Origin of the sequence: Streptomyces sp. CB01201 (assembly GCF_002803085.1) — a bacterium.
Lineage (GTDB): Bacteria > Actinomycetota > Actinomycetes > Streptomycetales > Streptomycetaceae > Streptomyces > Streptomyces hundungensis.
Window position 1 is genome coordinate 1 of record NZ_NNBJ01000027.1, and the last position, 56,914, is coordinate 56,914.

Sequence of the window (56,914 nt, forward strand, 5' to 3'; positions counted from 1 at the left end):
GCGCTGACCCCGTATGCCCGCGCCCTGCGGCTGCGGCTGGCGACGGTGGTGGGCGGCATGTCGATCGGGCGGCAGGCGGGTGCGCTGCGTTCGGGTGCGGAGGTCGTGGTGGCGACGCCGGGCCGGCTGAAGGATTTGATCGAGCGCCGGGACTGCCGTTTGGACCAGGTCGACATCACGGTCCTGGACGAGGCGGACCAGATGGCCGACATGGGCTTCATGCCGCAGGTCACCGAGCTGCTCGACCAGGTGCGTCCGGGCGGGCAGCGGATGCTGTTCTCGGCGACCCTGGACCGCAATGTGGACCTGCTCGTGCGCCGCTATCTGAGCGACCCGGTCGTGCACTCGGTGGACCCGTCGGCGGGCGCGGTGACCACGATGGAGCACCACGTGCTGCATGTGCAGAGCGCGGACAAGTACGCCACGACCACGGAGATCGCGGCCCGGGACGGGCGGGTGATCATGTTCCTGGACACCAAGCACGCGGTGGACCAGCTCACCAAGCACCTGCTCCAGAGCGGTGTGCGGGCGGCGGCGCTGCACGGCGGGAAGTCGCAGCCCCAGCGCACCCGTACGCTCGCGCAGTTCAAGACCGGTGACGTGTCCGTGCTGGTCGCCACCAATGTGGCGGCGCGCGGTATCCACGTCGACAACCTCGACCTGGTGGTCAACGTCGACCCGCCGACCGACCACAAGGACTATCTGCACCGGGGCGGCCGTACCGCCCGCGCGGGCGAGTCCGGCAGCGTCGTCACCCTCGTCACGCCCAACCAGCGCCGCGAGATGAGCCGCCTGATGGTCAATGCGAGCATCGTCCCGCAGACCACTCAAGTACGGTCCGGCGACGAGGAGTTGAGCCGGATCACCGGCGCCCAGGCACCCTCCGGGATCCCGGTCGTCATCAAGGCGCCGGTCGCCGAGCGCCCCCGCCGCAGCGCCTCCGCCTCCTCCTCGCGCGGCCGTCGCAGCCGCCCGGCCCAGGACCGGCGCGGCGCCCGCCCCGGCCGCGCCGCCGAACCCCGCCCGTCCGGAACGGCCGCCTGAGCCCGCACCCGGCCCTTCACCGGGGCGTGCGCGCCCCGACCGCCGACCGCACACCCGGTCGGTCCACCCCCCAAGCCTTGGAAGGCATCATGCGCTGCGTCATCGCCCGCTTCCCGTTCGATCTCTCCAAGGCCCAAGTGGTGGCCGCGATGAAGGGCATCAAGCCCGAGCCCGTCGAGGGCGACTCCGTCCTCATCGGACGCCGTCACTACCCCGTCAAGCAGGTGGGCGAGGTCATCACCCGGCAGGACCGCCGCGACTTCAGCGCCCAGGAGGTGACCCGGGCCATGACCCGCCTGGGCTTCACCTGCCAGGCCTTGCCCCAGGCCGCGCCCGCCCGCACCCTGACCCCGCTGGAAGCGGCGTCCGAGATGCTCGGCGTGAACGCGCTGGCGTAACCCGGAAGCCGGGCGCACCACCGCACCAGGATCACCACGAGGGCCCCGCCGGGACACCGGCGGGGCCCTCGCCGTGTCCCCGTGTTCGCCGCCCCCGCCGGTCGGCGCGGCACCCGGGGCGGCCCATGGTGTTGAATTTCCCCTCGGGCCCGCGAACCCCGTAGGGCACCGCGGACCCACGACGCGGTGCGAAAGAGGTGACATGACAGCGGACAGCCCGCTCAGTGGTCGACTGGACGACGACGACTACCCCGCCTACACCATGGGCCGGGCCGCCGAGATGATCGGTGCGAGCCCCGCCTTCCTGCGCGCCCTCGGCGAAGCCCGCCTGATCACCCCGTTGCGCTCCGAGGGCGGCCACCGGCGCTACTCCCGCTACCAGCTGCGCATCGCCGCCCGCGCCCGCGAACTCGTCGACCAGGGCACCCCCGTCGAAGCGGCCTGCCGGATCGTGATCCTGGAGGACCAGCTGGAGGAGGCCCAGCGGCTCAACGCGGAGTACCGCGCGGCAGCCGCCAAGGACGCCGGCACCCCCTGACCCGGCGCCCCGTTCCCCGCCCGCCCGCGCGGGCCGAGGCAGGGCGGTTCAGCGGGCCGCGCCCAGGCGGCGCTTGGGCTTGGGGTCGGCCGCCTCGCTCCGCGCCCACAGCGAGCGGACGTGACCGAGGTGGCGGGTCATGCACTTCTCGGCCGCCCTGGCGTCCCCGGCCAGCATGAGGTCGAGCAGCTCGATGTGCTCCTCGGCCGACGGGATCAGCTCGTCGCGCTGGTCCAGCGCGGTCAGACCGTACAGCCGGGACCGCTTGCGCAGATCGCCGACGGTCTCCACCAGGCGCTCGTTGCCCGACAGCGCGAGCAGCGAGAGATGGAAGCGGCGGTCGGCCTCCAGGTAGCCGATGAGGTCGTGCTCGCGGGCCGCGCGCACGATCTCCTCGGCGACCGGCCGCAGCGCCTCCAGGTCGGCGCGGTCCGCGCTGCGGGTGATCCGGCCGATCATCGGGACCTCGATCAGGGCACGGATCTCGGTGTACTGGTCGAGATCGCGCTCATTGACCTCGGTGATCCGAAAGCCCTTGTTGCGGACCGGCTCCACCAGGCCCTCCCGGGCGAGGTCGAGCATGGCCTCGCGCACGGGGGTCGCGGAGATGCCGAACTCCTCGGCGAGGCCGGGCGCCGAATAGACCTGCCCGGGCCGCAGCTCACCGGAGATCAGCGCGGCGCGCAGCGCGTGGGCGACCTGGTCGCGCAGCCGCTCGGTGGTGGTGATGACCTTGCTCTGCTTCAGGTGTCCCATGCTGCTGTTCCTCCGTACCGAGCGGAGACCCAGAGTACAATGTCACGTTACGTTTGCGACCGGCTCGGCTCCTGACCGCATCCGGGCCCCTCGGCGGCCAGCGCGCCGAGCGTGACCGGTACCGCCAACGGGCGCCGCTGCGCCGGGGGTTGACCGTCCCCGGCGAGGCAGGACACCGCCGCCCCGCACATCCGCCCCTGGCACCAGCCCATGCCGGCCCGCGTGAACAGCTTGACGGTACGGGCGTCGCGGGCACCCTCGTCGGTGACCGCCGCGCGGATCCGGCCCGCCGTGACCTCCTCGCAGCGGCACACCTCGGTGTCGTCGGAGAGCCAGTCGGTCCAGCCCGGCCCCGGAGCGTGCGCGGCGGCCATGGCTTCGGCGAAGGCACGCAGCCGGGCACGGCGGGACAGCAACTGCCCTACCCGCGCGGGGCGTCCAGGGTCCAGGCCGGAGGGCCGCCGCGGGTCCGGTCCGGCGTACGGTCCAGGCTTCGTGAGCCGCGCGGCAATGGCCAGTGCTGCCAACTCACCCTCCGCACAGGCGAGTTGTGCGCCCGCCACGCCCCCGACCTCGCCCGCGGCCCAGATCCCCCGCACCGAGGTCTCCTGTGTCGAACTCAGCCGCAGCGCCAGCGTGTTGTCGGCGGTCGAGCGGGTGGCACAGCCGAGCGTGGTGGCGAGTTCGATCCCGGGTACGAGCCCGTGGCCGACGGCGAGGGCGTCACAGGCGATCCGGCGCCCGGACCCGGGCACGGGACGCCACCGGGCGTCGAGCCGGGACACGGTGACCGCCTCGACGCGCTCGGAGCCGTACGCCTCGGTCACCGCGCTGCGGGTACGCAGCGGGATCCGGTGCCGGAGCAGGGCCGCGCCATGGGTCAGGCCCTCGGCGAGCTTGCGGGGGTTGGCGGCGAGCGCTCGGGGGTGACGGGCGTAGCCGAGATAGCCGGACGCCTCGATCACGGCCGGAACCTCGACGCCTGCCGAGGCGAGCGAGGAGGCCACGGCGAGGAGCAGCGGGCCGCTCCCGGCGACGACCACCCGCTTCCCGGGCCGCACGAGCCCGCCCTTGAGCATGGCCTGCGCGCCACCGGCCCCCACGACGCCCGGCAAAGTCCAGCCAGGAAAGGGCAGTTGCCGCTCATACGCCCCGGTGGCGAGCAACACGGCCCGCGCCCGAACCCGCACGGCCCGCCGCCCCTCACCTCCACCCTCCCCGCCCTCTCCTCCGTCCTCCCCGACGACGGCATGCACGACCCATTCGCCGTCCCCGCGCCGGCCCCCGGGCCGCTCCCCGGGCCCGCCCCTGCCCCCGTCCCCGTCCCGCTCCACGGCCCACACATGGTGCCGGCCAAGATGCTCGACCCGCCCGGCCGCGAGCCGCCCGCGCAACGCGACGAACGCGTCCCAGTCGTGATGCAGCGCCTGGGGCCGAGTGGCCCCGAGCGCGGCAGCGGGCTGCCGGTAGAACTGGCCCCCGATGCGCTCGGCCATGTCCAACAGCGCTACCCGGAGCCCGAGTTGCCCCGCGGCCCCGGCACCGGCCAGCCCGGCGGGCCCGGCCCCCACCACCACGAGGTCATACGACTCCGTCACCACGCACCCCCGACTCCACTGCAAGCACGCCCTGTTGAGGGTGCGGGTCGCCGGCATGGGCGACCCGGCCGCGCGAGCACCACGAACCACGAACGACCGCACCCGGGGACGGCGGGGCAGACCCCGCCCCCCGTACCCGCCCCCTGCTCAGACCGCGAGCTCCCCACGGCCCTCCCCCTCCTGCGTTCCGATCGCGTCCCCGGGCCGTACCCCCACGAGGCACGCCCTCCGATTGGCCACGCCGTTGACCGTGACCAGACAGTCGAAGCACTGCCCGATCCCGCAGAACACCCCCCGCGGCTTCCCGCCCGCGCGGGTCGTCCGCCAGGCCAGGATTCCCGCGGCCCACAACGCGGCCGCGACGGTCTGCCCGGGGAGCGCCGGCAGGGCACGCCCGTCCACCGTGATCTCGAACGCGGGCCCCGGCCGGGCCCCGGCCAGCTCACCGGGGGTGCGGGCCGCACCGTCCACCCGGGCCTCCCTCCCCGACCACCGCTGCCGTCGGCTCATGCCCCACCTCCCGCCTCGAACCGCGCCGGATCGAACGGGCTGATGTCCAGGGGTGGTTGGCCCCCGACCAGGCACTCCGCGATGATCCGCCCCGTCACCGGGGCGAGCCCGATCCCCGCGCCCTCGTGCCCGCAGGCGTGCAGCAGCCCCGGCACCCGCGGATCCGCCCCGATCGCCGGCAGGTGGTCCGGCAGATAGGGCCGGAACCCCGCGTACGTACGGATCACCCGCACGCCCGCGAGTACGGGGAACAGCGCGGTCGCCCCGGCCGCGAGTCGCCGAAGGGCCGGCACCGAGAGCGTGCGGTCGAACCCCACCCGCTCGCGGCTCGCGCCGATCAGGACCGGCCCCGCGGGCGTCCCCTCGACCACCGGCGAGGTCTGGAGCGCGGCGGAGTCGCTGGCCACGTCCGCGACGTAGTCCGCCGCGTACACCTTGTGCCGCACCACGCGCGGCAGCGGCTCCGTGACCAGGACGAAGCCGCGACGGGGCAGCACCGGCAGCAACACCCCCGCCAGCCGGGCCAGTTCGCCGCCCCAGGTGCCGGCGGCGTTGACGACGTACGGCGCGTGCAGCACCCCGGACGCGGTCCGCACACCGCGTACCGCGCCGCCCGGACCGGTGAGCAGCCCCGTCACCTCCTGCCCTGGCCGGAGTTCCGCACCCGACGCGCGCAGCAGCCGCGCCGCAGCGAGGGCGGGCATGACCTGGGCGTCCTGCGGATAGTGGACGCCTCCCGCGAGGCCGGGCGCCAAGTGCGGCTCCAGGTGGGGCAGCCGGTCGGCCGGCACCTCGCGGACGGTCACGCCCGCCTTCTCCTGGGCCGCGGCGAAGGTGCGCAGCGCGGTCAGGGCCGCCTCGTCGGAGGCGACGACGAGCCCGCCCTTGGGCTCGTACTCGACGCCGCGCGGGAGCTGTTCCGCGAGCTCTCGCCACAACTCGGCCGACTGGAGGGCCAGTTCGAGTTCGGGTCCGGGGGCCTTGTCCGAGACGAGGAGGTTGCCTTCGCCGGAGCCGGTGGTGCCGCCGGCGACGGGGCCGCGGTCGAGGACGGTCACCTTCAGGCCGGCGCGGGCCGCGTAGTGGGCGCAGGCGGCACCCACGATGCCGGCGCCCACGACGATGACGTCCGGGGTGCTTGTCATGACCACCCCGGTAATATTTCACATGGCACCGCACCTGCCAAGGCGCTGCCGCTCGGCGGCTCGGGGTCACAGCACCGTGCTCCCCAGAGCCCGCCCGCTGCCCCCCACCCCCGGCAGCACATAGAAGAGGGCCGAACCGTACTGCTCCGCATAGGAGTTGAGCGCATCGGACGCGGCCAGCCGGGCCCCCACCCGTACGAACAGCGAGGGATCTCGCATGTACGCGAGGAAGAGCATGCCCCGGTCCCCAGGACTGTTCTCGTAGGAGTAGCTCCGCCGGAACATCCGCGCACCCCCGTCGGGGCCTGGGCCGGCGAGCCGGACATGGGCGTCCAGAGGCAGGACGTAACTCCCCTCCGGGGTACGGGCGTTCAGGTCGGAGGACAGCACCTCCCCGCCCTTCTTGCGGCACCCGAGGATCTGCTCCTGCCGGGCGACCGGCAGGCGCCCGAACTCCTCCACCCTCAGCCGGATCCGCCGCACCACGAGGAACGTACCGTCCGCATAACGCCCCCCGGGCGGCAGCCACACCCAGCGCTCGCTCTCCGCAGCCGTGGGGTTGGCCGTGCCGTTCTTGAAGCCGAGCAGGTCACGCGGGGCCTCGCCCGCCCGCGCGGGCGCGAGGAGTTCGGAGCGCGGGCCGGAGCGCTCGGCGGGCAGGAAACCCGCCTGGCGCCAGCGCGGCCGCAGCACCCCCGCGCCCGCGCCCGCGAGCAGCCCGGCCAGACGCTCGCACCCCTGCGGATCCCGCGCGCAGATCTGCACCCCGATCTCGCCGCCCCCCGCCCCCACGTCCAGGTGCTCCCCGGCGAAGGCGGGCAGCTCCCGCAGGCCCTCGGGCCCCCCGACGCCGAGGCGTGGCGGCAGGGCGGGGCCGATGCCCACGGTCGCGGTGGGTCCGGGCGCCATCCCGGCCAACAGTTCGCTCCACCGCGCGAGCAACCGCCGGACCGCGTCGCGTCCGGGGGCGCCCCGGGTGCCGGGCGTGAGGTCGTAGGAGACGAAGAGCGTGTGCGGCTGCTGGGGCTCGATCACCCCGGCCTGCCGGACGGGCCCGGCGGGGGGCGCGTGGACGGGCCGCCGGTCCCGCTCGCGCCGGGGCGCCGCGGCCTCGCACCCGCTCAGCGCGAAGGCCGTCGGAAGCGTGGCGAGAAGCGCGCGGCGCCGGAGCCCGAGGTCACTCAAGTCATCGTACAAAACAGTACATTTCGTGAGAGAAGTGCTCGGTACGATACACCTGCGGCACCCCGGGTACGGGGACTTCCGTAAGAGGCAAGCGACCAGCGCGGGGGAAGCCATGTCCGGCTACGTGATCATTCCCGGTATCGACGGGTCCGACGAGCACCACTGGCAGAGCGAGTGGGAGCGGCAGTGGGGTCCGTCGGCGGTGCGCACGGCGCCGGACTCGTGGTCCGAGCCGGATCTGGAGGACTGGGTCGCGGCGGTCGGGACGGCCGTCGACGAGGCAGCCCGGCAGCACGACCACGTCGTCCTCGTGGCCCACAGCCTGGGCTGCTGGGCCGCGGCCACCTGGCTGGGCCGGAGCCCCTCACCCGCGGCCACGGCCGCGTTCCTGGTGGCCCCGCCCGACCCGCTGTCCCCGGCGTTCCCGAGCGGGTCCGCACCGACCTTCACCGAGCTGTCGGCGCGCCCGCTCCCCATCCCCGCCCTGGTGGTGGCCGGCACGAACGACCCCTACTGCGCCCCCGAGACCTCCGCCGCATTCGCCGCGCAGTGGGGCGCCCACCACCATCTGGCCGGCCCGGTCGGACACATCAACTCCGGCAGCCTGCTCGGCAGTTGGGAGGAGGGCCGGGACCTTCTGGACTCGCTTCTCCCCACCTCCGCCCCCGCCCCCGACCTCACGCCCACCCCGGCCCCCGCCCCCGGCACGTCCGCCTGAGCCGCGACTGCCCCCGGCCGCTCCTGCCCCGGCCTCTCCTGCTCCCAGTCGCTACTGCTCCCCCAGCGGATTGACCGGCGTCGGCGGCGCGTCCGGGTCGTCCTCGGCGCGCGGGAGCGGCCGGTGCCCCTCCGACCAGTGGTTGGACCAGCCGCACACCCCGCACGAGTACCGCCCGTCGAGCCCGGCCAGCTCCGTGCCGCACCGCTTGCACTGGGTGTACGTGATGTCCGGCGTCGGCGGCGGCATCGGCGTCGGCCTGGGCAGCACCCCCGGCACGGCCTCCGCCAACGGCCCCGGCACGGCCCCCGGCACCGGCACGGCCGCACGCGACCGCTCCGGCTCGGGCGACCGCTCCGGCTGGGAAGCCCGTTCCGGCTCGGCCGCGGGGATGTCACTCATGCGTCGGAGCGTACGCCCGCGCGGGAGTGACACGGCTCACGTACGCCTGCCGCACGCCCCGTGGGCCACCGCCGACCGGCAGGTCGCGCCCGGTATTCGGGTGGGGGCGGTCGATATCTGTCATCCGATTTCTGTTATCCGCCCACCGTCGCCCTGTTCTCCTCTCCGTCGGGTCAGTTAGGTTCGGTGCTCCGGGAGAGTGGACGAGGCGTGATCAGTGAACAGATAGCCGCGGTGGTCGTCGCGGCCCGGGACGGGGATCAGCGGGCGCGCGACGAGCTCGTCGCCGGGTATCTGCCGCTCGTGTACAACATCGTCGGGCGCGCGCTGGGCGGGCACGCCGACGTCGACGACGTCGTGCAGGAGAGCCTGCTGCGGATGCTCGACGGGCTCGGCTCGCTGCGCGAACCCGCGGCCTTCCGGTCCTGGCTGGTCGCCGTCACCATGAACGAGATCCGCCGGTACTGGCAGGGCCACCGCCGTACCCCCGTCGACGCCGGGCTCCAGGACGCCCACGACCTCGCCGACCCCGGCGCCGACTTCGTCGACCTCACCATCGTGCGGCTCGGCCTTTCCGGGCAGCGCAAGGAGGTCACCGAGGCCACCCGCTGGCTGGAGCCGGACGACCGGGCGCTGCTCTCGCTGTGGTGGCTGGAGGCGGCGGGCGTCCTCACCCGGGGCGAGGTCGCCACGGCGCTCGACCTGAGCGCCGAGCACGCCGCCGTGCGCGTCCAGCGCATGAAGGGCCAGCTGGAGACCGCCCGGGTCGTGGTGCGGGCGCTGGCCGGGATCGGGCGCTGTGGTGAGCTGTACGGGCTCGCCCTGTCCTGGGACGGCGTGCCCTCGGCGCTGTGGCGCAAGCGCATAGCCCGGCACGCCCGGACCTGCGCGGTCTGCTCCGGGCACTGGAGCGGGCTGATACCCGCCGAGGGACTGCTCGTGGGGCTCGCCCTGGTTCCGGTGGGCGCGGCCACCGCCGGTCTGCTCGCCGTCCTGGGCGGCCGGGCGCCCGCCCTGGAGACCGTCGCCCACGCGACGACCGCCGCCACCCGGGCCGCCCCGCGCGCCCCCCATGGCGCCCATGCCGCAGGGCGGCGGCGGGCCCCCACCTCCCGGCGCGACCGGCGCGATCAGCGGGCCCGCCGACGGCGCCGGGCCGCCGCCGTCATCGCGGGGCTCGCCGCCGTCGCCGCCCTGGGCGGGGCCTACCGGTTCGTCAGCACCCCGGGCCAGGACACCGCCGGTTCGGTCGCGGACGCACCCCTCACCACCACCGACGCCGCCAGCGCCGACGGGATCGGCACCGGGCCGCTGCCGCCGAGCCCTTCCGCCTCCAACTCCCCTACGAAGGCGAGCAGTTCGCCTTCGCCGAGCACCCCGGTCAAGCACTCCTCTCCCCCTGCCGCCAAGCCGTCCGCGCACCCCGTGCCGCCCAGGCCCGTGCCCAGCACGAAGCGGGCGACGGCCGACGCGGACCACGGCACCCCGGCGGCCGTGCAGCAGGTGCTCGATCTCGTCAACTCCGAGCGTGGCAAGGCGGGTTGTTCGGCGCTCACCAGTAACCCGAAGCTGTACGACGCCGCCCTCAAGCACTCCGAGAACATGGCCGCGCAGAACTTCTTCGACCACACCGACCCGAGCGGCGCGGGCCCCGGCGAGCGGATCACGGCCGCCGGGTACCAGTGGAGTGCGTACGGCGAGAACATCGCGCGGGGCCAGGCGGACGCGGCCGCCGTCATGGACTCCTGGATGAACAGTCCGGGCCATCGCGCCAACATCTTGAACTGCGGGTTCAAGGAGATCGGCATCGGTGTGCACTACGGGTCCGGCGGGCCGTGGTGGACGCAGGACTTCGGCGCCCGCGGCTGACACCGCCGGCGTACGGGGGCGGGCCCGGTCTTCACGACCGGGCCCGCCCCTCTGCGTACGTACGCCGTTCCTGCCCGCTCAGTCCTGGTCCTCCAGGTCGCCCTCGGTCTCCAGGTACACCTGCCGCAGCGCTTCGAGCACGGCCGGGTCGGGCTTGGCCCACATGCCGCGGGACTCGGCCTCCAGGAGGCGTTCGGCGATGCCGTGCAGGGCCCAGGGGTTGGCGTTCTGGAGGAACTCGCGGTTGGCCGGGTCCAGGACGTACGTCTCGGTCAACTTGTCGTACATCCAGTCGGCGACCACGCCGGTCGTGGCGTCGTAGCCGAACAAGTAGTCCACGGTGGCTGCGAGTTCGAAGGCGCCCTTGTAGCCGTGGCGGCGCATCGCCTCGATCCACTTGGGGTTGACCACGCGGGCCCGGAAGACCCGGCTGGTCTCCTCGACCAGGGTGCGGGTCTTGACCGTCTCGGGGCGCGTCGAGTCGCCGATGTAGGCCTCGGGGGCGGTGCCGCGCAGGGCGCGGACGGTGGCCACCATGCCGCCGTGGTACTGGAAGTAGTCGTCCGAGTCGGCGATGTCGTGCTCGCGGGTGTCGGTGTTCTTGGCGGCGACCGCGATCCGCTTGTACGCCGTCTCCATCTCGTCCCGGGCCGGGCGCCCGTCGAGTTCGCGGCCGTAGGCGTAGCCGCCCCAGACCGTGTAGACCTCGGCGAGGTCGGCGTCGGTGCGCCAGTCGCGGGAGTCGATGAGCTGGAGCAGGCCGGCGCCGTAGGTGCCGGGGCGGGAGCCGAAGATGCGGGTGGTGGCCCGGCGTTCGTCGCCGTGCTCGGCGAGGTCGGCCTGGGTGTGGGCGCGTACGTAGTTGTGCTCGGCGGGCTCCTCCAGGGACGCGGCGAGGCGTACGGCGTCGTCGAGCAGGCCGATGGTGTGCGGGAAGGCGTCGCGGAAGAAGCCCGAGATGCGCAGGGTGACGTCGATGCGGGGGCGGCCGAGTTCGTCGAGCGGGATGGGCTCAAGGCCGGTGACCCGGCGCGAGGCGTCGTCCCAGACGGGGCGCACGCCGAGCAGCGCCATGGCCTCGGCCACGTCGTCGCCGGCCGTGCGCATCGCGCTGGTGCCCCACAGGGAGAGCCCGACCGAGGTCGGCCAGTCGCCGTTGTCGGTGCGGTAGCGGTTGGCCAGGGATTCGGCGAGGGCCTGGCCGGTCTCCCAGGCGAGCCGGGAGGGGACGGCCTTGGGGTCGACGGAGTAGAAGTTGCGGCCGGTTGGCAGGACGTTGACCAGGCCGCGCAGGGGTGAGCCCGAGGGCCCGGCCGGGACGAAGCCGCCGCTCAACGCGTGCACGGTGTGGTCGAGTTCGGCGGTGGTCGCGGCCAGGCGCGGCACGACCTCGCGGGCGGCGAACTCCAGGATGGCGCGCACCTGTTGGGGCTGGTCGGCGGGGATCGCGGCGAGGTCCCAGTCGGCGTCGTCCATCAACTGGACGAGGGCGCGGGCCTGTTCCTCGGCCTCGTCGGCGCTGGTGCGGGTGGCGGCGGACTCGTCGAGGCCGAGGGCTTCGCGCAGGCCGGGCAGGGCGGTGGTGCCGCCCCAGATCTGGCGAGCGCGCAGGATGGCGAGGACGAGGTTGACGCGGTCGGCGCCGGCCGGGGCGTTGCCGAGGACGTGCAGTCCGTCGCGGATCTGGACGTCCTTGATCTCGCAGAGCCAGCCGTCGAGATGCATGATGAACTCGTCGAAGCCCTCGTCCTCGGGGCGGTCTTCGAGCCCGAGGTCGTGGTCGAGCTTCGCGGCCTGGATCAGCGTCCAGATCTGGGCGCGGATCGCGGGGAGTTTGGCCGGGTCCATGGACGCGATCTGGGCGTGCTCGTCGAGGAGTTGCTCCAGGCGCGCGATGTCTCCGTAGGAGTCGGCGCGGGCCATCGGCGGCACCAGGTGGTCGATGAGCGTGGCGTGCACGCGGCGCTTGGCCTGGGTGCCCTCGCCCGGGTCGTTGACCAGGAAGGGGTAGACCAGCGGCAGGTCGCCGAGGGCCGCGTCGGGGCCGCAGGCGGCGGACAGGCCGGCGTTCTTGCCGGGCAGCCACTCCAGGTTGCCGTGCTTGCCGAGGTGGATCATGGCGTCGGCGCCGAAGCCGCCGTCGGCGGCGCTCGCCGCGATCCAGCGGTAGGCGGCCAAGTAGTGGTGCGAGGGCGGCAGATCGGGGTCGTGGTAGATCGCGATCGGGTTCTCGCCGAAGCCGCGCGGCGGCTGGATGAGGATCAGCAGGTTGTCGCGGCGCAGGGCGGCGAGGACGATGTCGCCCTCGGGGTCGCCTCCGTGGCCCACGCGGCTGCGGTCCAGGAACATCTCGCCGGGCGGCGGGCCCCAGTGCTGCTCGACGCCGGTGCGCAGCTCTTCGGGGAGCGTGGCGTACCAGCGCTTGTAGTCGGCGGCGGGGATGCGGACCGGGTTGGCGGCCAGCTGTTCCTCGGTGAGCCAGTCCTGGTCGTGGCCGCCGGCGTCGATCAGGGCGCGGATGAGTTCGTCGCCGTCGCCGGAGACCAGGCCCGGGATCTCCTCCTCGGGCCCGAAGTCGTATCCCTCGGCGCGCAGTCGGCGCAGGAGTGCGACGGCGCTCGCGGGGGTGTCGAGGCCGACCGCGTTGCCGATGCGGGAGTGCTTGGTCGGGTAGGCGGACAGGACGAGCGCTATGCGCTTGTCGGCGGCCGGGATGTGCTTGAGGCGGGCGTGGCGCACCGCGATACCGGCGGCGCGGGCGGAGCGCTCGGCGTCGGCGACGTAGGCCGGGAGCCCGTCCTCGTCGATCTCCTTGAAGGAGAACGGCACGGTGATCAGGCGGCCGTCGAACTCGGGGACGGCGATCTGGCTCGCCGCGTCCAGCGGGGAGACGCCCTCGTCGTTCTCCTCCCAGGCGCTGCGCGAGCCGGTGAGGCAGAGCGCCTGGAGGATCGGTACGTCCAGGCCGCTGAGCGCGCCCGCGTCCCAGGATTCGTCGTCGCCGCCCGCGGACGCGGTGGCCGGCTTGGTGCCGCCGGCCGCGAGGACGGTGGTCACGATGGCGTCGGCGGCGCGCAGTTCGTCGATGAGCGCGGGCTCGGGGTCGCGCAGCGAGGACACGTACAGCGGGAGCGGGCGGCCCCCGGCGTCCTCGATGGCGCCGCACAGGGTGTCCACGAAGGCGGTGTTGCCGCTCATGTGGTGGGCGCGGTAGTAGAGCACCGCGACGACGGGTCCCTCGACCGGGCGGGCGGTGCGCTCCAGCGGGCCCCAGGAGGGGGCGGGCGCGGGCGGCTCGAAGCCGTGGCCGGTGAGCAGCACGGTGTCGGACAGGAACCGGGCGAGCTGGTCGAGGTTGGCGGGGCCGCCGTGCGCGAGGTAGGCGTGCGCTTCGGCGGCTATGCCGACCGGCACGGTGGAGGCGGCCATCAGCTGGGCGTCGGGGGCCTGTTCGCCGGTGAGGACGACGACGGGCAGACCGCTCGCGGTGAGCTGGTCCAGGCCGTCCTGCCAGGCGCGTACGCCGCCGAGCAGTCGTACGACGACGAGTCCGACGCCGTCGATGAGCTGGGGCAGCGTGTCGAGCGCGAGCCGGGACGGGTTGGCGAACCGGTACGGGACCGGGCCGTTCGCCGCGCGGGCGGAGAGCAGGTCGGTGTCGGACGTCGACAGGAGCAGGATGGGGCGGGGGTCCTCTGCGGGCTCCCCGGACGTGTGCAGCATGCGGCGTCAGGCCTTCCTCGGGGTGTCCGCGCCCCGGGTGGTGTCGGAATGGGTCCCCCGGGCCCGGGAGTCTTCCCCGGCCTGGGGGGGGGAGTTCCTGACTCACCCGGGCTCCGAGCTGGCCTCGGTCCGGGCTCACAGTGGCGGGACCGCGCCGGATTCCCACCGGGCTTCCTCCCCTGCCGCCGTCGCCGGCGCCGCCTGCATAGTAGCGACCCGGGTTGCCTGCGCTTTTGGGCGCGGGGTGGTTGCGGGGGTGGGTGGGCTGGGGCTTTGCCCCGGGCCCCGGGGTTTCGGCCCCTCCCCGCCCCTTGCCGCAACCCTCCGGGGGTGGAAGTGGGGGTGGGTGGGCTTCCGGGGCTTCGCCCCCGGCCCCCTGGTTCGGCTGCGGACCGTGGTCGCTTTTCGCACAGTTCCTCGCGCCCCTGACGGCTCGGTGCCGGCCGCACGGGCATCCTTCGGTCTGAGGGCGGAGCCCCCCGCAGGTGTCCGGGCAAAGCCCCCCCTCAGGGGAGCCGCACCCGAAACCTCCCCGCACGGCCACCTGGGTATGCTCGCCGCCATGCCGCCCCCCTCCACAACACCCCCCAACCAGGGCGAACCCCCCATAGGGGGCACCCCGGGCAACGTCGCGCCCAGCCCGGTCGTACGGGACCGGGGCGACGCCTGCCCCGGCGCCCTGCGGCTGCACACCGCCGACGACGGCAGGCTGGCCCGACTCCGTCTGCCCGGGGGCATCTTGACGAACCGTCAGGTCGAGGCGCTGGCCGTCGCGGCCGAGCGGTACGGGGACGGCCACCTCGGCATCACATCGCGCGGCAACGCCGAGCTCCGCGGCATCGGCGACCACTGCGGCAACGGACTCGCCGAACTCCTGCGCCACACCGCCCTGTTGCCCTCCGAGCGGCATGAGCGCATACGCAACATCGTGGCCTCCCCGCTGGCCGGCCTGGACGGCCATGGCCACGGCAGCCTGCACCCCTGGCTGCGCGAGCTGGACGCGCTGCTGTGCGCCCAGGACTGGACCACCGCCCTGTCGGGCCGCTTCCTGTTCGCCCTGGACGACGGCCGCGGCGACGTCACCGGCCTCGGCGGCGATGTGACCTTGGTCGCACAGGGGGACGGCGTGGCGCTCGTGCGGACCGGAGCGGCGGCCCCCCTGCGCGTGGCCGCCGCCGACGCCCCCCGCGCCGCCCTCGCCGCCGCCCGCGCCTTCCTCGCCGCCGCGGACGCCGCCGGCGCCGGCGCCTGGCGGGTGCGCGAGCTGCCCCCGGGCCATGAGGTGGACCTCGCCGCCGCCCTGGCCCACGCGGGCATCCCGGCCGAGCCCGCCCCCGTACGACCCGTACTGCGGACACCCCCCGCGCCCGCCCCGCGGCCCGGCATCGCGGCCGGCCCCGACGGAACGTACGCCGTACTCGCGGCCCCCGTGCTCGGCCGGGTGACCAGCACCCAGCTGCGGGCGCTCGCCGGCCCCGGCGGCGAGATCAGGATCACACCCTGGCGCGGATTCGTCGTCCCCGGCTTCGACGAGCGCGGGGCCCGGCGGCGGCTGGGGGAACTCGGTGACGCCGGGTTCATCACCGAGCCCGGCTCCCCGTGGAGCGGGGTCGGGGCGTGCACCGGGCGGCCCGGCTGCGCCAAGGCGCTGGCCGACGTCCGCCGGGACGCCCTGCCGGGCACGGGCGGGCTCCCGGCCGCGGACGCCCTGCCGGTCTACTGGTCCGGGTGCGAACGCCGCTGCGGGCATCCGCACGGCGACTGGGTGGACGTGACCGCGACCGCCGGCGGCCGCTACACGGTGACGGCACGGAGCGGCACGGAGGAGCGACAACTGCCCTATAGGGAGGGCGAGTTGGCGGACACCATCGCCCGGGCCCGAGGGGGCCGACGATGAAGGCCGCACCAGCCGGCACACATGCGGAAGCGACAACGGGCACGCCGGCGACGGGGACCACGACGAGATGAGCGAGAGCACAGTGTTCGACTACGAGAAGGACGGCGCGGAGATATACCGCCAGTCCTTTGCCACGATCCGCGCCGAGGCCGACCTCGGCGGGCTGCCCGCCGACGTCAGCCAGGTCGCGGTCCGCATGATCCACGCCTGTGGCATGACGGACCTGACGCGCGACCTCGGCTGGACGCCCGGCGTCGTGGCCCGGGCCCGCGAGGCGCTGCGCGCGGGCGCGCCGATCCTGTGCGACGCGCGGATGGTGGCCAGCGGGGTGACCCGCAAGCGGCTGCCCGCCGACAACGAGGTGCTGTGCACCCTCAACGACCCGTCGGTGCCCGACCTCGCCGCGAAGCTCGGCACCACGCGCAGCGCCGCCGCCCTGGAGCTGTGGCGCGACCGGCTCGACGGCGCGGTCGTGGCCGTAGGCAACGCGCCCACCGCCCTGTTCCGGCTGCTCGAAATGATCGAGGAGGGCGCGCCGCGTCCGGCGGCCGTCATCGGCGTGCCGGTCGGCTTCATCGGCGCGGCCGAGTCCAAGGACGCGCTCGCCGCGCACCCCTCGGGCCTGGAACACCTGGTGGTACGGGGCCGGCGCGGCGGCAGCGCGATCGCCGCGGCCGCCCTCAACGCGATCGCGAGCGAGGCGGAATGAGCGAGAACAGCAGCACGGCAGGCCGTCTCTACGGGGTCGGCCTCGGGCCCGGCGACCCGTCCCTGATGACGGTGCGCGCGGTGGAGGCCATCGCCGGGGCGGACGTGGTGGCGTACCACTCGGCTCGGCACGGCCGGTCCATAGCGCGCTCGATCGCGGCGAAGCACATCCGTGCCGACCACATCGAGGAGAAGCTGGTCTATCCGCTCACCGTGGAGACCACCGACCATCCCGGCGGCTACCGGGGCGCCCTGAACGACTTCTACGAGGAGGCCTCGGCGCGCCTGGCCGAGCACCTCGACGCGGGCCGCACGGTCGCCGTGCTCGCCGAGGGCGACCCGCTGTTCTACGGCTCGTACCAGCACATGCACAAGCGGCTCGCACACCGCTACCCGACCGAGGTGATCCCCGGTGTGACCTCGGTCAGCGCCGCCGCCGCCCGGCTCGGGGAGCCGCTGGTGGAGGCCGAGGAGGTGCTCACGATCCTGCCCGGCACCCTGCCGGAGGAGGAGCTCACCGCCCGCCTGGCCGCCACCGACTCGGCGGTGGTGATGAAGCTGGGCCGCACCTTCACCAAGGTCCGCCGGGCACTGGAGCGTTCGGGGCGCCTGGACGAGGCGCGGTACGTGGAGCGCGCCACCATGGCGGGCGAGCGCACCGGCCGACTGGCCGACATCGAGGCCGAGTCGGTGCCGTACTTCTCCGTCGCGGTGCTGCCGAGCCGTATCGACGCCACGCCCCCCGCGCGCGAGCGCGGCGAGGTCACGGTCGTCGGCACCGGTCCGGCCGGCCCGCTGTGGCTGACCCCCGAGTCGCGCGGCGCGCTCGCCGCCGCCGACGACATCGTCGGCTACACCACCTACGTGGACCGGGTGCCGGAGCGCCCCGGACAGCTGCGGCACGGCTCGGACAACAAGGTGGAGTCCGAGCGCGCCGAGTTCGCCCTCCAACTGGCCATGCGCGGCAGGCGGGTTGCCGTGGTGTCGGGCGGCGACCCGGGCATCTTCGCGATGGCCACCGCCGTGCTCGAAGTCGCCTCGCAGCCCGAGTACGCGGAGGTGCCCGTGCGGGTCCTGCCGGGGGTGACCGCGGCGAACGCGGCCGCCGCCCGCGCGGGTGCCCCGCTCGGCCACGACTACGCGACGATCTCGCTCTCCGACCGGCTCAAGCCGTGGGACGTCATCGCGGAGCGCCTGGACGCGGCGGCCTCCGCCGATCTGGTGCTCGCCCTCTACAACCCCGGTTCCGCGAGTCGCACTTGGCAGGTCGCCAAGGCCCGCGAGCTGCTCCTGGAGCACCGCTCGCCGGGCACCCCGGTCGTGGTCGCCCGGGACGTGGGCGGCCCCACCGAGCGGGTCCGCATCGTGCGCCTGGCCGATCTGGATCCGGCCGAGGTCGACATGCGCACGATCCTGCTGGTCGGCTCGTCGCAGACCCGTACGGTCCGGCGCGGCGACGGCGAGGAGATCGTCTGGACCCCGCGCCGCTACCCGGAGGGCTGAGCCCGCCGCCCGGCGGGCCGCGCCAGCCGCCCGGAGGGCCGAGCCGGCCGGGACGGTCCGGACGAGGTCAGCCGGTGAACCGGCGCACCCAGGTGGCCGCCTCCTCGGGGGTGGCCGCCCGCTCGACCCCGTCCGGCACGGGCGGCCGCCGCACCACGACCACGGGGATCCCCGCCTCGCGGGCGGCGGCGAGCTTGGGCGCGGTGGCCGCGCCCCCGCTGTCCTTGGTGACGAGGACGTCGATCCGGTGCGTCCGCAGCACCTCCCGCTCCCCTTCGAGGGTGAAGGGGCCGCGGTCGAGCAGCACCTCCGTCGCGGCGGGGAACGGCGGCTCGGGCGCGTCCACGGACCGCATGAGGAACCACAGCGCGTCGAGGTGGGCGAAGGCCGCCAGGCCCATGCGCCCGGTGGTGAGGAAGACGCGGCGGCCGAGCGCGGGCAGCAGCCCGGCGGCCTCCTCCAGGGAGCCCGCCGGATGCCAGCGGTCGCCGGCGCCGGGGACCCAGCCCGGCCGGCGCAGCGCGAGCAGGGGAACATGGGCCTCGGCGGCGGCCCGCGCCGCGTTGAAACTGATCGTCCGGGCGAAAGGGTGGGTGGCGTCGATGAGTACGTCCACCGCGTGCGTACGCAGCCACGCGGCCAGCCCCTCGGCCCCGCCGAAGCCGCCGACGCGGACCTCGCCGGGCGGCAGCCGGGGCTCCGCGACGCGTCCGGCGAGCGAACTCGTCACGCGCGGTGAGGTGCCCCCGGCCTCGCACAGCAGCCCCGCCAGCCGACGGGCCTCGCCCGTACCCCCCAGAATCAAGACGTGCACAGGATCCGGTTCCGTTCGTGAGTGAGGCCGAAGGCCATGAGTTCCGTGAGTGAGGCCAAGGACATGGGCGGGGGCCGTGGGTGGTGAGTGAGGCGAAGGGCGGCCGCGGCGCCCAACTCAAGCACACCGGTCTGCGCCCCGGCTGGACGACCGGTGCCTGCGCGACGGCGGCCACCACGGCCGCGTACACCGCGCTCCTGACCGGCGAATTCCCCGACCCGGTGACGATCACGCTGCCGCGCGGCCAGACACCCGCGTTCGCGCTGGCCGCCGAGGACCTGGCCGCTGCGGAGCCGGCCGCCGGGGAAGAGGCGGCCGGGCGGACGGCGGCCGCCGGGCACGGGATGACGGCCGGACACGCGGTGGCGGCCGCCGGGCACGCGATGGCCGCCGTGGTGAAGGACGCGGGCGACGACCCGGACGTCACCCACGGCGCGCTGATCCGCTCGACCGTACGGCTGCTTCCGCCCGGCTCCGGCGTGGTGTTCCGGGCGGGCGAGGGCGTGGGCACGATCACCCGGCCCGGCCTTCCGCTGCCGGTGGGCGAACCCGCGATCAACCCCGTGCCGCGCCGCATGATGCGCGACCATGTGGCGCTGGTGGCGGAGCGGCACGGCGCCCCGGGGGACGTCGAGATCACCATCTCGGTGGACCACGGCGCGGAACTCGCGCGCTCGACCTGGAACCCGCGCCTGGGCATCCTGGGCGGTCTGTCGGTCCTGGGCACGACCGGCATCGTGGTGCCGTACTCGTGCTCGGCGTGGATCGACTCGATCCGGCGCGGGGTGGACGTGGCACGGGCGGCCGGCCGCACCCATGTGGCGGGCTGCACGGGCTCGACGTCGGAGAAGACGGTGGTCGCCGAACACGGCCTGCCGGAGGACGCCCTGCTCGACATGGGCGACTTCGCGGGCGCGGTCCTCAAGTACGTACGCCGTCATCCGGTGGACCGCCTCACGATCTGCGGCGGCTTCGCCAAGCTGTCCAAACTGGCCGCGGGCCATCTCGACCTGCATTCGGCCCGCTCCCAGGTGGACAAGCCCTTCCTCGCGGAGCTGGCCCGCAGCGGTGGCGCGGGCGAGGCGCTCGCGACCGAGGTGGCGCAGGCCCACACGGGCCTGGCGGCCCTGGAGTTGTGCACCGCGGCCGGCGTTCGGCTGGGTGACCTGGTGGCCGCGCGGGCCCGCGACGAGGCCCTGTCCGTGCTGCGCGGGGCGCCGGTCGCGGTCGACGTGATCTGCATCGACCGGGCCGGCAACGTGGTGGGCCGCAGCGAACCGGCGGGCCCGTGACGGGACGTGGTCAGCAGCGGTGCCGGTCGGCCGAGTACAGGTGGCTGTCGCGGAACTCGGCCGCGCCCAGCGTCCGTCCGACCAGGATGACGGCGGTCCGCACGATCCCGGCCGCCTTCACCTGCGCCGCGATGTCGGACAGGGTGCCGCGCAGCACGACCTCCTCGGGCCGTGAGGCGAACGCGACGACGGCGGTGGGGCAGTCGGCCCCGTAGTGCGGCAGCAACTCCTCGACCACACGGTCGACATGGCCCGTCGCCAGGTGCAGCACGAGCAGCGCGCCGCTGCGTCCAAGGGTGGCGAGGTCCTCGCCCTCGGGCATGGCGGTGGCGCGCTGCGCGACGCGGGTGAGGATGACGGTCTGGCCCACGGTCGGCACGGTGAGCTCCCGCTTGAGGGCGGCCGCCGCCGCGGCGAACGCGGGCACGCCCGGCACGACCTCGTAGGGCACCCCGGCCGCGTCCAGGCGCCGCATCTGCTCGGCGACCGCGCTGAACACCGACGGGTCGCCCGAGTGGAGCCGCGCCACGTCCTGGCCGGCCTCGTGGGCGCGCACCAACTCCCCGGTGATCTCCTCCAGGTTGAGCTGAGCGGTGTCCACGAGGCGGGCGCCCTCGGGGCACTCCGCGAGCAGTTCGCGCGGCACCAGACTGCCGGCGTACAGACAGACCCGGCAGGAGGCGAGCGTACGGGCGCCGCGCACCGTGATCAGGTCGGCGGCACCGGGCCCCGCGCCGATGAAGTACACGGTCATCTGTCGTCTCCTGAAAGGGCGTTGGGGGTACCGGTCCCGAATCCGGGCTCGGGCACGGATACGGATTCCGGTACGGGCAAGGGTCCGGCCTTCACCACCGCCCACTGGGTGACCGGCATGGCCTGGCGCCAGCCCGTGAAGGCACCGACCGGCACGGCGTGCGCGACGGCGAGCCGGACGAGGTCGCCGCCGTGGCGCCGGTACCACTCGGCGAGCAGCGCCTCCGACTCCAGCGTGACGGTGTTGGCGACGAGCCGGCCGCCGGCCGGCAGCGCGGCCCAGCAGGCGTCGAGCAGCCCGGGCGCGGTGAGCCCGCCGCCGATGAACACGGCGTCGGGCGAGGGGAGTTGAGCGAGCGCGCCGGGCGCACGGCCGGGGACCACATCAAGTCCCGGCACGCCGAGCCGCTCGGCGTTGCGGCGCATGCGCTCGGCCCGCACCGGGTCCCGCTCGACGCTGAAGGCCCGGCAGGACGGGTGGGTACGCATCCACTCCACGGCGATCGAGCCGGAGCCCCCGCCGATGTCCCAGAGCAGTTCGCCGGGTGCGGGCGCCAGCGCGCCGAGGGTGGCGGCGCGGATGTGCCGCTTGGTGAGCTGCCCGTCGTGCTCGTACGCGTCGTCGGGCAGCCCCGGCACGGCGCCGAGCCGCAGGGCGCCGGGGGCGCGGCAGCAGTCGACGGCGACGACGTTGAGCGCGTCGCAGTCACCGTCGCCCCAGGTGTCCGCGACGCCCTCGCGCTGGTGCTCCTCCTCGGACCCGAGCTGTTCGAGCACCCGCATCCGGCTGGGCCCGAACCCGCGGTCGCGCAGCAGCGCGGCGACCTCGGCGGGGGTGCCGGACCCGGCGCTGAGCACGAGGAGGCGCCGGCCGTGGTGCAGGGCGGCGGCGACCCGGGCCACGGGCCGCCCGACGGCCGTCACGACCTCGGTCTCCTCCACGGCCCACCCGAGCCGGGCGCAGGCGTAGGCGACGGAGGAGGGGTGCGGGACGATCCGGGGCGGGGCGCCGAGGACTTCGTTGAGGGTGCGGCCGATCCCGTAGAACATGGGGTCACCGCTGGCCAGGACGGCGATGCGGCGCCCGGCGTGGGCCTCCATGAGGCCCGGCACTGCGGCCCGCAACGGCGAGGGCCAGGCGACGCGCTCGCCGCGGCAGGCGTCCTCGGGCAGCAGCGCGAGCTGCCGCGCCCCGCCGACGACCACCTCGGCGGCGCCGAGCACCCCGCGGGCGGCATCCCCGAGCCCGCCCCATCCATCGGCCCCGATGCCGACGACGGTGACGTCGGGGTGGGGGGTGCGGGGGTGGTTCACGGATACCTCGGAAGTGCGTTCGGCGTCTGGCCCCGCACTCTACTGTCCGGCCCCCGGCCCCGACCTCCTGGGTCCGGCCCCCTCACCCCCGCTCCCCGCGCGGTGGCTGACGCCCCTGCCCCCGATACCGTCCGCGGACCACGGGGGCCGTTCGCGCAGTTCCCCGCGCCCCCAAAACCCCCTTTTCATCCGCGGACCGCTGGGGCCGTTCACGCAGTTCCCCGCGCCCCCAAAACCCCGTTTTCATCCGCGGACCGCGGGGGCCGTTCACGCAGTTCCCCGCGCCCCTAACCCCCCTCTCGTCCGTCCACCGTGGCTGCCTGGTCGCGCAGTTCCCCGCGCCCCCAAAACCCCGTTTTCATCCGCGGACCGCTGGGGCCATTCGCGCAGTTCCCCGCGCTCCTAACCCCGTTCTCGTCCGTCCACCGCGCGTGGCTGGTCGCGCAGTTCCCCGCGCCCCTGTGGCGTCCCCCGGTACCGCGGCGGAGCCGCGCACATGTCACAGCCCCGCGCCCCTAAAGGCCTCGGTGCTGGCCGGCAGCAGGCATCTTCAGCCCGTCATGGGGGTCCCCCCTGGCCCTTAAGGCCTTGGGGGAGTTTGAGGACGAGCGCCCTTAAGGCGCGATCGGGGTCTGGGGCGGAGCCCCAGGGGGACCCGGAACCTACCAACCCGGGGCAAGGGGCGGGCGGGCGGGCAAAGGCCCCCCGGGGTCCGGGGCGCAGCCCAGGCCGGCCCACACGCCCCGCACGAAAACCCCTCGCACCTCCAACCCCGGCCCCCTAACCTGGCCCCGCCAGAACACCGACCCACCCCGCGGGAGCAAACCGTGCGCCGACGCTTCGAAGCAGCCCAGAGCCCACACCTCACGGCCCCCTTCGGAGAACCCCGCACCCATGCCCCCAGCACCCCGCACCCTCAACATCGGCATCCTCGCCCACGTCGACGCCGGTAAGACCAGCCTCACCGAGCGCCTCCTCTTCGACACCGGCACGATCCGCCGGCTCGGCAGCGTGGACGACGGCAGCACGCAGACCGACACCGGCGCCATCGAGCGGCAGCGCGGCATCACCGTGCACTCCGCCGTCGCCGCGTTCCGGGTGGGCGACACCCAGGTCAACCTCATCGACACCCCGGGTCACAGTGACTTCGTCGCCGAGGTGGAACGCGCCCTCGGCGTGCTGGACGCCGCCGTGCTCGTCCTGTCCGCCGTCGAGGGCGTACAGGCGCAGACCCGCGTCCTGATGCGCACCCTGCGCGAGGCCCGCCTCCCCACCCTCGTCTTCGCCAACAAGATCGACCGGGCGGGCGCCAGGACGGACGCCCTCATCGCCGAGATCCGCCGCAAACTGACCCCGCACGCGGCCTCCATGACGCACGTGCGAGACGCGGGCACCCGCGCCGCCACCACCGAGCCCCGCACCTTCACCGACCCTCGATTCCGCTCTGCGCTGGGCGAGTTGCTGGCCGAGCACGATGACACGCTGCTCGCCCGCGTCGTGGACGGACCCGAGCCGACCCCCGCCGACCTCTCCGGGGCCCTGGCCGACCAGACGGCGAAGGCCCTCGTCCACCCGGTGTACTTCGGCTCGGCGATCAGCGGCCAGGGCGTCGACGCCCTGATCGCGGCGATCGTGGCCATGGCGCCCGAACCGGCGCAGAATCCTGCCCCCGATCCGGTGGCCCCTCCCCGAGGCACGGTCTTCGCGGTGGAGCGGGATCCGTCGTCGGGGCACAAGACGGCGTATCTACGCCTGTTCGAGGGCGAAGTGACGAACCGTCAATGGCTGACGTTCGCCTCCCCCGGCACCCGCACCACCCACACCGGCCGCCTCACCGCACTCGACGTAGTAGGGGCCGGCACGGACGACTCCCGGACCTCCCTCGCTCCGGGCAACATCGGGAAGCTGCGCGGCCTCCCCGACATCCGCGTGGGCGACCACCTGGGCCGCCCCCCGGCCCGCACGCCCCGCTTCGCCGCCCCCACCCTCCAGAGCGTCGTACGCCCCCGGGAGCCCGGCACCACGCAGGCCGCCCGGCTGCACCGGGCGCTGACCGACCTCGCGGAGCAGGACCCGCTGATCCGGGCCCGTACCGAACCGGGCGGCGCCATTTCGGTGTTGCTGTACGGCGAGGTGCAGAAGGAGGTCATCGCCGCCACGCTCGCCGCCGCGTACGGCATCGCGGCGGTCTTCGAGCCGAGCCGAACAGTGTGCACCGAACGGCTCACCGGTACGGGCGAGGCGGTGGTCGGGATGGACCGCGGCCCGGCCCCCAGCGGCCACTGGGCCACCGTCGGGCTGCGCGTCACGCCGGCCCCGTACGGCAGTGGCACCGCGTTCGGTACGAGACCGAACTGGGCGCGCTGCCACGGGCGTTCCACCAGGCGATCGAGGAAACCGTCCACGAAGCGCTGCGCGCGGGCTGCGGCCCGCACGGCTGGGCGGTCACGGACTGCGCGGTCACGCTCGTCCGCTCGGGGTTCAACAGCATCTTCAGCACGGCGGGCGACTTCCGCGCCCTCACCAGGATCGTCCTGGGCCGCGCCGTGCGGGAAGCCGGTACCACGGTCCACGAGCCCTACCGTGCCTTCGAGTTGGAGGTGCCGCCCGACACCCTCGCGACGGTCGCCGCCCGTCTTACCGCGATGGGCGCGCTCATCGAGGAGAGCCGCGCCGCGGGCGAGGCGTGGCTGCTCCGCGGCACCGTCGCGGCCCGTCTGGTCGCGGCCATCGAGCAGCGGCTGCCCGGCCTCACCCACGGAGAGGGAGTCTGGTGGTCGCGCCCGGCGGACGAACGCCCGGTGACCGTCCGCGAGCCCGTCGACGCACCGGCTTCCGACACGGCACCCGGCACAGCACCAGGCAAGCCGAACGACGGGTTGGCGTAGACCTCTTGCGGCTTGGTCCAGACCAATGCCAGTCTGCCAAGTACCGCTACTGGCGGGCGACTTGGCCCACCAGCGCTCCGCCATGCCGCCCCACATCCCCGCATCCCCACTCCCCACTCCCCACTCCCCACGATCAAGGAGCACGCATGTCCGCTCGGCGCACCGCAGCGTCCCTGGGCGTCCTCGGGGCCACCTCCCTGACGGTCCTCGCCCTGACGCCCACGACCGCCTCCGCACACGGAGCCATGTTCAACCCGGTCAGCCGGATCGCCGCCTGCTACGCCGAGGGCCCGGAGCACCCGGTGTCCCAGGTGTGCAAGGACCTCGTGGCCGACTCGGGCACCCAGCCGCTGTACGACTGGAACGAGGTGAACATCGCCAACGCCAACGGCCAGTCCCGCCAGCTCATCCCCGACGGCAAGCTGTGCTCGGCGAACCGCGACAAGTACCGGGCGCTGGACTGGGCCCGTACCGACTGGCCGTCCACCAGCGTCGCGGCGGGCAGGTTCGACTTCAAGTTCCGTGTCACGGCGGCCCATTCGGGCACGATGACGGTCTACATCACCAAGGACGGCTTCGACCCGACGAAGCCCCTGAAGTGGTCCGACCTGGACAACACCCCCGTGGCCACCTACCAGACCCCCCGCACCGCGACCGACGGCTACTACAACTTCACCGGTACGCTCCCGACCCGCACGGGCCGCCACATCATCTACAAGGTCTGGCAGCGCGACGACAGCCCGGAGGCGTTCTACAGCTGCTCGGACGTCGTGTACGGCGGCACCGCCAAGGCCGCCGCGGCGCCCACCGAGCAGAAGATCGCCGCAGGAGCCCCCCACTCCACCGTGAGCCACCACGGCCACGGCGGCGACCCCGCGACCCCCACCTCCCCCTCGGCTTCCACGGCCACCCCCGCCAAGAACTCGGCCGCCCCCCAGGCCCTGGCCGCGGCCTCCGCCGCGAGCGTGGCAGGCGGCGGCTTCCTCCTCCTGCGCCGCCGCCGCGACTGAGCCGCCCGGGTCGGCCGGTCCCGGCCTCACCGCACGCTCTGCAACCTCGGCAGATGCAGATCGCGGAAGATCGCCGTGAGGCGCAGGGACAGGACGACGCCGGCGGCGACGACCGTCGTCAGGGTCGGGCCCGCCTGGAGCCAGTGCAGGAGCTGGTAGCAGAGCGCGCCGGCCAGGGCGGCGGTCGCGTACACCTCCTCGCGGAGCAGCAGCGGCGGGAACTGGCCGCACAGTACGTCGCGTACGACCTCGCCCGTGACGCCGGTCAGCACGGCAAGGATCACCACGGCGACCGGGGTGACGTGCGCGTCCACGGCGGCGCGGGCGCCCATGACGGTGACCACCGCGAGACCGACCGCGTCCACCACCATCAGCGAGCGCTGCGGCAGCTCCCACCTGCGCAGATACAGCATCGTGCCGATGCCGGCGCAGGCGATGACGGTCAGCAGGACCGCATCGTGCGTCCAGTACAGCGGGTGCCGGTCGAGGATCAGGTCGCGCAGGGTGCCGCCGGACACGGACGCCGCGAAGGCGAGCACCAGACCACCGAAGGGGTCCATGTTCGCCCGGTGCGCGGCCAGCACACCACTGGCCGCGAACGCGGCGACGCCGATCAGGTAGAGCACGTGCAGCATGAGGGCACCCCCGGGTGAAGCGGCAGAAGAGCAGCAGGCAGGAAGAGACGGCGGAAGCGGAAGCCGAAGCCGAAGCGGAAGCGGTACCGGTACCGGTAGCGGCAGGTCAGCGCTTGCGGCGCGCGAGCAGGAGGCCGCCCGCCGAGGCGAGGGCCGCGGCCGAGACGGCGACCACGTCGAGCACGGGGTCGCCGCGGTCGGCCGCGCGGGACGCGGGCCCAGCCGGACCCCCATGTGCCGCGTCACCATGTGCCGCGTAGCTATATGCCACGGCCCCATGTGCCGTCCCCACATGTGCCGTCCCCACATGGGCGGTTGCCACACGCGCAGTTGCCACATGAACAGGTCCCGCATGCCCGGAAGGGACGACCCGCACGGAAGGAACCCGCACCGAAGGAACCCGCACTGCGCGGGCATCGGCCGAAGCCACCGCACGCGTCGGCGCGGCCTGCGCCGGGGCAGTGCGTGCGGCCGGAACGACCACGGCTCCCGCGAGCACCGCGGTCACCGCGATACGACGGGTGAGGTCCATCCCCCGATGGTGCCGGGCACTCCCCGCCCCGCGGATCGGCCGTTGGGTCATACCCGACCCAGCCGAAAGCACGAGCCGGGCCCAGCCGCGGAACCGCCACCGCTCGGGACCTTCGGCCCTACTTTCACATCCACGCAAGTATGCTACTTTCACATCGACGCAAATAACCGTGCGGCCGCCGTCCAGCGCCGCACCCGTAGCGAGGAGGTGTTCGGGATGAGTCCCGACCGAAGTCCTCGCCGCGCCCTGCCCCTCGGCTGACCAGCAGTCCGACCGGCCCCCTCCAGCGCGCCCGCCTGCCCACGTACGCACCCCGTACGCCATCACGCGGCCCGCGAGGCGCACCCCGAGCCCCGGGGCCCCCGAGCCCGCGCGCTCCCGCGGCCTCAAGGCACCCCCACACGCAAGACCGCACCCGGCCGTACCCGGCCGCACCCACCCCTGACGACCCAGGGAGGTTTCGTCATGACCACACTGACCCCCACCCCCAACTCCAACCCCACCCCCCAGAAGCTCGCCCCGCCGGGCCGCCGCCGTGAGCGGCGGGCCGCCGAGCTGGAGGCCCGCACCCGTACCGTCGCCGAGCGGCTCGGCGCGATCGCCGCGCAGCCGACCTCGCAGGTGCTCAAGGAGTACGGCGTCGACCGCGACGGCCTCTGCCAGGCCGAGGTGCTCGACCGGCAGGAGCGGCACGGCCTCAACACGGTCGCGCAGGAGCGCGCCCCGCGCTGGTACGTCCAGCTGGCGAAGGCCTACGCCAACCCGTTCATCGCCGTGCTCGTCTTCCTCGCGGCCGTCATGTACTGGCAGGACCCGGCGGACCCGGGCGTCATCATCCTGTCCGTGATGGTCGGCATCAGCGGACTGCTGCGCTTCTGGCAGGAGTTCCGCTCCGGCCGTGCCGCCGACGCGCTCAAGCAGCTGGTCACCACGACCACCGCCGTGCAGCGCCGGGCCGGCGGCGCCGCCCTGCCCACCAACGTCGAGGTGCCGATGGACCAGGTGGTCCCGGGCGACGTGGTCAAGCTGGGCGCGGGCGACCTGATCCCGGCGGACCTGCGGCTGATCACGGCCAAGGACCTGATGGTCAGTCAGGCCGCTCTGTCCGGCGAGTCGTTGCCGGTCGCCAAGACCGACGTGCGCGCCGGCGAGGACAACCGGATCGCCGCATCCGCAGGCGACCCCGTCGAGGCGGGGAACCTCTGCCTCATGGGTACGTCCGTAACGTCGGGCACAGCCACGGGAGTTGTGGTCGCGACCGGCGCCGACACCTACTTCGGTTCCATGGCGGGCTCGCTCGTGGGCGAGCGGCCGCAGACGAACTTCGACACCGGGGTACGCAGGGTCAGCTTCCTGCTCATCCGCTTCATGCTGGTGATGGTCCCGGTCGTATTCATGATCAACGGCTTCACCAAGGGCGACTGGAACGAGGCCTTCCTGTTCGCCATCGCCGTGGCCGTCGGGCTCACCCCCGAGATGCTGCCGATGGTCGTGTCCGCGAACCTGGCGCGCGGTGCCGTGGCGATGTCGAAGAAGAAGGTCGTCGTCAAGCGGCTGAACGCGATCCAGAACCTGGGCGCGATGGACGTCCTGTGCACCGACAAGACGGGCACCCTCACCGAGGACCGCATCGTCCTCGACCGGTACCTCGACGTGCACGGCACGGAGGACAACGAGGTTCTGGAATACGGGTACTTGAACGCCCACTTCCAGACCGGACTGCGCAACCTCATGGATCAGGCGGTCATCGACCGCGTCAACGAGGCCGAGGAGGTTGTCGTCGACGCACGGTTCACGATGGTCGACGAGATCCCCTTCGACTTCGCCCGGCGCCGGATGTCCGTGGTCCTCAACCGCAACGGCCTGCTCGGCGGCGCCGGCCGCCCCGAGCACGTCCTGATCACCAAGGGCGCGGTGGAGGAGGTCCTGGCCCTGTGCACGCACCTGATGGACCGGGGCGAGCGCGTCGAACTCACCGACCAGCTGCGGTGGCACGTCACGCGCACGGCCGAGGACAACAACCGCCAGGGGCTTCGGGTGCTGGCCGTCGCCACCCGCACGATGCCGACCGCGCGCGACACGTACTCGGTCGCGGACGAGTCCGGCCTGACCCTCGTCGGCTTCCTCGCCTTCCTCGACCCGCCGAAGGCGGACGCGGCGGCGGCACTGCGCGGCCTCGCGGACAAGGGCATCGCGGTGAAGGTCGTCACCGGCGACAACGAGCTGGTCGCGGCCCGGGTCTGCGCCGACGTCGGCATCGAGGTCGGTACGGTCGTGACCGGGCCGCAGGTCGACGCGCTCGATGAGGCGGCGCTGCGTCAACTGGCCGCCAGGACAGCGGTGTTCGCGAAGGTCAACCCCGTGCAGAAGGCCAGGATCGTGCGCGCGCTCCAGGCCGACGGGCATACGGTCGGCTTCCTCGGGGACGGCATCAACGACGCGGCGGCACTGCGCGACGCGGACGTCGGCATCTCCGTGGACACGGCGGTCGACATCGCGAAGGAGTCCGCGGACATCATCCTGCTGGAGAAGGACCTCACCGTCCTGGAGCAGGGCGTGGTGCAGGGCCGCACCACCTTCGGCAACACGATCAAGTACATCAAGATGACGGCCTCGTCGAACTTCGGCAACGTCTTCTCGGTCCTGGTCGCCTCCGCCTTCATCCCCTTCCAGCCGATGCTGGCGATCATGCTCCTGGTCCAGAACCTGGTGTACGACATCGCCCAGCTGGCCACGCCGTGGGACCGCATGGACGAGGACTACCTGCGTAAGCCGCGCAACTGGGACGCCAAGGGGATCGGCCGGTTCATGGTGACGATCGGGCCCATCAGCTCGGTCTTCGACATCGCGATGTTCGTCATCATGTGGCACGTCTTCGGGGCGAACTCCGAGGCCAACCAGGCGCTGTTCCAGTCGGGTTGGTTCATCGAGGGCCTCCTCTCGCAGACCCTGATCGTCCACATGATCCGCACCCGCAGGATCCCGTTCATCCAGTCCCGGGCGACCTGGCCGGTCATGGTGATGACGGTGCTCGCGGTGGCGACCGGCCTGTTCCTGCCGTTCTCGCCGCTGGCCGCGACGATCGGCTTCGTACCGGTGCCGATGGGGTACTTCCCCTGGCTGGTCGGCGTCCTGCTCGCCTACTGCACGCTGACGCAGCTGGTGAAGGGCTGGTACATCCGCCGGTACAACAGCTGGCTGTAGCCGCGCGCAGCCGACGGCCCCGGGCGCCCGCCGCCAAGGACGGGCGCCCGGGGCCGTCGGCGCGTCACCGCGCTACGGCCGGCGCTGCCAGACCGGTTCCTCGTCCCGGAGCCTGTCCCTCCGGCGTTCGACCCAGTCGAAGAACTCTTTCGGTTGTGCCTCAAACGCGGCCGACAGGAGCTGATAGAGGCGGACGGCGTCGGCGTCCATCTCGTACTCACAGTCCGGGCACGCGCGCCAATCGCCGCGGGCCCGGGTGAGGTCAGCCGCACACCGGGGGCAGGCCGGGTCAACCGCGTCTACGCAGGCTGGGAAGTCCCGCAGGGGTAGCAGATCCACCAGCCGTCCTGTGTCGTCGTCATCAGCTGTCCGCAGTTCGTGCACTGCATCGGTCTTCCTCTCGATGGTCCGCATGGCGTACCACATGAGTGGCTACCCAGACAGGGGTCCGGCCCATACCGATCGCCCGAACGGCCGAGAACAGCGGGCTCAGGACGGAGTCACCAGCCGGGATTCGTATGCGTACACCGCCGCCTGGGTGCGGTCGCGCACCCCCAACTTGACCAGTATGCGGCTGACATGCGTCTTCACCGTCTGCTCCGCGAGGACCAGCGCCCCGGCGATCTCCGCGTTGGACAGGCCCTGCGCGATCAGGGCGAGCACCTCCGTCTCGCGCTCCGTGAGTGCGCCGACGCGCTCCTTCAGCGGGGCACGTGGCGCCTGGCTGATCCGCGAGAACTCCACGATGAGCCGCTTGGTGATGTTCGGCGCGAGCAGGGCCTCTCCGGCGGCCACCACCCTTACGGCGTGGGCGAGTTCGTCGGCAGAGGCATCCTTGAGGAGGAATCCGGACGCGCCCGCGCGCAGCGCCTCGTACACGTACTCGTCGAGGTCGAAGGTGGTCAGTACCAGCACCTTGACGGGTGATCCCGGCACCTCGGTGATGCGCCGCGTCGCCTCGATGCCGCCGAGTTCCGGCATGCGGATGTCCATCAGGACGACATCAGGGGCGAGTTCGGCCGTGCGGGCCACCGCCTCCAGGCCGTTGACGGCCTGCCCGACCACCTCGATGTCCGGCTCCGCGTTGAGCAGTACCGTGAATCCCTGACGGACCATCACCTGGTCGTCCGCTATCAGCACCCGGATCGTCACGGCGTGCCCTCCGGCTGCGGCGGAGTCGACCCGAGCGGAAGCACCCCAAGCGGCGCCCCGGTCGGCTCCCCGACGGGCAGCCCCATTGGCTCCCCGAGCGACTCCCCGAGTGGAAGCGTCGCGCTCACTTCGTACCCCCCGTCCGGCGTGGCGCCCACCGCCAGCTCGCCGCCCAGCATGGCAGTACGCTCCCGCATCCCGAGCAGCCCGTGGCCCGCACCCGGCGACGGCGCGACCGGGCGGGCGGGCGCGGTGTTGGTGACCCGCACCACGAGCCCCGCCCGGTGGTGGGCGATCAGTATCCGCACCGCCGCACCCGGGGCGTGCCGCATCGCGTTGCTCAGTGCCTCCTGCACGATGCGGAAAGCCGACAGCTCGACGCCGGGCGAGAGCGGGCGCCGGGTGCCGAGGACATCTGCGGTGACGGAAAGACCCGCGCCCCGGACGTTGGCGACCAGCTCGTCGAGCCGGTCGAGCGAGGGCTGCGGGGCGTGCCGCACGGCCTCCGCCGACGGGTCCTCCGAGCGCAGCACGCCCAGCACCCGGCGCAGCTCGGTCAGCGCCTCGACCGCGTTCTGCCGGATCCCCGCCAGGTTCTCGCGCAGCTCCTCGGACGGGTTCTCCACCAGGTGCGGGGCGACCTGCGCCTGGATGGAGATCACCGACATGTGGTGGGCCACCACATCGTGCAGCTCCCGCGCGATGCGGCTGCGCTCCTCAAGGAGGGTGCGCCGGGCGCGCTCCTCGGCGGTGATCTCCTCCTGCACGACCAGCTGCTTGCGCGCCACCCGCCGCCCGCGCAGCGCGCCCCCCACCACACCGGCGATCGCGAACAGGACGAGTGCCAGGCCGCCGCTCGGCGAGTTCTGCCGCTCCCCCGCGAGGGCCACGCACAGCATGCCCGCGCCGTAGCCGATGACGAATGTCTCGATCACGACCCTCGGCCGGTGCGTGATCGCGACGAAGAAGAGGATCAGGGCGGAGATCCCGACACCGACGCCGCTCCACGGAAAGAGCACGGCCGGATCGGCCCGGCCCCCCGCCCACACCCCGGCGACGAGCGTGACGGCCGTCGTCACCCACCACGCCGCCAGCGGCCGGTACAGGGCCGCGACCAGTGCCCCCGACTGCACCCCGGCGAGCGCCACCCCCGCCTGCACCCCCAGGTGGAATCGATGGGCGTACTCATCGGTGCCGCCCACCATCACGATCACGGCGCCGATCACCAGCGGCACGACGAGTGCCGGACGCCACGCGAGCCAGCCCTCCGACGCCCGGCCCCGCTCCGCCACCGGCTCTGACACGGTCAGCAGGTCCTGGCGCAGGGCGCGCGCCACCATCCGCAGCCGGTCCCCCACCAACGACCCGTCCCCGCGCCCTTTTCCGACATCCCCCGTCTTCACGGGGCTCACCCTAGGCACGCCGCATCTCCCTCGTCTCCCTCGTCTCTCTCGTCTCCCTCGTCTCCCTCGTCTCCCTCGCCGTGGCAGGACGACCCTCGCGCACCACGTGCGCGGTCCGGCGCCCCGGTTGTTCGTACGTTCGGAACGCGAACCGGCACAGCGTCAGCATCAGCGCGAACACCGGCAGCCAGCACAGCCGGGCCGGCACCCAGCCGGAGCCGTCGGGCACGGTGTGCAGCCCCGGCAGCGCGTCGCCCGTGAGCAGCCCGAGGCAGGTGACCGCGATCATCGAGGTCTGGTGCCACAGGAAGATGGTCATCGCGGACAGGTTCACCACGGCCACCGCCGCCCACAGCGCGGGCCTGCGCAGCACCCGGCGCAGCGGCCCGAGCAGCAGCAGCGCCGCGCCGCACTGGGCGAGCCCGAAGGTCACGGCGGCCAGCGTCGGCGGGTTCAGGTTGGAGATCGCCGCGCCCGGCACCCCGACCATGGACGCGGGATACCCCGCGAACCGGACGAGCAGTGCGGTCGCCCCGGCGCCGCCCACCAGCAGCACCCATCCCGTCGTGCGCAGCGACGCGCCCGCGTCGCGCCGGGCCCACAGGGCGCCCAGGCAGTACGGCACCAGCCATCCCGCCGGCAGGTTCAGCCAGCCGGTCACGGCGGCGCCGTCCTGCCCGAAGCGGTACACGTCCACGTACAGGACGACCGCGAGCGGCCACAGCGGGTGCAGCCGGGAGACGAGCGGGGTCGCGGCCGTCAGGGCCGCGAGAACGAGCAGGAACCACAGCGGGGACAGCACCAGTTTGACCAGGGTGTGCACGGTGTCGAAGCCCACGCCGGAGGCGAGCAGGCCCGCCGCCGCGACCAGCCACACCACGAGCACCGCCGCGACCGGGCGGAACAGCCTGCCGAGCCGGGCGCCCAGCCACCGCCCGTACGTCTCGCCCCGGGCGCGGGCGCCGACGTAACTCTTCGTCGCGACCTGCCCGCCGACCAGGAAGAAGACCGCCAAGGTCTGGAACGCCCAGGATATGGGGGCCAGTTGGGGCATGTACTGGAGCGGACTCGCGCCGCGCACGGTCCCGGTGTCGACGACGAGCGCGGTCACCAGCCAGTGTCCGAGCACCACCCCGAGGATGGCGAACGCGCGCAGCGCGTCCACGGCCCGGTCGCGCCCGGGCGGCGTGGCCGCCTCGATACGCCGGACGAGTTCCCGCACGGCGGGCTCACGCATGACGGCCCTCCTGCGGCTGCTGTCCGTTCACGATCCGGGCGAGGTTGCGCAGCGGTACGGAGCCGGGCCGCAGGTAGTCGCTGTGGCCGCCGGAACCCGCGTCGAAGAGATGCGCCCCGAAGGACCGCGATACGGGATCGGTGCCGAACCCGATGGTGACGAAGGGGAGTTGGAGGGTGGCGTGGGGGACGTCGGCTATCCAGTCGTCGCCGCCCCGGCCCGCCCAGACGGTGGCACCGGTGTGCAGCGCGGCAGCGGTGTCGAAGCCCGTACCGGGGCTGCCGTACAGGACGATGTCGGACACCGCGACTCCGGACGCCGCCTGCGCGCACACCACCGAGCCGTAGGAGTGGCAGAGCAGGGAGATCCGGGCGGCGGGGGCAGCATGCGTCAACTGCCCTACGAATGAGACCAGTTGACGGGCGCCGTCGCTCGCCCGGCCCGGGGTGAGGACCTCGGGGCTGATCGTGGCCGGGGTCGCGTAGCCCATCCAGGCGACGACGGCGGCGTGCGGGCCCAGCTCGTCCGCGAGGGCCCGCGCGCCGTTGCGCAGCCGGGCGTACACGTCGAGGTTGGTGTCCGAGCCGGGGACGAGGACCGCGATCCGCTCCGCGTGTGCCAGGTCGCCGAAGACCTCGGCGGTCCGGCCCCCGTCACGTCCGTCGAAGGAGAGGAAGTGCCGGTCCGCGTCCGCCATGGCGTCCAACGCCCTTGCCCGGCGCCGGTTTCCGTAGTCCTCGGCCATCTTCCCGGCGGCCAGGATGCCGGTCCGGTTCGCCGCGTAGCGGGCGTCGAGCCCGGCGAGGGAGAGCGGGGCGAGGGCGGCCGGGGCGGGGGCGGGCACCGCCTCGGGACGGGCCGCACCCGACAGCGGTACGGCGACCGAGGCCGCGACGACGGCGGCGATCAGGGTGCGCCGCAGCCGCCCGGAACGGCGCCGTGCGGGATGCGGGGCTCTCCCGCGGGGATCCTGCTGTTCGTGCGGGCGGCGCGACGCCATGGGGATGCCTTCCCTACCGAAGTGCCCGGGCTGCCGGGGTGAAGTGGTGCCTTCGGTAAGGAAGTTATGGAGCGCACGCCGTCGTCGGCGTCCCACCGGGGAGCCCACTTGGCAGGTGGCTCCCCGGAGCCAGGGGTGGCTCTCAAGTACTACGGGGCGGATCGGCGGTCCACCGCAGGGGCGGCCCCACGGCGATCAGCGACGGGCCCGCCCCTGCGCCGATCAGCGCCTGGCGGGCTGCTTCCGCTCGTCCTTGCCCCTCGCGGACTCCAACCGGTAGGGCACGTCGATCACGGTCACGCCGGGCATGAAGAGGAGCCGGGCCTTCAGGCGGAACGCGTTCTGGTTGTGCAGCGGCTGCTCCCACCAGTGGCCCACGATGTACTCGGGGATCACCACCGACACCATCGCGGTCGGGTCCGCGTCCGCCGTCTCCTTCACATGGGCGAGGACCGGCCCGACGACCTCGCGGTACGGCGAGTTGACGATCGTCAGCGGTACGCCGAGATCGTACGAGGCCCACTGCTCGCGCAGCCGGACCGCCTCCTCGTCGGCGGCCACCGTGAGCGCGGTCAGGGTGTCGGGCCGCAGCGCCTGGGCGAAGCCGATCGCCTTCAGGGTCGGGGCGTGCACATTGGAGACGAGGACGAACGCGTGGTGGCGCGAGGGCCTGCGCGGTTTGGCGTCCGGCTCGACGGCGACCTCCCGGGCCACCTGCTCGTAGTGGCGCCGTACGCCCTTCATCCCGAAGAACAGGATCGGCATCGCGATGATGACGAGCCAGGCCCCGTGCGTGAACTTGGTGATCAGCACGATGACGAGGACGAGCCCGGTCAGGGTCGCGCCCACCGTGTTGATGGCGAGCGCGCGGTGGATGTGCCGCCGGTTCGCACGGCCCTCGTCGGTGGCCAGGACCTTGCGCCAGTGCCTGACCATGCCGGCCTGGGACAGCGTGAACGACACGAAGACGCCGATGATGTACAGCTGGATCAGGCGGGTGAGCTGCGCGTCGAACGCCACGATCAGCGCGATCGCGGCCAGCGCGAGCAGCACGACGCCGTTGGAGTAGACGAGCCGGTCGCCCCGGTTGTAGAGCTGGCGCGGCGCGTACCGGTCCCGGGCCAGGATCGAGGCGAGCATCGGGAAGCCGTTGAACGCGGTGTTGGCGGCGAGGATCAGCACGCCCGCCGTGAACGCCTGCACCAGGTAGAACAGGATGTCCGCGTGGCCGAAGGTGGCGCGGGCGATCTGGGCGAGCGCGGTGGCGGTCGCGGTCCCCGCCGGCAGCCCCAACTCCGTTGGATCGGCGGCCACATGGACCTTGTAGACCATGGCGAGGGTCGTGATCCCGGCGAACATGGTGACCGACAACAACCCCATGGCGGCGAGGGTGTTGGCGGCGTTGCGGGCCTTCGGCTTCTGGAAGGCGGGTACGCCGTTGCTGATCGCCTCCACGCCCGTCAGGGCCGTACATCCGGAGGCGAAGGCGCGCAGCGCGAGCAGCACGACGGCGATCCCGGCGTAGTTCCCGGCCGCGTGGATGGGCAGATCGGCGGACTCCGCGCGGATGGTGGCACCGGTGGCGAGCCGTACGGCGGCGAACGCGAACATCAGGTAGATGACGCACACGAAGCCGTACGTCGGGATGGCGAAGATCCGCCCGGACTCGCGGACGCCGCGCAGGTTCATCAGGGTCAGGATCACCACGAAGCCGACCGACAGCGCGACTTCGTGGGTCGCGAGGGACGGAATCGCCGAGGTGATCGCGGCCACGCCCGACACGACGGACACGGCGACGGTCAGTACGTAGTCGACGAGCAGCGCGCTCGCGGCGGTGAGCGCGGCGGTCGGCCCGAGGTTCTCGGCGCTGACGACGTAGGCGCCGCCGCCCCCCGGGTAGGCGTGGCAGGTCTGCCGGTAGGACGCGATCACCACCACGAGCAGGAAGACGATGGCCGCGGCCGCGTACCAGGTGAGGTGCAGCAGGCTCGCGCCGCCGAGCGCGAGGATCAGCAGGATCTCCTCGGTGGCGTACGCGACGGACGAGAGCGGGTCGCTACAGAAGATCGGCAGGGCGAGCCGCTTGGGCAGCAGCGTCTCACCCAGGCGACTGGTGTCCAGCGGCCGTCCGACCAGCATCCGCTTGGCGGAACTCGAAACTCCCATAACCCAGGAAAGTATCTGTAATGCCGCATATCTAATGGTTTGCCGCACCGGGTGGGCCCGTATGGGTGAATTCACGTTCCGTGAGCCCCGCGTCACCGGGCGCCGCTACGCTCGTATGCCGTACGGCGTACCTCGGCAACGCGGTTGACGCGTAAGGGAGTTGACCATGACCCGCCCCAATGACCTCAACCCCTGGGACTCACCCCGCGCGTTCTACGGAGCCGAACTGCGAGGCAAGCGGAAAGCCGCCGGCCTCTCCCAGGACGAGCTCGGCGCGCTGGTCTTCTGCTCGGGCGCGTACATCGGCCAGATGGAGAACGCGACGCGCCGCCCCCCACTGGAAATGGCCAGGCTGCTGGACGCCGCGCTGCACACGGACGGGATCCTGACCCGGATGTGCGTGGCGATGGAGCAGGCTTCGCAGCATGCGGAGTACTTCCGCCTGGCGGCCGAGCTTGAGGCGATGGCCTCGTCCATCTGTGAGTACGCGCCGATGATTGTGCCGGGGTTGCTTCAGACGCCGGAGTACACCCGGGCCCTCATCAGGACATCCCGCCCTTTCGCGAGCACCGATTTCATCGAGAAGGCCGTCGCCACTCGCCGGGAGCGGGCCCAGTTGCTCGACGGACCTGAGCCGCCGGAGGTGTGGTTCATCGTTCACGAGATCGTGCTGACGACGTCGGTCGGCGATGCGGCGGTCATGCACGCCCAACTCGCACATCTCGTCCGCCTCATCGAGCAGCATCGCGTGGTGATGCAGGTGATTCCGATGTCGGAGGGCGCCCATCCCCTCATGCACGGCATGTTCGCGGTGATGTCCTTCTCTGACGCCCCGCCCGTGGTGTACACCGAATCCGCTTATTCAGGGCAGCTGTTGGACAGTCCGGCCCTGGTAGCGAGTTACGCGAAGACCTACGATCTGGGCAGGGCCGTGGCGTTGTCACCGGACGCGTCCTTGGCCATGATCCGGGCGGCTATGGAGGACTTCGCACCATGAACATAACGCGCTCTCTGGCCAACGCCCGCTGGCGGAAGTCGTCCTACAGCAACGCGGAGGGCGGCAACTGCGTGGAGGTGGCGGAAGGCGCGTGGCGCAAGTCGTCGTACAGCAACGCTGACGGCGGGAGCTGCGTCGAGGTGGCGGACGGCTTCGGGAACGTCGTGCCCGTGCGGGACAGCAAGGTGGCGGCCGGGCCGGTCCTGGTGGTCGGGGCCGGGGCGTGGGCCCGGTTCGTGGGTGCGGTCAAGGCGTCCTGAGTTCGGCAGCGGCGGACCTGCGAAGGGCCCCGTGCCGCGGTGTGCGGCTGGGGCCCTGGCGTGGTTCGCGGATCGGTGCCGCCGGGTTCGGATCGGCGCCGGGTTCGTCAGATGGTGCGGGTGGCCTGGGTGTGGCGCAGGGTGCGGAGGATGAGCCATTGGTCGCCCCAGGCCATCGCGGTGCCGATGACGGCCATGACGATGCCGAGGGTGAGCTGCCCGGTCGCCGCACCGAGTGCGAGGCCGACGATGCCGAGGCCGTAGCGGACCGCGAAGCGCACGACCAGCAGACCCAGGGCCAGGAACCGGGTGCGCTTGTTCTTCCACAGCGACTTCATGTACCGGATACGGGCCTTCAGGACGGTGAAGGCGAGCACGATCTGGACGATCGCGACGACCGGGATCAACGCGTACAGCACCGGGTAGGCCCGAGCGATGTCGAAGATCCCGGCGAAGAGGCCCACCAGCGGGAAGTACCAGTTCGGCAGACCCATCAGGACCGGTTCCCCTTTGCCCGCCGCCGAGTTGACCGGCTGAGCAGTGCTGACCTGAACCGGCGTCTCCATCGCGACCGTGGCGCTCATGGCGTTCCCCTCACGTTTTCCCCGTGCCCGCCGGCCCCTTGCCGACACCACTGATACTCCCGTCCGGCACGCCCCCGGCGGCAGAGCGAAGAATCCCAACTCCCGCAGGACAAATGTCCTGAGCGGGTCCGTGGTCAGTGGTCCGTGGTCAGTGGTCCGTGGTCCGTGGTCCGTTGGCTCAGACGAGGGCGGTGACGAGGAGGGTGAAGGCGGCAACGATGATGGCGACGCGTATGTAGTGGTAGCGGTCCCAGCGGCTCAGCTGCTCCTTCCAGTCGGCGGGCCGGGTCTCGGCGGTCCACGTCTTGCCCCGGTTGTTGATCGGGACGAGAAGCAGGAGCGACATGACCACGCTGAGGATCAGGAGTGCGGCGGCGATGACGACGAGGCCGGTGCCGCCCCGGTGCCGTCCGGCGACCACCCAGATCACGGCGAGGACGAGCGAGCCGATGTACCAGAACGGCATCACGGCCCCGAGCATCCGGCCTCCGTGCGAGCGGGCGCTCTGATTGCTGTCGTCGGGGAGGCCGTTGAAGATCGGGTTCATGACGAAGGCGACGGCGAACTCCACCCCCACCATCAGGCCGACGACCACGGTGGTGGTGACCTCTAGTGCGGCGAGCATGGTGACCCTCCAGATTTCTAGCGCTGCTAGGTGATGAGGCAATGCTAGACCTGTCGACGCTCTCTTGTCTAGCGGTGCTAGCATCGGGTCATGTCGGTACAGGAACGCAAGGAACGCGAACGGGCGGACCGCGAGCGCCTCATCGTGACGACGGCCCGCGAACTCGCCGAGCACCAGGGCTGGGACGCGGTCACCACGCGGCGGCTCGCGGAACGCATCGAGTACAGCCAGCCCGTGCTCTACAGCCACTTCCGCGGCAAGCGCGAGATCATCGGCGCCGTCGCCCTCCAAGGCGCGGCCGAGCTGGCCGTGGCGGTACGGGCGGCGACCGCCGCTGCGAGGGGGCCGCGTGCCCGGGCGTACGCGCTCGCCCGCGCCTACCTCGACTTCGCCACCCGCAACCCGGCGGTCTACGACGCTATCTTCCAGCTCGACGGCGGCCTCCCGTATGCGCGGGAGGACACTCCGGAGCCGCTGAAGGACGCCTTCGCCGCCCTGTTCGAGACGCTCGGCGAGGTCGCGGGGGACGGGGTCGACCCGGGCCTTTTCACCGAGGTGTTCTGGGCGTCCCTGCACGGGGTGGCAACCCTGACCCGCTCGGGACGACTGCCTCCGGAGCACACCGAGCAGAGGCTGAAGCTCCTGGTGGACCGGCTGCCCGCGGCCTGACCCGACGCCCTGCGGGCGGGCGTTGTCGGCGGCGCACCTCAGCCGCCGGCCCCCGCCGACCCGCCGGAGGACCGGACGGTCCGGGAGCCGGGATCCGGGAGCCGAGGCCGCGGAGCCGGGATCCGGGAGGGATCCCGGCTCCGCCGGGCGACGCTCCAGAGCGCGTCAGTGCTTCAGGGTGTCGTCGAGCCAGTCGAAGATGCGGCCCGCGGCCAGGCGCTGGGCGCCGGTGTGGCAGTGGGCGCCGGCGCCTTCCGCGACGGTGAAGCGCATGAGGGTCTTGGGGCAGGTGAGGTGGTCGTAGAGCTGCTGCGGCTGGCCGTCGAAGAACAGGTCGTCCTCGGCCTCGCAGACCAGCGTCGGGCAAGTGATCTTCTCGGCCACGCCGTCGGCGAGGGTGTAGTCGAGGTAGGAGGCCAGGAACTGGCGAGGGGTCGAGACGTCCATGACGTACGAGCCGTGCGTGATGGACCAGCGCATCGTCGGGTTCGTCTTCATCAGGGCCTCGATCGAGGCGTCGATCTCGGGGGCGTGCTCGGCCCGCAGCAGGGCCTCGGCCTCGGGCCGCGGCATGGGCATGTTCTGGGTGGCGAGCTCGCCGAGGTCGTAGACGCCGTCGACCGCGACGACGGCGGCGAGACGGTGCTCGAAGGCGGCGGCGCGGGGGGCGAGCAGGCCGCCCATGCTCAGGCCGAGCAGGCCGATGCGCTCGGGGTCGACCTCGGGACGGGTGTCGATCAGCCAGTCGAGGACCGGGGTGATCACGCTCTCCCAGTTGGGGCGGAAGGGGAGCCCGTCGTTGAAGCGGGCGCCGGGCTGGCCGGGGCCGTCGAAGGTCAGGACGTGGTAGCCGCGCTCCACACCGGCCGCGCCGCCGAAGAAGTGCATCTCCTCGGCCGTGCCGTCGAACCCGTTGTGCATGACGATGGTCGGTGCGGGCCCCTCGCCCGGGGCGCGGTAGAAGTAGCCCCGCAGGAACGTGCCCTCGAACGGGATCTCCACCGGCTCGATCCGAGGCGTGAAGAGCTCGGCGGCGGCGTGAAAGGCGGCGACGGCGCGCTCGTAGGAGGCGGCGATGCGCGGGTCGTCGGGGTTGCCGTGGAGGAAGAACTCGGCCGAGCGGAAGTAGTTGTTCGCCCGCAGGAAACCGTCCCGCGCCGAGATCTCGTGGCCCCCTTCGAGCGCGGCCTTCGCCTCGGCCTCGGTGCGCTCGGCGGTGGCCATCCACTGCTCGTACCAGCTGTCGTAGTCCCCCGCGGTGATCTTCTCGGCGGTGGCGACGACCTCGCCGAAGTCGGAGCCGCCGTAGGCGGCGTGGCCCAGCGCGCGCAGGGTCTCGTACCAGAACTGCGGGTCGTCCTCGAACAGCATCGGCTTCATGACCGTCTCCCTCAATCCCTTAACGCAGGTTTTCCTTGCGTTAAGAACGTAGCGCGGACGCCCCTGCTAACGCAAGAGCACTTGCGTTAGCATTTCGGGATGACCGAAGAACATCGCGACCTCAACGAGCCCGAGCGGCCCGAGCCGGAGGACCGGCCGCGCCGGCGCACCGGCGGCCGGAGTGCCCGCGTACGGGAGGCCGTCCTCAAGGCGACGGCGGAACTCATCGCCGAGCAGGGCCACGAGCGCATCCCCATCGCCGAGATCGCCGAACGCTCCGGCGTCCACCAGACGTCCATCTACCGGCGCTGGCGTACCACCAACGCGATCGTGCTCGACCTCTCCCAGGAGCGGCTCGCATCCACGTGGGCCATCCCCGACACCGGCAGCCTGCGCGGGGACCTCCTCACGTACGCCCACCGGGCGGCCGAGTCGATGACGGGCCCGGACGCGGCCGTGCTCCTGCGCGCGCTCATCGCCTCGGTGCCCCTCGGCAGCAGCGGGGGTACCGGGGATGCCGAAGACGCAGGTGCGGGCGGCATCCCGCACCCCCTGCCCGCACGCGGTAAGGACCTTCAGGACATGCTGGACCGCGCGGCGTCCCGCGGCGAGCCCCGCCTCGACCTCCTCGACGTCCTGGACGGCATCCTCGCGCCCATCTACCTGCGCACCCTCTTTCACATCCCGGTCATGGACGACCCCTACCTGACCTCTCTCGTCGACAAGGTCCTTGCGCATACCGCCAGTTGATCTCTCGTACCGGCAAGTCCCTTGCGGCGAGCGCCGGTCGAGGAGGCGTTCTCACATGTGGACGGGCCCTTCCGCGGTGCCCGCCGCCGGCCTCGGCGGGCCCTTGCGGTAGAGCACCACGGACACCAGGAGGCCGAGGGCGAAGAAGGCCGCCGACCACCAGTACGCCGTCGAATAGCTGTGGAGCTGGGCCTGGACCCGTGCCGCGGGGGTGGGCCGGCGGCCGACCAGATAGCTCGTGGCGGCGCTCGTCGCGAGGGTGTTCAACAGGGCCGTGCCGATCGAACCGCCCACCTGCTGGCTGGTGTTGACCATCGCCGAGGCGACGCCCGCGTCGTGCGCGGCCACTCCGGCCGTGGCCATGCTCATCGCGGGGGCAAAGATCAGGCCCATGCCGACGCCCATGACGAGGAGCGGGGGCAGGACATGGCCGGCGTATCCGCTGCTCGCGTCCAGGGCCGTCATCCAGGCCAGCCCGGCCGCACCGAGCCCCATGCCGAGCGGCACGATCGGCTTCGCGCCCAGTCTGGGGACGAGCTTGTTCTGCGCGACGACCGAGCTGACGATCATCGCGAACACCATGGGCAGGAAGGCGAGCCCGGTCTTGACGGGCGTGTAGCCGAGGATCTGCTGGAGGTAGTACGTCAGGAACAGGAACACGCCGAACATGCCCGCGCCCGAGATGAACATGGCCAGGTAGGACGCGGCCCGGTCCCGGTCCAGTACGACGCGCAGCGGCAGCAGGGGGTGCTTCGCGCGCGTCTGCCACCAGGCGAAGGCGGCGATCAGTACGCCGCCCGCCGCGAGGAAGCCCCAGGTCTGCGCCGAACTCCACGCGTGCGTCTCGGCGTTGGAGAAGCCGTACACGATGCAGAAGAGACCGGCCGAGACGAGGACCGTGCCCGGGATGTCGAGCTTGGGGCGGTCCTGCGGGGCGCCCGGGTGCAGCAGGCGCAGCGCGCCGAAGAAGGCGAGCGCGGCGAAGAGGAGGTTGACGTACAGGCACCAGCGCCAGTCCAGGTACTCGGTGAGCACGCCGCCGAGCAGCAGTCCCACCGCGCCGCCCGTTCCCGCGACCGCGCCGTAGATGCCGAACGCCTTGGCGCGCTCCTTCAGGTCGGTGAACGTCGTGGTCAGCAGGGACAGCGCGGCCGGCGCGAGCAGTGCGCCGAAGACGCCCTGGAGGGCGCGCGCGGTGACCAGGACCTCGAAGCTGGGCGCGGCGCCGCCGATCGCCGAGGCGAGGGCGAAGCCGACGAGTCCGACGAGGAAGACGACCTTGCGGCCGACGAGGTCGGCGATCCGTCCGCCGAGCAGTAGCAGCGAGCCGAAGGCGAGGGCGTACGCCGTGACGATCCACTGCCGGTTTCCGTCGGAGAAGCCGAGGTCCTGCTGGGCCGAGGGGAGTGCGATGTTCACGATGGTCGCGTCCAGGACGACCATCAGCTGGGCGAGCGCGATCACGCCGAGCACGAGCCAGCGATGCTCGTGCTTGGCCCCGGTGTGCGGGGCCTGCGGCGGCGGCACGCCGTCGCCCGCGTACGCGACGCCCGGTGGCAGGGTGCTGGACGGCGGGTGCTCGGTGCCGGATGCGGTGGACCCGGCGGTGGCGGCGGACGGGGTGGATGCGGCTGATGTGGCGGAAGCGGCCGATGCGGCGGAAGCGGCCGACAGCCGCTCGGACGCGCTCGCTATCCGCTCGGCGCGTCCGACCTCGACGGAGTCCTTGGTGTGACGGCCCATGTGCCGGTCTCCTCGGTGGTCTACCGGTTGATCCGACCCCCCTCGTCCCCCGGGGTGATCGCCCTCCCGGAATCGCCCCTCCCTCACGCTAAGTGAGGCCCAGGCGATCCGCCACGCGAGTGAACGGGCGTGGCCGCGTGCGGCGCCGTGCGGCTCCAGTGGCGGTCCCGGCCCCAGCGGCCCGTCCCTATTCGTCCCAGGCACGGCTGGGACGAATTTCCGGGTCGCACTGCGGACACGAATGCTGACACAGGGTCACTACTCGGGGACCCCGCACCTTGGAGAAGACACACATGAACCGAAGCACCGTGCGCAACGCCGTCGTCGCCGCCACCGCCCTGCTCGCCCTGTTCCCGGCCGCCGCGATGGCCGCGACCCCCACGGCCGCACCGGCTCGGGCGAGCGTCGCCACCGCCTACCACCACCACAAGATGCATGCGCAGGGTGTGGTGGTCACCGGGAACGGCCGCGGGCTGCACGTCCGTACCGGCGCCGGCACCACCTACCGGACCACCGGCACCCTGCGTTCGGGACGCCAGGTGTCGCTGGCCTGCAAGCGGAACGGGACCTCGGTGCACGGCAACCGGGTGTGGTACCGCCTGGCCGGACACCACGGCCGCTATGTGTCCGCGCACTATGTGCGGGTCGCGGCCGGGTCCAGCGTCCCGTGGTGCTGACCGTCGGCACGGGAGGGACCGGGACCGACGCCGGTCGCTGAATTCACAACTTCGCCCGTTCGCCCCGGGGGCCGGAGCTTGGCTCCGGCCCCACTGGGGTACAGATGGCCCCTGAACGGGACTTTGTGGACTTTTGGGAGGGACCGCGTGGCCCAGTGGCGACCGCTGCCCGAGACGACCCGGCCCGAACTCCGGCTCCTGACCGAAGAGTTGAGGCACCTCAAACAGACCTCGGGCCTGAGCCTGGCCGGTCTCGCCGCCCGCACGGCGTACAGCAAATCGGCCTGGCACCGCTATCTCAACGGGGACAACCTCCCGCCGCGTGACGCGGTCGACGCCTTCGGCGCGCTCGGCGGGGCCGAGCACCACGCGCGCCTCCTGGAACTCTGGGACCGCGCGACCCGGCCCTCTGCCCTGCCGCCGCCCCGCCCCGAAGCCGCCCCTGCCTCTGCCCCTGCCCCTGCCCCTGCCCCTGCCCCTGCCCCTGCCCCTGCCACCATCGCGGCGCCGCGATCCCGCCGTACGCATCACCGGACGGTGACCGTCGCCGCCGCGCTCGCGCTCGTGGGCGGCGCCGCCTGGGCCGCCATCCCGCACACCCGCGAGGCGACCCCGGCCGCGCCCGCGCCGCCCGCCTGTCAGGGCGCGAGCTGCCAGGGCGACGACCCGGCCCGCACCTCCTGCCGCAGCGACGCCCGCACCCAGAGCGCCCTGAAGACGGCCTCGTACGCGGTGAAGCTCCGGTTCAGCCCGTCCTGCGACACCATCTGGTCGGAGGTGCGCAACAGCTCGACCGGGGCCCGCACCGAGAGCCCGATGCTGATGGCCCCCGACCCCCGGCAGGCCGAGGCGTGCGCGGAGGTCAACCACAAGATGCTGTGCACGGGCGACGTGCCGCCGGGCTAGCCCGCGACGGCCGTGCCGGCCTTCTTCCAGTTGTCGCGCAGCCTCGTCAGGTAGTCCGACGCCTGGCTCCCCGGCTTCACGCCCCGCGCGAACGCCGCCATGTTGCCGCCGCCCGCGTTGTAGCCGAGCGCCATCAGCTCGTCGCGCGAGAGCGAACCGGTCAGGTGGGAGGGGAGCTGCGCGGACATGTCGTGCAGGTACCAGGCCGCCGCCTCGACCGCGAGCGCGCGGTCGTCGGGCAGCTCCTCCCACTTGCGCGCCGAGAAGTCCCGCCCGCGCTTGGTCTGGTCGAACGCGGCCCGGTGCATGTTCGCGATGCCGAAAGCGGCGTCCGGCTTGTACTTCTGCCAGCTCCGCTCGAAGGCCGGGTCGTGCGGCTTGTAGTCCTCGTTGTAGAGGATCGCCATCAGCAACTGGGGGCTGACCCCGGCCTGCTTGGCGTACTTGCGCACCTGGGGCGCGTAGGCGGCCGGGTCGTACGTGCCGCTCGGCGCCGACGGGCCGGCCGACGGCTCGGCGGAGGCCGAGGCCGAAGGTGCGGGCGTACGCGCCGGGCTCCCCGTGTCCGATCCGCCGCGTACGCATCCCCACGCGGCCAGCGCGACCACCGGCAGCACCAGCCACCGGGCCCGCCCGCCGCGCCTCCGCTCAGCCTTCACCATGCGGTCAGCTAAACACGCCTTGCTTGGCCGCCGCCACGAAGGCCGCGAATGCGGCGGGGGCGGCGGTGAGGTGGGCCCCCTCCGGATCCTTGGAGTCCCGGACCGCTATCCGACAGGGCTGGGCTGCAACCTCCAGGCACTGGCCGCCGGTGTCCCCGCTGTGGCTCGACTTCTTCCATTCGACTCCGCCGAGGGGGGCGCACTCGACGCAGTCGCCGCCGGTGTCCCCGCTGTAGCTGGACTTCTTCCATTCGGCTCCGCCGAGGGGGAGACATTCGACGCAGTCGCCGCCGCTGGTGCCGCTGTACGACGACTTACGCCACGGGGCGCCCGTCAGCTTCTGGTCGGTCCCCATAACGCTCCTCCACTACACGGGCGATGAGTGCCGCAGACTCCTCCACAGAGAGAGCGGCAGCCTGCAAGCGAGCGTAACCGACCGAACGTTCCCTGATTACTTGCGGATTGGCCGTCATGTGAGCGGTCCCGTAGCTCTCCGCGTAGAAGACATCCGGGTTGTCGTCGAAGCGCAGCAGATTGAAGGACCCCATCATTCCCGAGTGCTGGCCTGCCGAGTACGGCAGCACCTGGATCTGGACCCACGGGTGCTCTGCGTAGGACAGCAGATGGCGTAGCTGGCAGCGCATGACCTCAATGCTTCCGACCACGCGGTGAAGTACCGCCTCGTCCAGCACTACCAGGAGGGGCGGCGGATTCTCCCTGGACAGAATGCGCTGGCGCTCCATTCGGGCCGCCACCAACTCGTCTGCCCTGTCAGGGCTTTCCACGCCCATCAACGCCCTGGCGTACCCCGGGGTCTGGAGCAGCCCGTACACCACCTGGGCCTGAAACGTGGAGATATAGGCAGCCCGCGCCTCCATTTCCGCGTACTGCTGGAACCAGGTGGGCAGTTGGCTGCGCAGCACCAGGCCAACCAGCCGCGAGAACATCCCATCCGTACCGAGCGCAGCGTCAAGCCGCTCCGAGAAGTCGCGGGTTGGCACCCGGTGTGTGGTTTCGACCTGTCCGACCAGGGAGCCGGTGACGAAGATGCAGCTGCCGAGCGCTTCCTGGGTGAGGCCGGAGGTTTCGCGGAGGCGGCGGAGTTCGGATCCGTAGTAGTCAAGGGGAGAAGCGCTGGGGTCGAGGTCTCGGGCGCTGACCATGAAGCCACCTCCAGGGGCTGCGTTCGGCTCATCGCCGAGCGTAAGCGAGCCGTGGACACTGCGTGACGGTTATCCCGTAACTCACCTGACCCTGCGGCGAGTTGGTGGCGGCGACCGAACCGTAGAAGGCCGCCGCCACTTCCCCGTGTCCCCCGTGTTCCCCCGCGCTTCGAGCGTCTCGCAGGGGGCGCGGCGGAGGCATCCACCCGTGGAACCATCCGCCTCCGCCGCTCGGGGGAGGGGAGGTTCGGCCATGGGCCGTGGTGGGCGCGAGTGAGTGACGGCTCCCCTGCCGTCAGGAGTAGGCCAGTTGCTGTCGGGCGTACTCTGCGAATATGAGCGAAGCCGGCGAGCGTTTGAAGACCGCCCGCAAGCGGCGGGGACTGACACAAGCAGAGTTGGCTGACGAGTCCGGTGTGGGCGTGACTGTGATCCGGCACCTTGAGCAAGGGGTGCGCGCCACGGCCCGCATGGAGACGTGGCGGAAGCTGGCTCACACGCTCCAAATACCCACAATGCGCCTCGCCGAGGGGACGGACGACCCCGGAGTGACTGAGGGCACCGTGGAGACATGGACGGCCGTCAGAGAGGTGCTGAACTCCCCTCCTGGGACGTTGGCGATCGAGTCCGATGAACCGCCGACGCTGGACGGTGTCCGGGCCGTAGTCGGCGAATCCCTGCCGTACTTCAAGGGCCAGTTCGGCGCGCTTGCGCGAGTATTGCCCGGCATACTCCGCGACGTGAACGCTCTGGGCGACGAGGGGCAGGCGCTCCGTGCGCGCGTACTGCAACTCAGCGGATGGGCGCTGACCATGACCAGGCAATTCGATCTGGCCGAGGACGCACTGGATCGGTCCATGGACTTGGCAACCGACCGCATCCAAGCAGCGGAGACGATCAATAATTTGACTTGGCTGTACCTCCGCCGGGGTGAGCTGGATCGGGCCCGGAACACTGCCGTCAAGTGGGCTGACGAGACGGAGCCCACCAAACTGCGGCGCGCCACCCCTGACGAGCTCTCGGCGTGGGGGTGGATGCTGCTTCGCGTGTCAGCGGCATGCATCCGAGACAACCGACCGGGCGAGGCAAGCGCGGCGATGAAGTGGGCTCGCGTGGCAGGTGACGCGCTCGGCGCCGAATACCAGCCGAGCCCCTTCGTGACGCTGCGCACCTTCGGTCCCACGACCGTGATGCTCAAGACCGCGGAGAACGCGGCCGTGACTGGTCATCCCGAAGAGGTACTGAGGCTCGCCCGCCGGGTTCCGAAGGGTGGCGTCCGGCCGACGACCAACAATTTGAACCGGCATCAGCTTGACGTGGCTGACGCTCAGGCCAAGACCGGTGACTACACGGGGTCGGTCGCGCGTCTCCTCAAGATCAGGCGCAGATACCCCGAGTGGCTGGCTCATCAGCGGTACGCAGGTGACGTGGTGTCACGGATCGCCGAGAAGAGGCGACTCATCACACCTGAACTGCGGGAAGTGGCAAGCGTGGTGCGCGTCAACCTCTAAATGATCACTTGCGACAGTTCGGTGCGTCCGGGCGCGGAACTGTTGCAGACCCACCCTCGTAGCGCCCCTATCGTCACTTCTCAAGCTGACAGTGAGAGATGGCGGCGCGGATGCCGAGTGGGCTGCTCTTCCATCCGGCTTCGGCGGCCGAGCGACTACGAGACTCAACGATCTCGGCTGTGTGCGTGAACGCGGCTTCACGGTCCCCGGGGAGCCGTCTCAACCCGGCTCACCCTCTGCCGAGGAACCCGACTCACCGACCGATGGAGGTAGGGACATGCGTAGGTGGTGGCTAACGATGGCTGAGGGAAACCCGCAGGACGACAGCGACAGCGGTAACAAGCACGGCGGGGGCGGGTCGGACGAGGGCGGAAACACGAACGACGGCCAGACCCCGGCGGACGGCAAGTGAACGAGCACGACGCAAAGGAGGTGGGCCCCAAGGGGCTCGCCTCCGTACTCCTGGAAAAGGGAGCGCTCACCGCCGATTGGCTCCCCGCGTTCGAGGCTGTCCCCCGTCACGCGTTCACGCCGGATGCCATCTGGCCCGGTCGCGCCGGCATGAACCGGCAGAGTGACCGAGTGATCCGTAGCGAGGACCCCGAAGCGTGGTGGGAGGCCGTCCACAGGGACGCGCCGATCACGACCCAATGGGACGATGGGGACTACACGGGGCCGGGCAAGGGAAAGTCGCCCACATCGTCCAACTCCATGCCCACGATGGTGTTTTCCATGCTGGACGCGCTGAGCGTCGAGGCAGGTGACACGGTGCTGGAGATCGGCACGGGAACCGGCTGGAACGCGGCTCTGCTGTGTCATCGGCTAGGAGCCGAGAACGTCGTCAGCGTCGAGGTGGACGAGGTCAGCGCAGAGGACGCGCGTACCCATCTCCATGCCGCTGGGCTCCGTCCGCTGGTGCATGTTGGCGACGGAGCGCAGGGGTACCCGGAGCGGGCTCCGTATGACCGGCTGATCGCTACCTGTTCCATTGGCAGCGTGCCCCCGGCATGGCGAGCGCAGGTGAAGTCCGGCGGCCTGATCGTGGCTCCGTGGGGGCCGACGTACGGAGGGGAAGCGGTGGCACGTCTCACCGTCGCTGAAGACGGTACGGCGTCGGGTCCGTTCGTGGGGTCGTCGGCGTTCATGCGGCTACGAGCTCAGCGACCCCAGCGTATGCACGTCCGCGAGTACCTGGGCGGGCGGAAGTGGCCGGCGAACGGCTTGAGGTCCACGACAACTTTGTCTCCGGACGCCGTGGGCGAGTGGAACGTCATGTTCGCGATCGGAGTGCAGGTGCCCGGTGCGTTTCCCTGGGCTGAGACCTATGACGACGGCTCGTACACGCTCTGGCTACGGGACACGGCCGTCACGTCGTGGGCGACGGCTGACTACGTGCCGGGGAGTGATGAGTTTGAGGTCCATCAATCCGGGCCCCGGAATCTTTGGGATGAGGTCCTGGTGGCCTACCGCTGGTGGGACGACCACGACCGCCCCGGTTTCGATCGCTTCGGGCTGACCGTGGACAGCGGCGGCGAACGTGTCTGGCTCGACTCGCCCGACAACATGGTTTCTGCCTAGGCACAGCGCTTTGACGAGCCTTCCTGGACTCTCTGGGGGAGAGTCCATTCGATGGCGGACCGTACGTGGCCGTTCGCGCGGTTCCTCGCGCCCCTCGCCGGACCGGTGCCGGCCCGCACAGGCATCTTCAGCCCGTCATGGGGCCCTTGGCCCTTAAGGCCTTGGGGGAAATTGAGGACGAGTGACCTTAAGGCGCGACGGGGGTGCAGGGGGGCGAGCCCCAGGGGTCCCGGGTCAAGAGGGGGAGCCCATCGCTTCGCGGACCTCCGCCAAGGTCCGCTCGGCCACCTCGTTCGCCCGGGCATTCCCCGCCCGGAGCAAGCCCCGTACGTAGGACAGGTCCTGCGCATACTCGGCACGCCGAGCCCGCAGCGGCGCAAGGTGGGCGTTGACCGCCTCCGTGGCCACCGCCTTCAGCCTCGCCGCCCCGCCGTCCCCCAGCTCCGCCGCCACCTCGTACGGCGACCGGCCCTGGCAGAGGGCCGTGAGCAGCACCAGGTTGCTCACCTCCGGCCGGCCCTCGGGGTCGTACGAGATCCGCCGCACCGCGTCCGTCTTCGCGCCCCGGATCAGTCGCGCGGTGTCGTCCGAACTCGCCCTGAGCGCAATGGAGTTGCCCCGACTCTTACTCATCTTCGTGCCGTCCGTACCGAGCAGCAGCGGCGCCTCGGACAGCAGGGTGCGCGGCTGGGGGAAGACCGGCCCGTACCGCTCGTTGAAGCGGCGTGCGATCGTCCGGGTCAGCTCCAGATGCGGCTCCTGGTCCTTGCCGACCGGCACCAGGTCCGCCTTGCAGAACAGGATGTCGGCGGCCTGATGCGCGGGGTAGGTGAACATCAGGCCCGAGACGGCCGCCTGCCGGGAGTGCGCGATCTCGTCCTTCACCGTGGGGTTGCGGCCCAGCTCGGCGACCGATACCAGGCTCAGGAACGGCAGCAGGAGCTGGTTCAGCGCCGGCACCGCGCTGTGCGTGAAGATCGTCGCGCGGGACGGGTCGACACCCGCCGCCAGGTAGTCGAGGACCAGACCCTCGACGTGTTCCGTGAGCCGGTCGGCCACGTCCCGGTCGGTGAGCACCTGGTAGTCCGGGATGACCAGGAACAGGTCCATGCCCTCGTTCTGGAGGCGGACCCGGTTCTGGAGCGTGCCGAAGTAGTGGCCGAGGTGCAGGGGTCCCGTGGGCCGGTCGCCCGTCAGGATGCGGTTCTTGGCCGGGCGGTCCTTGGCCGGGGTGGCGACGGGGGCCGCGGCCGGCGGGAGGTGGCTGGTCGTCGTGCTCGTCGTGCTCATCGTGGGCTCCTCGCGAGGCAGGGGAAGGGGAAAGGGAGTGGCGGGCCTGGACGGCGGTGGCCACTGCGGAATCCCGGCGAGGGCGACGCGAGGGTGACGCGGGGGCAACGAAAAGGGCCGTCCAGTGACGAACGGCCCGGGTGACGATGTCGTGCGTGGGTGTCGTGGCCGCTCCTAGGAGGAGCGCCACCAGCAGAGGTGAGAACGGTGCTGCGCTACGGACGACATGGGTTCACTGTAGCCCGGCCATGGCGCCGGAGCCCAGGGCTCAACGGCCCACCGGTCAGTTCTCGTGTGTGTAGAACACATAGAACGCCGTCAGGGCCATCGCCGCTCCGAGCGCCGCCCCGATCCCGGACGAGCGCAGCACACTGTGGTCGGACAGGCTGTACAGGAACCCCATCGCGCAGCCGAACAGCGTCCCGTACGCCGCCGCGCGGATCTCACGGGGCAGGGCGGACTGGATGCGCAGGAGGCCGATGCCCAGGGCGATCAGGATCCCGCCCGCGACCACGCCGAGGACGACCTGCCCCCAGGTGATCACGCCGTTGCCGCCGTTGCGCTGGATGCCGGCGGCCCAGATTCCGTACGCCACGCCCAGGACGACGGGGACCGCGATGGCGGCCCTGCCCAGGGGGCGGGCCGTGCGCCGGCTCGTCATGGGTGCCGAAGCGTGTGAAGCGTGTGCGGCCATGGCGGCACTCCTTCCACTCATATGCGCGTCCCACTTATATGTGCGTCCCCCATATAGCCCACACCCGCGCGCGCCGCCCGGCAACCCGGGATTACGTGGACGGGTGCGCAGCTTCCTGTCCGTGGTGCTGATCGTGCTCGCTGCCGTGCTCGTCCCGCTCGGCGCGATCGCCGCCTGGGCGAAGACGGAGATCGGCGACAGCGGCCGGTACGTCGCCGCCATGGCTCCGCTCGCCCGCGACGAGGCCGTACGCGGCGAGGTGGCCGGCAGGGTCACCGACGCGATCATGAAGAACGTCGACGTCGGTCCGCTCCAGGACTCGGTGGCCTCTCTGGTCGGCGGGGCGGTCCGCTCCTTCACCACCACCTCCGCCTTCCAGGGCGTGTGGAACACCGCCAACCGGGCCGCGCACGCGAGCGTCGTGTCGGCTCTCACGACGAACGGCGGCGGCAATGACGTACGCATCGACCTGGCGCCCGCCGTCGAGCAGGTCAAGCGTCAACTGGTGGCACAGGGCGTGCCGTTCGCGAACAGGATTCCCGTGGAACACACCGACCTGACCGTCGTCGAGTCGACGAAACTCGGCCCTGTCCGCACCGTCTTCCGCCTGCTCCAGCGCATCGGGGTCTGGGGTGCGGTCGGCTGTCTGGTGGCCGCCGCCGGTGCCGTGCTGGTGGCGGTGCGCCGCCGGCGCGCCCTCGTCGGGGTGGGGCTCGGGCTCGCGGTCGGTGCCGTGGTGCTGCGGGTGCTGGTCTCCGTGGGCCGCAAGCTCACGCTCGACGGGCTGCCCACGGACTCCGATCCGTCGGCGGCGGGCGCGGTCTACGACGCGCTCACCGACTTCCTCAGCACCACGGCCTGGGGAGTCCTGGCGTTCGGGCTGGCCCTCGCGCTCGGGGCCTGGCTCACGGGCCGGCCGTGGCGGCGGGGGCGGCGAGCCGCCGAAGCGCCCCGTCCAGGACCGGCCCCGGCGGAGTAGCGGGCCCGGTCCTGACGCGCGTGGCGGCCCATGCCCGGAGGGGCGCGCGGCAGCCCATGCCCGGGGGGGGCGGGCAAAGGCTTGAGCAACCGTGCCGGGTGGGGGCCCGTCCTTGAGGGAGGATGCGAGCTCTGTGACCAGCTAGCGGGAGGCGGGCCGCCGTGGACACCCTGGGCACCAAAACCATGGGCGCCGGAACCATGCCGGACCGGGACCGCATGGTGGGCGAGCGGCGCCGACACCCCTGGCGGGTGGTGTCCGCACTGGCCGGGGCCCTACTCCTGGCCGGGGTCAGTGTGGTGGTGGGCTGCCGGGTCGTCGATTCGGACGGGGTCACCCCGGTCCCGCAGGCCCTCGCCTTTCTGCCGTGGCTGCTCGTACCGGGCGGCGCCGGGCTCGTGTTCGCCGTGCTCGGGCGGTGGCGCACCGGCATGGTGTGGGGCGTCGCGGTGCTCGCGGTCACCGGCTGGTACACCCAGCCGTACGGCGCGGCCGCGACCCAGCCGAAGGGCTCGATCCTCGCCGAGTTCCAAGTCCTCACCTCCAACACCGAGTTCGGATGGGCAACGGACGATCTGATCGCCACGGTCAAGCGCGAGCGGCCCGACCTCGTGTTCGTCGAGGAGTGCAGCTTCCGCTGCGCCGACGCGCTCGCCGCCGACCTGCCGAAGGCGGACTATCCGTACCGCGATGTCGTACGGGAGGACGGCTCGGCGGGCTCCGCGATCCTGAGCCGGTTCCCGCTGCGGGCGGTCGCACCCATCGAGTCGGTGATGGCCATGCCGGGCGCGGTGGTCACGATCGGCGGCCGGGACGTACGGATCCAGCTCGCGCACCCCTCGCCGCCGCTGCCCGGCGACGACACGAAATGGCATCAAGAGCTGGGCAGGATAAGGGAGTTCGCCCGTACCGCGAAGGGTGATCCGGTCATCGTCGCCGGGGATTTCAACGCCACCCAGGACCACGCCCTGTTCCGCTCGGTGCTCGAAGGCGGCGCCCTGCACGACAGCGCACGGCTGACCGGGCAGTCCGGTGCGTGGTCCTGGCCGGCCGACCGCAGCACACCGCTGCGCACCCAGATCGATCACGTCCTGGTGAGCGGCGACTTCAAGGCGACGTCCGCCCGCTTCCTCAAGCTGCGCGGCACGGACCATCGCGCGCTGCTGGTGGGCCTGAGCCTGTACGGCGGCTAGATCTGGTCGGTCCGGTCTGGTCGGTCTGGTCCGGTCCGGTCTGGTCGGTCCGGTCCGGTCCGGTCCGGACCGGTCCGGTCCGGTCCGGAGATTCACCCCCCGCTCTCCGATTCACCCTCGCTATCCACAGGGTCGGCGGGCGTGCCGGGGCGGGCGGCGCGCGGGGCGGGGCCGGTTTCGCCGTGCGGGGCGGGCATCTCGGGGATGATCCGGAAGCGGTGCTGCCACCGCGTGATCAGATTCGTAAAAATTATCCACAGGCTGTGGACAACTTTTACGGTTTTGTTGGGCGTCCCGTTTGCACCAAGTGATCTTTTTACGGTGTCGTGTGCTCATGGCTGATCGGAAGCGGGCGGAAGAGCGCGGGCGGCAGGGGCGGCTCGGGCCGCCGGAATGGCTGATCGGGGGACTGCGGCCGAGCCCGGCGCCGATCCCGTGGCCCGCGGTCGCCCGGTCCGCGATCGCGATGGCCGCGCCGCTCGGCATCGGCATGGCGACCGGGCAGAGCGCGTACGGCGCGCTCGCCTCCATGGGCGCGCTCAGCGGAGTCATCGGCGACACCGCCGACGCGTACCGGATGCGGATCTTCAACATCGCCGTGCCGCAGCTGTACGGGGCGATCGGGGTGACCGTCGGCAGCCTCGTCTTCGGGCACGGCTGGCTCGCGGTCGGCGCGCTGACCCTGGTGGCCCTGGTGTCCGGCATGATCTCCTCGATCGGCGCGGTGGCCTCCGTCTCGGGACTGCTGCTCCTGCTCAACGCCGTCGTCGGGGCGGGCCTGCCGATGCCGGGCCCGTGGTGGAAGGCACCGCTCCTGCTCACCCTCGGCGGCCTGTTCGTCCTCCTGCTCAGCCTGCTCGCCTGGCCGCTGCGGCGCACCGAACCCGAACGCGACGCCGTCGCCGGGACGTACCGTGCGGTCGCCGCGTCGATCGAGGCGGCGGCGACCGACGCGTACGACACGAGACGCCAGGCCGTCACGAACGCACTCAACAACGCCTACGACCTCGTCCTCGGCAGGCGCGCCCGCGAACACGGGCGCCGCGGCGAGCTGGTGCGGCTCTCCGCGCAGCTCAACGTGCTGATCCCGATCGTGGAAGCGGCCCCCGCCGTGCATCTGCGCGGCTGGGGCGTCGACCCCGCGATCCCGGCCGCCGTACGGCAGTTGGCGGACGCGGTCGAAGAGGGCCGCACCGACACCGTCGAACCCGAGCTGCCCGGGCCCACCACCCCGGCCGAACGCGCCCTGGACTCGGCGCTGCGGCACGCCTTCGCCGTGGTGCACCACCCCGACCCCGACCACACCAACATCGACGACCGCCTCGGGCGTCCCGCGGCCCTGCGCATCCGGTTCCGCCGCGCGGCCCGCAACGTCCTGCTCTCCGGCGCCTCCTGGCGTTACGGGCTGCGGCTCGCCCTGTGCATCGGGCTCGCGCAGGCGCTGGTCTCGGTGGTGCCGGTGGAGCGTTCGTACTGGGTCGCCCTGACCATCGTCTTCGTCCTCAAGCCGGACTTCGGATCGGTCTTCGCCCGCGCCCTGACGCGGGCCGTCGGCACCGCGGGCGGGCTCGTCATCGCGGCGGCCGTCCTCGCGGAGGTGCCGCGCGGGTGGTGGGACGTGCCGGTGATGCTGGTGCTCGCCGCCCTGATCCCGGCGTTCTCCGCGAAGGGGTACGCCTTCCAGACCGCCGCCATCACGCCGGTGATCCTGCTGCTCTCCGACGTCCTCAACCACCAGGGCTTCAACCTGGTGATGCCGCGCCTGTGGGACAGCCTCATCGGCTGCGCGATCGCTCTGGTCGCGGGGTATCTGCTGTGGCCCGAGAGCTGGCACACGCGCATCGGGGCGCGGCTCGCGG

Annotated in this window: 49 protein-coding genes, 1 pseudogene and 1 riboswitch (1 of these 51 cut by a window edge); of the genes and pseudogenes, 23 read left to right on the top strand and 27 right to left on the bottom strand. The window is 72.4% G+C overall.

The genetic code is table 11. The features are described from left to right. From CG740_RS36005 to CG740_RS36015, 3 genes are all read left to right on the top strand, one after another. Positions 1-1,044 (top strand): DEAD/DEAH box helicase (locus tag CG740_RS36005; protein ID WP_100579534.1); only part of this gene is annotated, 1,044 nt, incomplete at its 5' end. Between the two features lie 89 nt (positions 1,045-1,133). Then, positions 1,134-1,442, top strand: coding sequence for an SCO5918 family protein (locus tag CG740_RS36010; protein ID WP_100579535.1), 309 nt, complete (start codon positions 1,134-1,136; stop codon positions 1,440-1,442). Positions 1,443-1,644: 202 nt separating this feature from the next. Beyond that, positions 1,645-1,980 carry a MerR family transcriptional regulator gene (locus tag CG740_RS36015; protein WP_100579536.1) on the top strand — a complete coding sequence of 112 codons (336 nt, stop codon included), beginning with the start codon at positions 1,645-1,647 and terminating at the stop codon, positions 1,978-1,980. Positions 1,981-2,028: 48 nt separating this feature from the next. Here CG740_RS36015 and CG740_RS36020 read toward each other — a convergent pair whose 3' ends face one another. The 5 genes from CG740_RS36020 to CG740_RS36040 form a co-directional block, all read right to left on the bottom strand. Beyond that, a complete protein-coding gene (locus tag CG740_RS36020; RefSeq protein WP_100579537.1) occupies positions 2,029-2,736 on the bottom strand; it encodes a GntR family transcriptional regulator in 708 nt (235 codons plus the stop codon). Between the two features lie 47 nt (positions 2,737-2,783). Continuing rightward, positions 2,784-4,334 (bottom strand): FAD/NAD(P)-dependent oxidoreductase, encoded by a 1,551-nt coding sequence (locus tag CG740_RS36025; protein ID WP_234376692.1) that lies wholly within the window; start codon positions 4,332-4,334, stop codon positions 2,784-2,786. Between the two features lie 147 nt (positions 4,335-4,481). Further along, positions 4,482-4,844 carry a (2Fe-2S)-binding protein gene (locus tag CG740_RS36030; RefSeq protein WP_100579539.1) on the bottom strand — a complete coding sequence of 121 codons (363 nt, stop codon included), beginning with the start codon at positions 4,842-4,844 and terminating at the stop codon, positions 4,482-4,484. After that, positions 4,841-5,989: an NAD(P)/FAD-dependent oxidoreductase gene (locus CG740_RS36035; RefSeq protein ID WP_100579589.1), complete on the bottom strand. Its 1,149-nt coding sequence runs from the start codon at positions 5,987-5,989 to the stop codon at positions 4,841-4,843. Before CG740_RS36035 ends, CG740_RS36030 begins: the two co-directional genes overlap by 4 nt. 66 nt (positions 5,990-6,055) lie before the next feature. Beyond that, positions 6,056-7,174, bottom strand: a complete 1,119-nt coding sequence (locus CG740_RS36040) for a Dyp-type peroxidase (RefSeq protein WP_159030519.1) — start codon at positions 7,172-7,174, stop codon at positions 6,056-6,058. Positions 7,175-7,208: 34 nt separating this feature from the next. Here CG740_RS36040 and CG740_RS36045 point away from each other — a divergent pair, with 34 nt between their 5' ends. Next, positions 7,209-7,892 (top strand): RBBP9/YdeN family alpha/beta hydrolase, encoded by a 684-nt coding sequence (locus CG740_RS36045; protein WP_324901209.1) that lies wholly within the window; start codon positions 7,209-7,211, stop codon positions 7,890-7,892. A 51-nt stretch (positions 7,893-7,943) separates the two neighbouring features. Here the strand turns inward: CG740_RS36045 and CG740_RS42055 are convergent, their stop codons facing one another. Continuing rightward, positions 7,944-8,294 (bottom strand): hypothetical protein, encoded by a 351-nt coding sequence (locus tag CG740_RS42055; protein WP_376216029.1) that lies wholly within the window; start codon positions 8,292-8,294, stop codon positions 7,944-7,946. Between the two features lie 210 nt (positions 8,295-8,504). Between CG740_RS42055 and CG740_RS36055 the strand changes: the two genes are divergently transcribed. After that, a complete protein-coding gene (locus CG740_RS36055) occupies positions 8,505-10,163 on the top strand; it encodes a sigma-70 family RNA polymerase sigma factor (RefSeq protein WP_100579542.1) in 1,659 nt (552 codons plus the stop codon). 78 nt (positions 10,164-10,241) lie between these two features. Here the strand turns inward: CG740_RS36055 and cobN are convergent, their stop codons facing one another. Then, a complete protein-coding gene (cobN, locus tag CG740_RS36060) occupies positions 10,242-13,886 on the bottom strand; it encodes a cobaltochelatase subunit CobN (protein ID WP_100579543.1) in 3,645 nt (1,214 codons plus the stop codon). A 91-nt stretch (positions 13,887-13,977) separates the two neighbouring features. Beyond that, a riboswitch (cobalamin riboswitch) is annotated at positions 13,978-14,063 on the bottom strand. 373 nt (positions 14,064-14,436) lie between these two features. On the opposite strand from cobN, the gene CG740_RS36065 reads away from it, so the two are divergent. The 3 genes from CG740_RS36065 to CG740_RS36075 all read left to right on the top strand — a co-directional run bounded on the left by CG740_RS36065 (position 14,437) and on the right by CG740_RS36075 (position 17,994). Continuing rightward, positions 14,437-15,783, top strand: coding sequence for a cobalamin biosynthesis protein CobG (locus tag CG740_RS36065; RefSeq protein ID WP_100579544.1), 1,347 nt, complete (start codon positions 14,437-14,439; stop codon positions 15,781-15,783). A gap of 67 nt (positions 15,784-15,850) precedes the next feature. Then, on the top strand, positions 15,851-16,492 hold the full coding sequence (locus CG740_RS36070) for a precorrin-8X methylmutase (RefSeq protein WP_100579545.1): 642 nt from the start codon (positions 15,851-15,853) through the stop codon (positions 16,490-16,492). Continuing rightward, a complete protein-coding gene (locus CG740_RS36075) occupies positions 16,489-17,994 on the top strand; it encodes a precorrin-2 C(20)-methyltransferase (protein WP_100579546.1) in 1,506 nt (501 codons plus the stop codon). The genes CG740_RS36070 and CG740_RS36075 overlap by 4 nt, the downstream gene beginning before the upstream one ends. A gap of 67 nt (positions 17,995-18,061) precedes the next feature. On the opposite strand, the gene CG740_RS36080 is transcribed toward CG740_RS36075, so the two are convergent. Then, positions 18,062-18,808 carry a cobalt-precorrin-6A reductase gene (locus CG740_RS36080; RefSeq protein ID WP_100579547.1) on the bottom strand — a complete coding sequence of 249 codons (747 nt, stop codon included), beginning with the start codon at positions 18,806-18,808 and terminating at the stop codon, positions 18,062-18,064. 80 nt (positions 18,809-18,888) lie between these two features. Between CG740_RS36080 and CG740_RS36085 the strand changes: the two genes are divergently transcribed. Continuing rightward, entirely contained in the window at positions 18,889-20,100 is a 1,212-nt protein-coding gene (locus CG740_RS36085; protein WP_100579548.1) for a cobalt-precorrin-5B (C(1))-methyltransferase, read from the top strand. Positions 20,101-20,110: 10 nt separating this feature from the next. On the opposite strand, the gene cobM is transcribed toward CG740_RS36085, so the two are convergent. Beyond that, a complete protein-coding gene (gene cobM / locus CG740_RS36090; protein WP_100579549.1) occupies positions 20,111-20,854 on the bottom strand; it encodes a precorrin-4 C(11)-methyltransferase in 744 nt (247 codons plus the stop codon). Next, positions 20,851-22,167, bottom strand: a complete 1,317-nt coding sequence (gene cbiE / locus CG740_RS36095; protein WP_100579550.1) for a precorrin-6y C5,15-methyltransferase (decarboxylating) subunit CbiE — start codon at positions 22,165-22,167, stop codon at positions 20,851-20,853. Before cbiE ends, cobM begins: the two co-directional genes overlap by 4 nt. 894 nt (positions 22,168-23,061) lie before the next feature. Here cbiE and CG740_RS36100 point away from each other — a divergent pair. Both CG740_RS36100 and CG740_RS36105 read left to right on the top strand, forming a co-directional pair. Continuing rightward, a pseudogene (locus CG740_RS36100) lies at positions 23,062-25,055 on the top strand (GTP-binding protein). A 146-nt stretch (positions 25,056-25,201) separates the two neighbouring features. Next, on the top strand, positions 25,202-26,065 hold the full coding sequence (locus tag CG740_RS36105) for a lytic polysaccharide monooxygenase auxiliary activity family 9 protein (RefSeq protein WP_100579551.1): 864 nt from the start codon (positions 25,202-25,204) through the stop codon (positions 26,063-26,065). Positions 26,066-26,091: 26 nt separating this feature from the next. On the opposite strand, the gene CG740_RS36110 is transcribed toward CG740_RS36105, so the two are convergent. After that, complete coding sequence (locus CG740_RS36110; protein ID WP_100579552.1) at positions 26,092-26,700, bottom strand: trimeric intracellular cation channel family protein; 609 nt, start codon at positions 26,698-26,700, stop codon at positions 26,092-26,094. Positions 26,701-26,806: 106 nt separating this feature from the next. After that, positions 26,807-26,971 carry a hypothetical protein gene (locus CG740_RS40060; protein WP_159030520.1) on the bottom strand — a complete coding sequence of 55 codons (165 nt, stop codon included), beginning with the start codon at positions 26,969-26,971 and terminating at the stop codon, positions 26,807-26,809. Between the two features lie 726 nt (positions 26,972-27,697). Here CG740_RS40060 and mgtA point away from each other — a divergent pair. Continuing rightward, positions 27,698-30,436, top strand: coding sequence for a magnesium-translocating P-type ATPase (gene mgtA, locus CG740_RS36115; RefSeq protein WP_199846684.1), 2,739 nt, complete (start codon positions 27,698-27,700; stop codon positions 30,434-30,436). Positions 30,437-30,508: 72 nt separating this feature from the next. Here mgtA and CG740_RS36120 read toward each other — a convergent pair whose 3' ends face one another. From CG740_RS36120 to CG740_RS36145, 6 genes are all read right to left on the bottom strand, one after another. Continuing rightward, on the bottom strand, positions 30,509-30,850 hold the full coding sequence (locus CG740_RS36120) for a hypothetical protein (RefSeq protein WP_159030521.1): 342 nt from the start codon (positions 30,848-30,850) through the stop codon (positions 30,509-30,511). Positions 30,851-30,925: 75 nt separating this feature from the next. Beyond that, positions 30,926-31,588, bottom strand: a complete 663-nt coding sequence (locus tag CG740_RS36125; protein ID WP_267895443.1) for a response regulator — start codon at positions 31,586-31,588, stop codon at positions 30,926-30,928. Beyond that, complete coding sequence (locus CG740_RS36130; protein ID WP_234376694.1) at positions 31,585-32,991, bottom strand: sensor histidine kinase; 1,407 nt, start codon at positions 32,989-32,991, stop codon at positions 31,585-31,587. Before CG740_RS36130 ends, CG740_RS36125 begins: the two co-directional genes overlap by 4 nt. Before the next feature lie 10 nt (positions 32,992-33,001). Further along, on the bottom strand, positions 33,002-34,228 hold the full coding sequence (locus CG740_RS36135) for an acyltransferase family protein (protein WP_100579554.1): 1,227 nt from the start codon (positions 34,226-34,228) through the stop codon (positions 33,002-33,004). Continuing rightward, positions 34,221-35,228 (bottom strand): alpha/beta hydrolase, encoded by a 1,008-nt coding sequence (locus CG740_RS36140; RefSeq protein ID WP_100579555.1) that lies wholly within the window; start codon positions 35,226-35,228, stop codon positions 34,221-34,223. The genes CG740_RS36135 and CG740_RS36140 overlap by 8 nt, the downstream gene beginning before the upstream one ends. Before the next feature lie 222 nt (positions 35,229-35,450). Then, complete coding sequence (locus CG740_RS36145; RefSeq protein WP_100579556.1) at positions 35,451-37,394, bottom strand: APC family permease; 1,944 nt, start codon at positions 37,392-37,394, stop codon at positions 35,451-35,453. 166 nt (positions 37,395-37,560) lie between these two features. Between CG740_RS36145 and CG740_RS36150 the strand changes: the two genes are divergently transcribed. Both CG740_RS36150 and CG740_RS36155 read left to right on the top strand, forming a co-directional pair. Beyond that, positions 37,561-38,391 (top strand): helix-turn-helix domain-containing protein, encoded by an 831-nt coding sequence (locus CG740_RS36150; RefSeq protein ID WP_100579557.1) that lies wholly within the window; start codon positions 37,561-37,563, stop codon positions 38,389-38,391. After that, entirely contained in the window at positions 38,388-38,651 is a 264-nt protein-coding gene (locus tag CG740_RS36155; protein ID WP_100579558.1) for a DUF397 domain-containing protein, read from the top strand. The genes CG740_RS36150 and CG740_RS36155 overlap by 4 nt, the downstream gene beginning before the upstream one ends. Before the next feature lie 107 nt (positions 38,652-38,758). Here the strand turns inward: CG740_RS36155 and CG740_RS36160 are convergent, their stop codons facing one another. Both CG740_RS36160 and CG740_RS36165 read right to left on the bottom strand, forming a co-directional pair. Continuing rightward, complete coding sequence (locus CG740_RS36160) at positions 38,759-39,235, bottom strand: hypothetical protein (protein WP_100579559.1); 477 nt, start codon at positions 39,233-39,235, stop codon at positions 38,759-38,761. 178 nt (positions 39,236-39,413) lie between these two features. Then, positions 39,414-39,860 (bottom strand): DUF1772 domain-containing protein, encoded by a 447-nt coding sequence (locus CG740_RS36165; protein WP_100579560.1) that lies wholly within the window; start codon positions 39,858-39,860, stop codon positions 39,414-39,416. A 90-nt stretch (positions 39,861-39,950) separates the two neighbouring features. On the opposite strand from CG740_RS36165, the gene CG740_RS36170 reads away from it, so the two are divergent. Then, a complete protein-coding gene (locus tag CG740_RS36170; protein ID WP_100579561.1) occupies positions 39,951-40,529 on the top strand; it encodes a TetR/AcrR family transcriptional regulator in 579 nt (192 codons plus the stop codon). Positions 40,530-40,694: 165 nt separating this feature from the next. Here the strand turns inward: CG740_RS36170 and CG740_RS36175 are convergent, their stop codons facing one another. Next, a complete protein-coding gene (locus tag CG740_RS36175) occupies positions 40,695-41,909 on the bottom strand; it encodes an alpha/beta hydrolase family protein (protein ID WP_100579562.1) in 1,215 nt (404 codons plus the stop codon). 99 nt (positions 41,910-42,008) lie between these two features. Here CG740_RS36175 and CG740_RS36180 point away from each other — a divergent pair, with 99 nt between their 5' ends. Further along, the gene (locus tag CG740_RS36180; RefSeq protein ID WP_100579563.1) at positions 42,009-42,659 is read left to right on the top strand and encodes a TetR/AcrR family transcriptional regulator; all 651 of its coding nucleotides are present in this window, start codon (positions 42,009-42,011) and stop codon (positions 42,657-42,659) included. Between the two features lie 51 nt (positions 42,660-42,710). On the opposite strand, the gene CG740_RS36185 is transcribed toward CG740_RS36180, so the two are convergent. Then, complete coding sequence (locus tag CG740_RS36185) at positions 42,711-44,402, bottom strand: MFS transporter (protein WP_234376695.1); 1,692 nt, start codon at positions 44,400-44,402, stop codon at positions 42,711-42,713. A 293-nt stretch (positions 44,403-44,695) separates the two neighbouring features. Between CG740_RS36185 and CG740_RS36190 the strand changes: the two genes are divergently transcribed. Both CG740_RS36190 and CG740_RS36195 read left to right on the top strand, forming a co-directional pair. After that, on the top strand, positions 44,696-45,079 hold the full coding sequence (locus CG740_RS36190; protein WP_100579564.1) for an SH3 domain-containing protein: 384 nt from the start codon (positions 44,696-44,698) through the stop codon (positions 45,077-45,079). Between the two features lie 147 nt (positions 45,080-45,226). Beyond that, a complete protein-coding gene (locus tag CG740_RS36195; RefSeq protein ID WP_100579565.1) occupies positions 45,227-45,985 on the top strand; it encodes a helix-turn-helix domain-containing protein in 759 nt (252 codons plus the stop codon). On the opposite strand, the gene CG740_RS36200 is transcribed toward CG740_RS36195, so the two are convergent. From CG740_RS36200 to CG740_RS36210, 3 genes are read right to left on the bottom strand one after another with little or no spacing between them, the layout of a single operon-like run. Then, positions 45,982-46,647, bottom strand: a complete 666-nt coding sequence (locus CG740_RS36200) for a transglycosylase SLT domain-containing protein (RefSeq protein WP_100579566.1) — start codon at positions 46,645-46,647, stop codon at positions 45,982-45,984. The two genes, CG740_RS36195 and CG740_RS36200, sit on opposite strands and share 4 nt — an antisense overlap. A 4-nt stretch (positions 46,648-46,651) precedes the next feature. After that, on the bottom strand, positions 46,652-47,002 hold the full coding sequence (locus CG740_RS36205; protein WP_100579567.1) for a DUF397 domain-containing protein: 351 nt from the start codon (positions 47,000-47,002) through the stop codon (positions 46,652-46,654). Continuing rightward, entirely contained in the window at positions 46,962-47,810 is an 849-nt protein-coding gene (locus CG740_RS36210; RefSeq protein WP_100579568.1) for a helix-turn-helix domain-containing protein, read from the bottom strand. Before CG740_RS36210 ends, CG740_RS36205 begins: the two co-directional genes overlap by 41 nt. A gap of 335 nt (positions 47,811-48,145) precedes the next feature. Here CG740_RS36210 and CG740_RS36215 point away from each other — a divergent pair, with 335 nt between their 5' ends. Together CG740_RS36215 and CG740_RS36220 are read left to right on the top strand one after the other, a co-directional pair. Then, positions 48,146-49,321: a helix-turn-helix domain-containing protein gene (locus CG740_RS36215; RefSeq protein ID WP_100579569.1), complete on the top strand. Its 1,176-nt coding sequence runs from the start codon at positions 48,146-48,148 to the stop codon at positions 49,319-49,321. A gap of 408 nt (positions 49,322-49,729) precedes the next feature. Then, positions 49,730-50,899, top strand: coding sequence for a methyltransferase domain-containing protein (locus CG740_RS36220; RefSeq protein WP_199846685.1), 1,170 nt, complete (start codon positions 49,730-49,732; stop codon positions 50,897-50,899). 234 nt (positions 50,900-51,133) lie between these two features. On the opposite strand, the gene trpS is transcribed toward CG740_RS36220, so the two are convergent. After that, on the bottom strand, positions 51,134-52,189 hold the full coding sequence (gene trpS, locus CG740_RS36225) for a tryptophan--tRNA ligase (RefSeq protein WP_100579570.1): 1,056 nt from the start codon (positions 52,187-52,189) through the stop codon (positions 51,134-51,136). Between the two features lie 283 nt (positions 52,190-52,472). Further along, on the bottom strand, positions 52,473-52,883 hold the full coding sequence (locus CG740_RS36230; RefSeq protein WP_100579571.1) for a hypothetical protein: 411 nt from the start codon (positions 52,881-52,883) through the stop codon (positions 52,473-52,475). 103 nt (positions 52,884-52,986) lie between these two features. On the opposite strand from CG740_RS36230, the gene CG740_RS36235 reads away from it, so the two are divergent. The 3 genes from CG740_RS36235 to CG740_RS36250 all read left to right on the top strand — a co-directional run. Continuing rightward, positions 52,987-53,862 carry a hypothetical protein gene (locus tag CG740_RS36235; RefSeq protein WP_100579572.1) on the top strand — a complete coding sequence of 292 codons (876 nt, stop codon included), beginning with the start codon at positions 52,987-52,989 and terminating at the stop codon, positions 53,860-53,862. A gap of 161 nt (positions 53,863-54,023) precedes the next feature. After that, positions 54,024-55,055 (top strand): endonuclease/exonuclease/phosphatase family protein, encoded by a 1,032-nt coding sequence (locus CG740_RS36240; RefSeq protein WP_100579573.1) that lies wholly within the window; start codon positions 54,024-54,026, stop codon positions 55,053-55,055. A 334-nt stretch (positions 55,056-55,389) separates the two neighbouring features. Continuing rightward, positions 55,390-56,914: the 5' portion of an FUSC family protein gene (locus CG740_RS36250; protein ID WP_100579596.1), read on the top strand. It continues 434 nt past the right edge of the window; only the first 1,525 of its 1,959 coding nucleotides appear in the window; it begins with the start codon at positions 55,390-55,392; its stop codon lies off the right edge, out of view.

Excerpts from the sequence above, each read along its gene's own strand:
- cobM (WP_100579549.1), bottom strand. The coding sequence starts at position 20,854 with ATGACCGTGTACTTCATCGGCGCGGGGCCCGGTGCCGCCGACCTGATC.
- mgtA (WP_199846684.1), top strand. The coding sequence starts at position 27,698 with ATGACCACACTGACCCCCACCCCCAACTCCAACCCCACCCCCCAGAAG.
- cobN (WP_100579543.1), bottom strand. The coding sequence starts at position 13,886 with ATGCTGCACACGTCCGGGGAGCCCGCAGAGGACCCCCGCCCCATCCTG.
- CG740_RS36160 (WP_100579559.1), bottom strand. The coding sequence starts at position 39,235 with ATGAGCGCCACGGTCGCGATGGAGACGCCGGTTCAGGTCAGCACTGCT.
- CG740_RS36190 (WP_100579564.1), top strand. The coding sequence starts at position 44,696 with ATGAACCGAAGCACCGTGCGCAACGCCGTCGTCGCCGCCACCGCCCTG.
- CG740_RS36120 (WP_159030521.1), bottom strand. The coding sequence starts at position 30,850 with ATGCGGACCATCGAGAGGAAGACCGATGCAGTGCACGAACTGCGGACA.
- CG740_RS36185 (WP_234376695.1), bottom strand. The coding sequence starts at position 44,402 with ATGGGCCGTCACACCAAGGACTCCGTCGAGGTCGGACGCGCCGAGCGG.
- CG740_RS36155 (WP_100579558.1), top strand. The coding sequence starts at position 38,388 with ATGAACATAACGCGCTCTCTGGCCAACGCCCGCTGGCGGAAGTCGTCC.
- CG740_RS36205 (WP_100579567.1), bottom strand. The coding sequence starts at position 47,002 with ATGGGGACCGACCAGAAGCTGACGGGCGCCCCGTGGCGTAAGTCGTCG.
- CG740_RS36110 (WP_100579552.1), bottom strand. The coding sequence starts at position 26,700 with ATGCTGCACGTGCTCTACCTGATCGGCGTCGCCGCGTTCGCGGCCAGT.
- CG740_RS36015 (WP_100579536.1), top strand. The coding sequence starts at position 1,645 with ATGACAGCGGACAGCCCGCTCAGTGGTCGACTGGACGACGACGACTAC.
- CG740_RS36065 (WP_100579544.1), top strand. The coding sequence starts at position 14,437 with ATGCTCGCCGCCATGCCGCCCCCCTCCACAACACCCCCCAACCAGGGC.
- CG740_RS36230 (WP_100579571.1), bottom strand. The coding sequence starts at position 52,883 with ATGGCCGCACACGCTTCACACGCTTCGGCACCCATGACGAGCCGGCGC.
- CG740_RS36010 (WP_100579535.1), top strand. The coding sequence starts at position 1,134 with ATGCGCTGCGTCATCGCCCGCTTCCCGTTCGATCTCTCCAAGGCCCAA.
- CG740_RS42055 (WP_376216029.1), bottom strand. The coding sequence starts at position 8,294 with ATGAGTGACATCCCCGCGGCCGAGCCGGAACGGGCTTCCCAGCCGGAG.
- CG740_RS36070 (WP_100579545.1), top strand. The coding sequence starts at position 15,851 with ATGAGCGAGAGCACAGTGTTCGACTACGAGAAGGACGGCGCGGAGATA.
- CG740_RS36020 (WP_100579537.1), bottom strand. The coding sequence starts at position 2,736 with ATGGGACACCTGAAGCAGAGCAAGGTCATCACCACCACCGAGCGGCTG.
- trpS (WP_100579570.1), bottom strand. The coding sequence starts at position 52,189 with ATGAGCACGACGAGCACGACGACCAGCCACCTCCCGCCGGCCGCGGCC.
- CG740_RS36140 (WP_100579555.1), bottom strand. The coding sequence starts at position 35,228 with ATGGCGTCGCGCCGCCCGCACGAACAGCAGGATCCCCGCGGGAGAGCC.
- CG740_RS36030 (WP_100579539.1), bottom strand. The coding sequence starts at position 4,844 with ATGAGCCGACGGCAGCGGTGGTCGGGGAGGGAGGCCCGGGTGGACGGT.
- CG740_RS36105 (WP_100579551.1), top strand. The coding sequence starts at position 25,202 with ATGTCCGCTCGGCGCACCGCAGCGTCCCTGGGCGTCCTCGGGGCCACC.
- CG740_RS36150 (WP_100579557.1), top strand. The coding sequence starts at position 37,561 with ATGACCCGCCCCAATGACCTCAACCCCTGGGACTCACCCCGCGCGTTC.
- CG740_RS36145 (WP_100579556.1), bottom strand. The coding sequence starts at position 37,394 with ATGGGAGTTTCGAGTTCCGCCAAGCGGATGCTGGTCGGACGGCCGCTG.
- CG740_RS36200 (WP_100579566.1), bottom strand. The coding sequence starts at position 46,647 with ATGGTGAAGGCTGAGCGGAGGCGCGGCGGGCGGGCCCGGTGGCTGGTG.
- CG740_RS36175 (WP_100579562.1), bottom strand. The coding sequence starts at position 41,909 with ATGAAGCCGATGCTGTTCGAGGACGACCCGCAGTTCTGGTACGAGACC.
- CG740_RS36215 (WP_100579569.1), top strand. The coding sequence starts at position 48,146 with ATGAGCGAAGCCGGCGAGCGTTTGAAGACCGCCCGCAAGCGGCGGGGA.
- CG740_RS36035 (WP_100579589.1), bottom strand. The coding sequence starts at position 5,989 with ATGACAAGCACCCCGGACGTCATCGTCGTGGGCGCCGGCATCGTGGGT.
- CG740_RS36165 (WP_100579560.1), bottom strand. The coding sequence starts at position 39,860 with ATGCTCGCCGCACTAGAGGTCACCACCACCGTGGTCGTCGGCCTGATG.
- CG740_RS36170 (WP_100579561.1), top strand. The coding sequence starts at position 39,951 with ATGTCGGTACAGGAACGCAAGGAACGCGAACGGGCGGACCGCGAGCGC.
- CG740_RS36135 (WP_100579554.1), bottom strand. The coding sequence starts at position 34,228 with ATGCGTGAGCCCGCCGTGCGGGAACTCGTCCGGCGTATCGAGGCGGCC.
- CG740_RS36210 (WP_100579568.1), bottom strand. The coding sequence starts at position 47,810 with ATGGTCAGCGCCCGAGACCTCGACCCCAGCGCTTCTCCCCTTGACTAC.
- CG740_RS36180 (WP_100579563.1), top strand. The coding sequence starts at position 42,009 with ATGACCGAAGAACATCGCGACCTCAACGAGCCCGAGCGGCCCGAGCCG.
- CG740_RS36075 (WP_100579546.1), top strand. The coding sequence starts at position 16,489 with ATGAGCGAGAACAGCAGCACGGCAGGCCGTCTCTACGGGGTCGGCCTC.